Origin of the sequence: Kocuria sp. BT304, from assembly GCF_003290245.1 — a bacterium.
In the GTDB taxonomy this organism is placed as follows: domain Bacteria; phylum Actinomycetota; class Actinomycetes; order Actinomycetales; family Micrococcaceae; genus Kocuria; species Kocuria rhizophila_A.
Genome location: NZ_CP030039.1, coordinates 173,015 through 228,934, shown reverse-complemented (window position 1 = coordinate 228,934; position 55,920 = coordinate 173,015). Strand labels below are relative to the sequence as shown.

The 55,920-nt window shown below is 70.1% G+C and carries 52 protein-coding genes and 3 pseudogenes (2 of these 55 only partly in view); 24 read left to right on the top strand and 31 right to left on the bottom strand.

Annotated features, from left to right (window positions below; genetic code table 11):
• A protein-coding gene (locus tag DNL27_RS01025) for a hypothetical protein (protein ID WP_239494403.1) crosses the window boundary here: on the bottom strand, positions 1-726 show its 5' portion. 435 nt of this gene lie to the left of the window's left edge; 726 of the gene's 1,161 nt are visible here — the first part of the coding sequence; its start codon is at positions 724-726; the stop codon falls past the left edge of the window.
• Between the two features lie 310 nt (positions 727-1,036).
• Here DNL27_RS01025 and DNL27_RS01020 point away from each other — a divergent pair, with 310 nt between their 5' ends.
• The 3 genes from DNL27_RS01020 to DNL27_RS01010 all read left to right on the top strand — a co-directional run bounded on the left by DNL27_RS01020 (position 1,037) and on the right by DNL27_RS01010 (position 3,690).
• Positions 1,037-2,032, top strand: coding sequence for an NAD(P)-dependent oxidoreductase (locus tag DNL27_RS01020; protein WP_112234436.1), 996 nt, complete (start codon positions 1,037-1,039; stop codon positions 2,030-2,032).
• Positions 2,029-3,147: a pirin family protein gene (locus DNL27_RS01015; RefSeq protein WP_112234435.1), complete on the top strand. Its 1,119-nt coding sequence runs from the start codon at positions 2,029-2,031 to the stop codon at positions 3,145-3,147. The genes DNL27_RS01020 and DNL27_RS01015 overlap by 4 nt, the downstream gene beginning before the upstream one ends.
• Before the next feature lie 192 nt (positions 3,148-3,339).
• Positions 3,340-3,690 carry a DUF488 domain-containing protein gene (locus DNL27_RS01010; RefSeq protein WP_112234434.1) on the top strand — a complete coding sequence of 117 codons (351 nt, stop codon included), beginning with the start codon at positions 3,340-3,342 and terminating at the stop codon, positions 3,688-3,690.
• A 190-nt stretch (positions 3,691-3,880) separates the two neighbouring features.
• On the opposite strand, the gene DNL27_RS01005 is transcribed toward DNL27_RS01010, so the two are convergent.
• Entirely contained in the window at positions 3,881-4,867 is a 987-nt protein-coding gene (locus DNL27_RS01005) for a hypothetical protein (protein WP_162627079.1), read from the bottom strand.
• Between the two features lie 162 nt (positions 4,868-5,029).
• Here DNL27_RS01005 and DNL27_RS01000 point away from each other — a divergent pair, with 162 nt between their 5' ends.
• Both DNL27_RS01000 and DNL27_RS00995 read left to right on the top strand, forming a co-directional pair.
• Complete coding sequence (locus tag DNL27_RS01000; RefSeq protein ID WP_112234432.1) at positions 5,030-5,980, top strand: hypothetical protein; 951 nt, start codon at positions 5,030-5,032, stop codon at positions 5,978-5,980.
• 128 nt (positions 5,981-6,108) lie between these two features.
• Positions 6,109-6,300, top strand: a complete 192-nt coding sequence (locus tag DNL27_RS00995; RefSeq protein ID WP_012397150.1) for a CsbD family protein — start codon at positions 6,109-6,111, stop codon at positions 6,298-6,300.
• 73 nt (positions 6,301-6,373) lie between these two features.
• On the opposite strand, the gene DNL27_RS00990 is transcribed toward DNL27_RS00995, so the two are convergent.
• Positions 6,374-7,732: an MFS transporter gene (locus DNL27_RS00990; RefSeq protein ID WP_112234431.1), complete on the bottom strand. Its 1,359-nt coding sequence runs from the start codon at positions 7,730-7,732 to the stop codon at positions 6,374-6,376.
• Between the two features lie 121 nt (positions 7,733-7,853).
• On the opposite strand from DNL27_RS00990, the gene DNL27_RS00985 reads away from it, so the two are divergent.
• Entirely contained in the window at positions 7,854-8,177 is a 324-nt protein-coding gene (locus tag DNL27_RS00985; RefSeq protein ID WP_012397148.1) for a putative quinol monooxygenase, read from the top strand.
• A gap of 121 nt (positions 8,178-8,298) precedes the next feature.
• Positions 8,299-9,294 (top strand): N-acetylglucosamine kinase, encoded by a 996-nt coding sequence (locus DNL27_RS00980; protein ID WP_239494402.1) that lies wholly within the window; start codon positions 8,299-8,301, stop codon positions 9,292-9,294.
• 46 nt (positions 9,295-9,340) lie between these two features.
• Here the strand turns inward: DNL27_RS00980 and DNL27_RS00975 are convergent, their stop codons facing one another.
• From DNL27_RS00975 to thpR, 5 genes are all read right to left on the bottom strand, one after another.
• Positions 9,341-10,516 (bottom strand): acyl-CoA dehydrogenase family protein, encoded by a 1,176-nt coding sequence (locus tag DNL27_RS00975; RefSeq protein ID WP_197408483.1) that lies wholly within the window; start codon positions 10,514-10,516, stop codon positions 9,341-9,343.
• 57 nt (positions 10,517-10,573) lie between these two features.
• Positions 10,574-11,743, bottom strand: a complete 1,170-nt coding sequence (locus DNL27_RS00970; RefSeq protein ID WP_112234430.1) for a CaiB/BaiF CoA-transferase family protein — start codon at positions 11,741-11,743, stop codon at positions 10,574-10,576.
• Positions 11,744-11,874: 131 nt separating this feature from the next.
• Positions 11,875-13,107: a M20 family metallo-hydrolase gene (locus tag DNL27_RS00965; protein ID WP_112234429.1), complete on the bottom strand. Its 1,233-nt coding sequence runs from the start codon at positions 13,105-13,107 to the stop codon at positions 11,875-11,877.
• Between the two features lie 244 nt (positions 13,108-13,351).
• Positions 13,352-14,764, bottom strand: coding sequence for an MFS transporter (locus tag DNL27_RS00960; RefSeq protein ID WP_039101456.1), 1,413 nt, complete (start codon positions 14,762-14,764; stop codon positions 13,352-13,354).
• Between the two features lie 34 nt (positions 14,765-14,798).
• Positions 14,799-15,395 carry an RNA 2',3'-cyclic phosphodiesterase gene (gene thpR, locus DNL27_RS00955; RefSeq protein WP_039101455.1) on the bottom strand — a complete coding sequence of 199 codons (597 nt, stop codon included), beginning with the start codon at positions 15,393-15,395 and terminating at the stop codon, positions 14,799-14,801.
• A gap of 117 nt (positions 15,396-15,512) precedes the next feature.
• Here thpR and DNL27_RS00950 point away from each other — a divergent pair, with 117 nt between their 5' ends.
• Positions 15,513-15,734, top strand: coding sequence for a hypothetical protein (locus DNL27_RS00950; protein ID WP_039101454.1), 222 nt, complete (start codon positions 15,513-15,515; stop codon positions 15,732-15,734).
• Between the two features lie 19 nt (positions 15,735-15,753).
• Here DNL27_RS00950 and DNL27_RS00945 read toward each other — a convergent pair whose 3' ends face one another.
• The 5 genes from DNL27_RS00945 to nrdI form a co-directional block, all read right to left on the bottom strand.
• Positions 15,754-16,260 carry a metallophosphoesterase gene (locus DNL27_RS00945; protein WP_039101453.1) on the bottom strand — a complete coding sequence of 169 codons (507 nt, stop codon included), beginning with the start codon at positions 16,258-16,260 and terminating at the stop codon, positions 15,754-15,756.
• 244 nt (positions 16,261-16,504) lie between these two features.
• Positions 16,505-17,602: an ACR3 family arsenite efflux transporter gene (arsB, locus tag DNL27_RS00940; RefSeq protein ID WP_012397137.1), complete on the bottom strand. Its 1,098-nt coding sequence runs from the start codon at positions 17,600-17,602 to the stop codon at positions 16,505-16,507.
• A 38-nt stretch (positions 17,603-17,640) separates the two neighbouring features.
• Positions 17,641-19,017 (bottom strand): L-serine ammonia-lyase, encoded by a 1,377-nt coding sequence (locus DNL27_RS00935; protein ID WP_039101538.1) that lies wholly within the window; start codon positions 19,015-19,017, stop codon positions 17,641-17,643.
• A 191-nt stretch (positions 19,018-19,208) separates the two neighbouring features.
• Complete coding sequence (locus DNL27_RS00930) at positions 19,209-19,451, bottom strand: hypothetical protein (RefSeq protein WP_239494496.1); 243 nt, start codon at positions 19,449-19,451, stop codon at positions 19,209-19,211.
• Positions 19,452-19,562: 111 nt separating this feature from the next.
• Positions 19,563-20,030 (bottom strand): class Ib ribonucleoside-diphosphate reductase assembly flavoprotein NrdI, encoded by a 468-nt coding sequence (nrdI, locus tag DNL27_RS00925; RefSeq protein WP_112234427.1) that lies wholly within the window; start codon positions 20,028-20,030, stop codon positions 19,563-19,565.
• 480 nt (positions 20,031-20,510) lie between these two features.
• On the opposite strand from nrdI, the gene DNL27_RS00920 reads away from it, so the two are divergent.
• Positions 20,511-21,761: a S8 family peptidase gene (locus tag DNL27_RS00920; RefSeq protein ID WP_112234426.1), complete on the top strand. Its 1,251-nt coding sequence runs from the start codon at positions 20,511-20,513 to the stop codon at positions 21,759-21,761.
• A gap of 188 nt (positions 21,762-21,949) precedes the next feature.
• Here DNL27_RS00920 and DNL27_RS12305 read toward each other — a convergent pair.
• A pseudogene (locus DNL27_RS12305) lies at positions 21,950-22,138 on the bottom strand (glycoside hydrolase family 15 protein); the annotation flags it as partial.
• On the opposite strand from DNL27_RS12305, the gene DNL27_RS00910 reads away from it, so the two are divergent.
• The 3 genes from DNL27_RS00910 (at position 22,101) to DNL27_RS00900 (ending at position 24,181) form a co-directional block, all read left to right on the top strand.
• Positions 22,101-22,610, top strand: coding sequence for a DJ-1/PfpI family protein (locus DNL27_RS00910; RefSeq protein WP_239494401.1), 510 nt, complete (start codon positions 22,101-22,103; stop codon positions 22,608-22,610). The pseudogene DNL27_RS12305 and the gene DNL27_RS00910 overlap by 38 nt on opposite strands.
• Positions 22,607-22,909 carry a putative quinol monooxygenase gene (locus DNL27_RS00905; protein WP_012397129.1) on the top strand — a complete coding sequence of 101 codons (303 nt, stop codon included), beginning with the start codon at positions 22,607-22,609 and terminating at the stop codon, positions 22,907-22,909. The genes DNL27_RS00910 and DNL27_RS00905 overlap by 4 nt, the downstream gene beginning before the upstream one ends.
• Before the next feature lie 141 nt (positions 22,910-23,050).
• On the top strand, positions 23,051-24,181 hold the full coding sequence (locus DNL27_RS00900) for an FAD-binding oxidoreductase (RefSeq protein ID WP_204360310.1): 1,131 nt from the start codon (positions 23,051-23,053) through the stop codon (positions 24,179-24,181).
• Between the two features lie 67 nt (positions 24,182-24,248).
• On the opposite strand, the pseudogene DNL27_RS00895 reads toward DNL27_RS00900, so the two are convergent.
• Positions 24,249-25,432, bottom strand: a pseudogene (locus tag DNL27_RS00895) (transposase).
• A gap of 930 nt (positions 25,433-26,362) precedes the next feature.
• Positions 26,363-27,250, bottom strand: coding sequence for a hypothetical protein (locus DNL27_RS12100; RefSeq protein WP_162627078.1), 888 nt, complete (start codon positions 27,248-27,250; stop codon positions 26,363-26,365).
• A 542-nt stretch (positions 27,251-27,792) separates the two neighbouring features.
• Between DNL27_RS12100 and DNL27_RS00890 the strand changes: the two genes are divergently transcribed.
• Positions 27,793-29,211, top strand: a complete 1,419-nt coding sequence (locus DNL27_RS00890) for a glucose-6-phosphate dehydrogenase (RefSeq protein ID WP_112235711.1) — start codon at positions 27,793-27,795, stop codon at positions 29,209-29,211.
• Between the two features lie 146 nt (positions 29,212-29,357).
• Positions 29,358-32,240 carry a hypothetical protein gene (locus DNL27_RS00885; RefSeq protein WP_112234423.1) on the top strand — a complete coding sequence of 961 codons (2,883 nt, stop codon included), beginning with the start codon at positions 29,358-29,360 and terminating at the stop codon, positions 32,238-32,240.
• 198 nt (positions 32,241-32,438) lie between these two features.
• Here DNL27_RS00885 and DNL27_RS00880 read toward each other — a convergent pair whose 3' ends face one another.
• Positions 32,439-34,001, bottom strand: a complete 1,563-nt coding sequence (locus tag DNL27_RS00880) for an AbgT family transporter (RefSeq protein WP_112234422.1) — start codon at positions 33,999-34,001, stop codon at positions 32,439-32,441.
• 231 nt (positions 34,002-34,232) lie between these two features.
• Here DNL27_RS00880 and DNL27_RS00875 point away from each other — a divergent pair, with 231 nt between their 5' ends.
• Genes DNL27_RS00875 through nadC form a run of 4 tightly spaced genes read left to right on the top strand, consistent with a single transcriptional unit; the run spans position 34,233 to position 39,030 of the window.
• Entirely contained in the window at positions 34,233-35,021 is a 789-nt protein-coding gene (locus DNL27_RS00875; protein WP_112235710.1) for an NUDIX domain-containing protein, read from the top strand.
• On the top strand, positions 35,018-36,358 hold the full coding sequence (gene nadA, locus DNL27_RS00870) for a quinolinate synthase NadA (RefSeq protein WP_112234421.1): 1,341 nt from the start codon (positions 35,018-35,020) through the stop codon (positions 36,356-36,358). The genes DNL27_RS00875 and nadA overlap by 4 nt, the downstream gene beginning before the upstream one ends.
• Positions 36,351-38,153, top strand: coding sequence for an L-aspartate oxidase (gene nadB, locus DNL27_RS00865; protein ID WP_112234420.1), 1,803 nt, complete (start codon positions 36,351-36,353; stop codon positions 38,151-38,153). Before nadA ends, nadB begins: the two co-directional genes overlap by 8 nt.
• Entirely contained in the window at positions 38,131-39,030 is a 900-nt protein-coding gene (gene nadC, locus DNL27_RS00860; protein WP_112234419.1) for a carboxylating nicotinate-nucleotide diphosphorylase, read from the top strand. Before nadB ends, nadC begins: the two co-directional genes overlap by 23 nt.
• Here the strand turns inward: nadC and DNL27_RS00855 are convergent.
• Positions 39,027-39,359 (bottom strand): cupin domain-containing protein, encoded by a 333-nt coding sequence (locus tag DNL27_RS00855; protein WP_058955003.1) that lies wholly within the window; start codon positions 39,357-39,359, stop codon positions 39,027-39,029. The two genes, nadC and DNL27_RS00855, sit on opposite strands and share 4 nt — an antisense overlap.
• Positions 39,360-39,418: 59 nt before the next feature.
• On the opposite strand from DNL27_RS00855, the gene DNL27_RS00850 reads away from it, so the two are divergent.
• The gene (locus tag DNL27_RS00850) at positions 39,419-40,597 is read left to right on the top strand and encodes a cysteine desulfurase family protein (RefSeq protein ID WP_112234418.1); all 1,179 of its coding nucleotides are present in this window, start codon (positions 39,419-39,421) and stop codon (positions 40,595-40,597) included.
• Between the two features lie 154 nt (positions 40,598-40,751).
• Here DNL27_RS00850 and DNL27_RS00845 read toward each other — a convergent pair whose 3' ends face one another.
• Together DNL27_RS00845 and DNL27_RS00840 are read right to left on the bottom strand one after the other, a co-directional pair.
• Positions 40,752-41,729, bottom strand: coding sequence for a D-glycerate dehydrogenase (locus tag DNL27_RS00845; RefSeq protein ID WP_112234417.1), 978 nt, complete (start codon positions 41,727-41,729; stop codon positions 40,752-40,754).
• A gap of 109 nt (positions 41,730-41,838) precedes the next feature.
• Positions 41,839-42,459: a superoxide dismutase gene (locus tag DNL27_RS00840; protein ID WP_012397114.1), complete on the bottom strand. Its 621-nt coding sequence runs from the start codon at positions 42,457-42,459 to the stop codon at positions 41,839-41,841.
• Between the two features lie 159 nt (positions 42,460-42,618).
• On the opposite strand from DNL27_RS00840, the gene DNL27_RS00835 reads away from it, so the two are divergent.
• The gene (locus DNL27_RS00835) at positions 42,619-43,227 is read left to right on the top strand and encodes a GNAT family N-acetyltransferase (protein WP_112234416.1); all 609 of its coding nucleotides are present in this window, start codon (positions 42,619-42,621) and stop codon (positions 43,225-43,227) included.
• An 87-nt stretch (positions 43,228-43,314) separates the two neighbouring features.
• Here the strand turns inward: DNL27_RS00835 and DNL27_RS00830 are convergent, their stop codons facing one another.
• From DNL27_RS00830 to DNL27_RS00790, 10 genes and pseudogenes are all read right to left on the bottom strand, one after another.
• On the bottom strand, positions 43,315-43,920 hold the full coding sequence (locus DNL27_RS00830) for a hypothetical protein (protein ID WP_112234415.1): 606 nt from the start codon (positions 43,918-43,920) through the stop codon (positions 43,315-43,317).
• Between the two features lie 434 nt (positions 43,921-44,354).
• Positions 44,355-44,570, bottom strand: a complete 216-nt coding sequence (locus tag DNL27_RS12595; protein WP_370447117.1) for a hypothetical protein — start codon at positions 44,568-44,570, stop codon at positions 44,355-44,357.
• 144 nt (positions 44,571-44,714) lie between these two features.
• Positions 44,715-44,926, bottom strand: a pseudogene (locus DNL27_RS12590) (amylosucrase); the annotation flags it as partial.
• A 439-nt stretch (positions 44,927-45,365) separates the two neighbouring features.
• Positions 45,366-46,334, bottom strand: coding sequence for an ABC transporter substrate-binding protein (locus DNL27_RS00820; protein ID WP_112234414.1), 969 nt, complete (start codon positions 46,332-46,334; stop codon positions 45,366-45,368).
• Complete coding sequence (locus DNL27_RS00815) at positions 46,331-47,008, bottom strand: ABC transporter permease (RefSeq protein ID WP_112234413.1); 678 nt, start codon at positions 47,006-47,008, stop codon at positions 46,331-46,333. The genes DNL27_RS00820 and DNL27_RS00815 overlap by 4 nt, the downstream gene beginning before the upstream one ends.
• Complete coding sequence (locus DNL27_RS00810; RefSeq protein WP_012397108.1) at positions 47,005-47,757, bottom strand: ABC transporter permease; 753 nt, start codon at positions 47,755-47,757, stop codon at positions 47,005-47,007. The genes DNL27_RS00815 and DNL27_RS00810 overlap by 4 nt, the downstream gene beginning before the upstream one ends.
• On the bottom strand, positions 47,754-48,917 hold the full coding sequence (locus DNL27_RS00805) for an ABC transporter ATP-binding protein (RefSeq protein WP_012397107.1): 1,164 nt from the start codon (positions 48,915-48,917) through the stop codon (positions 47,754-47,756). Before DNL27_RS00805 ends, DNL27_RS00810 begins: the two co-directional genes overlap by 4 nt.
• A 52-nt stretch (positions 48,918-48,969) precedes the next feature.
• A complete protein-coding gene (locus DNL27_RS00800) occupies positions 48,970-49,557 on the bottom strand; it encodes a DUF421 domain-containing protein (protein WP_112234412.1) in 588 nt (195 codons plus the stop codon).
• Positions 49,558-49,601: 44 nt separating this feature from the next.
• Entirely contained in the window at positions 49,602-51,488 is a 1,887-nt protein-coding gene (locus DNL27_RS00795; protein WP_112234411.1) for an ABC transporter ATP-binding protein, read from the bottom strand.
• 69 nt (positions 51,489-51,557) lie between these two features.
• Positions 51,558-52,043: a MarR family winged helix-turn-helix transcriptional regulator gene (locus DNL27_RS00790; RefSeq protein ID WP_012397104.1), complete on the bottom strand. Its 486-nt coding sequence runs from the start codon at positions 52,041-52,043 to the stop codon at positions 51,558-51,560.
• A gap of 125 nt (positions 52,044-52,168) precedes the next feature.
• On the opposite strand from DNL27_RS00790, the gene DNL27_RS00785 reads away from it, so the two are divergent.
• Together DNL27_RS00785 and DNL27_RS00780 are read left to right on the top strand one after the other, a co-directional pair.
• A complete protein-coding gene (locus tag DNL27_RS00785; RefSeq protein ID WP_112234410.1) occupies positions 52,169-52,432 on the top strand; it encodes a hypothetical protein in 264 nt (87 codons plus the stop codon).
• Positions 52,433-52,511: 79 nt separating this feature from the next.
• A complete protein-coding gene (locus DNL27_RS00780) occupies positions 52,512-53,276 on the top strand; it encodes a hypothetical protein (protein WP_239494400.1) in 765 nt (254 codons plus the stop codon).
• 82 nt (positions 53,277-53,358) lie between these two features.
• Here DNL27_RS00780 and DNL27_RS00775 read toward each other — a convergent pair whose 3' ends face one another.
• On the bottom strand, positions 53,359-53,751 hold the full coding sequence (locus DNL27_RS00775; protein WP_112234408.1) for a hypothetical protein: 393 nt from the start codon (positions 53,749-53,751) through the stop codon (positions 53,359-53,361).
• 145 nt (positions 53,752-53,896) lie between these two features.
• Here DNL27_RS00775 and DNL27_RS00770 point away from each other — a divergent pair, with 145 nt between their 5' ends.
• Together DNL27_RS00770 and DNL27_RS00765 are read left to right on the top strand one after the other, a co-directional pair.
• The gene (locus DNL27_RS00770; protein ID WP_112235709.1) at positions 53,897-54,727 is read left to right on the top strand and encodes an aldo/keto reductase; all 831 of its coding nucleotides are present in this window, start codon (positions 53,897-53,899) and stop codon (positions 54,725-54,727) included.
• A gap of 127 nt (positions 54,728-54,854) precedes the next feature.
• Positions 54,855-55,920: the 5' portion of a peptide MFS transporter gene (locus DNL27_RS00765; protein ID WP_239494399.1), read on the top strand. The gene runs 446 nt beyond the window's last position; only the first 1,066 of its 1,512 coding nucleotides appear in the window; the start codon lies at positions 54,855-54,857; the stop codon falls past the right edge of the window.

The window sequence follows — 55,920 nt, the reverse complement described above, 5'->3', positions numbered from 1 at the left end:
CTTGTATTCGCCGAGCACGATCGGGGACGCCTCCGAGCCCGCCAGGTTCCCGGAGCGCGCGTAGGCGTCCTTCACGGGGACCTTGTGGAACGCCCCGTCCCGGTAGACCACGGGCCCGTTCTCACAGCCGACCATGACGGTGTCCGTGCTCGTGCCGGGCGCCGTCGCGGCCTCCCCGTGCACGCCGGGGCAGTCGATGGTCTCGGCTCTGACGGACCCGTCCGGGGCGAGCACCTGTACGGTGTGCCGCTCGGCCTCGGTGCCCTGGGTGGTCAACAGGGAGCCGTCGGCGAGCCTCAGCGCCACGCCGTGGTGCGGAGCCTGCGCCTTCCTCCGCTCCACCGCTCCGCCGTCCGCACCGCGCAGCGCGGGCCACTCGACGGTCTGGATGGACCCGTCCCCGTCGCCGAACAGCGTGGTCGCGCCGGCGTGGGCCACCACGTGCCCCGCGTGCGGAGCCTCGAAGGCGCGGTCCGTCAGCGCGGGTGCGGACTCGTGGTAGTGGAAGTGGTCACCGTGCGCCCGTGCCTCCAGCCCGGTGTCGAACAGCCGGAACCGGTCCCCGTCCGAGACCATCACGTGCCGCCCGTCCCCGCCGTTGTTGAGCCGCAGGAAGCCGTCCTCCTTCGTGTCCTCGACCACCTCCCCGGACTCGGTGTCCACGGTCAGCAGCCCGCCGTCGTAGGAGACCACCGCGCGCGGGTCCAGGTGCGAGACCTCCTTCACGGACGGCGTCGTCTCCTCGGCCGGGCTCCCCGAGGACGACGACGCCGTCCGCCACCCTGCGCGCACCCGCTCAGCAGCAGCGCGGTCGCCCCCAGTGCAGCCACGGTCAGCGGCACAGGTCGTCTGCGGACGGAGGGGGAGGGCACGGTGCCCGGACGGACGGATCCATGGTGGGGAGAGGTTCTCTGCATGGAAGCACCGTAGCATCAGATGAGAATCGTTTTTATCTAACCGTGGGGGCGTGTCCTCCCGGGAAACCGCCCGCGCGGGTCACAATGGACCTCCACCGGCCTCGACCGCAGGAGCAACCATGACCACCACCCCCCGCACCGTGGGCGTCATCGGCCTGGGCGCCATGGGCGCCCCCATGACCGCGCACCTGGTGGCCGCGGGCCACGACGTGGTGGTGCTGCACCACAGCCTCCACAAGACCGAGGGTGTGCGCCCCGTGGACGACCCCCGCCACATGGCAGGCCAGGCGGACCTCGTGCTCCTCATGGTCCCGGGCGCTCCCGAGATCGACACGCTGCTGCCGCACCTCGCGGACGGTGCGGCAGAGCGGGACGGCGAGCGCGGCGGCGTCGTCATCGCGGTCGGCTCCACCGTGTCCCCGGAGGACGTCGCCCGCTGGCACCGCGAGCACCCGGACCTCGCCCTCGTGGACGCCCCGGTGTCCGGGGGCGAGGCGGGCGCGGTGCGGGGTGAGCTGTCCATCATGGTGGGCGGCGAGGACCGCGCGGCGGCCCTGGCCCTTGAGGTGCTCGCGGCGTGCGGGCGGCCCGTCCACCTGGGGCCGCTGGGCGCGGGCCAGGTGGCCAAGGCGTGCAACCAGCTGGTGTGCGCGGCGGAGATCGTCGCGCTGTCCGAGGCGTCCGTGGTGGCCGAGCGCGCCGGGCTGGACCTCGCCGAGCTGCTGGAGCTGATGGGCGGCGGCTACGCCGGGTCCGTGATCCTGGAGGACAAGACTCCCAAGCTCGTGGCCCACGACTACGAGGTCTCCGCGCGGGCATCGTTCGTGCACAAGGACGTCTCCGCCTACCTCGACGCCGCCCGCGCCTCCGGCACGCGCTCCGTCCTGGGCGGGCCCCTGCTCGACGCCGCGCGCCAGCTCGTGGACGCCGGCCTGGGAGAGCAGGACTCGGCCGTGTTCCAGAAGTGGGTGGCCGGGCGCGACACCGGGGAGGACGCCGGCGCCTCGACCCCGGACCCGTCCGGGACTGCCCGGGCACTCCCGGGCGACCGCTCCGACCAGCCCACCCCCTGGACGTCGGGCGCCGGGCGGGACCGGACCGGAGGCGAACGGTGAGCAACCCCGAGAAGAACCCGCAGCCCACCGTGTGCCGCCCGGGAGCCGCACCCGTCCGCGGTGGGCTGCGCAGCGGCGTCGTCGTGGTGGACGGGCAGGACGGGCCCGTGGAGATCCTCGAACCCCGGGACGTGCCCCTGGGCGGGCCGCGCGGGATGACCGTGCGGCGCACCCTGCCGCAGAAGGGCCGCTCGCTGATCGGCGCGTGGTGCTTCCTGGACTCCTACGGCCCGGACGACGTCGCCGCGACCGGCGGGATGAAGGTCGCCCGCCACCCCCACACCGGGCTGGCCACCGTGTCCTGGCTGTTCGAGGGGCGCATCGACCACGTGGACTCCGCCGGGAACTGGGCCACCGTGCGCCCGGGCGAGGTGGACCTCATGAACGCCGGGCGCGGGATCACCCACTCCGAGTTCTCCACGGCCAACACCAGCGTGCTCCACGGCGTGCAGCTCTGGTACGCGTTCCCGGACGCGGACCGCTTCGGGGAGCCGAGCCTGGACACCCACCGCCCCGAGCCGGTGACCGGCGAGGGGTTCTCCGCGCGCGTGTTCATCGGCTCGCTGCTCGGGACCACCTCCCCCATCGCCACGCGGTTGCCGCTCACGGGCGCGGAGCTGCGGATCGAACCGCGCACCACCGTGGAGATCGACGTGCCGCCCGAGCACGAGCACGGCGCGCTGCGCGTGGACGGCCCGCTCTCCCTGGACGGCGTGCAGATCCCCCGGCACGGCATCGGGTTCACCGGCACGGGCCGTTCCCGCCTGCGCCTGACCACGGGGGAGGACGCCGCCACGGTCCTGCTCATCGGCGGGGCGCCCCTGCACGAGCAGATCGTGATGTGGTGGAACTTCGTGGGCCGCTCCCACGAGGAGATCGAGACCTGGCGGCGGGCCTACATGGAGGAGATGGGCTTCGTGGCGCCGGGTCCGGACTCGCCGCTGGCGCCGGACCGCGCCGGGCAGCCGGTGGGCGGGTCAGAGCTCGACGAGCTGCTCGGCACCGCCTACGACGACGGCCGCCCCTTCCCGCAGTTCGGCACCTTCCCGCCGGGGCAGGCTGACCCGCTGCCCGCACCGGAGCTGCCGAACGCCGTCCTGCGCCCGCGGGGCTGATCCGGCGACGACGCCGCTGCGGCCCCCCCGGCAGGCGCACCTCGGCGCGGGGCCGCGCGGGCGGCGTCGCCCCCTGACGGCCCGCAGATATTGTGCAGCTTTTGCCGTTCTCGGCGGCGAAAGTGGCAAAAGCTGCACTTTGCACGGGGGTGGAGGCGCGCCGGGCAACGTCATGGGGTGTATACCGGGGGCATGGACGTTGTCGTGAAACGGATCTATGACGAGCCCGCGCAGAACGACGGCACCCGCGTGCTGGTCGACCGCGTGTGGCCCCGGGGCATCCGCAAGGCGGACGCGCACCTGGACGACTGGAACAAGGAGGTGGCGCCCTCCACCGAACTGCGCAAGTGGTACGGCCACGACCCCGAGAAGTTCGAGGAGTTCTCCACCCGGTACCGCAAGGAGCTGGAGTCCGGGGAGGGCAAGGAGGGGCTGCAGAAGCTCCGGGACAGCGTGCAGGGCAAGCGGTTGACGCTGCTCACGGCGTCCAAGGCCGTGGACATCAGCCAGGCGACCGTCCTGCAGACGATCCTCTCGGACTGAACCCGCCCGGGCCCCTGCCCGCTGCTGCTCCCGGCGCCACCCACCGGGACCCACAGGCACTCGCCGGGGTCCAAAGGCACTCACCTGGGTCCACGGGCGTTCACCGGGGCTCGCAGGCGCGCACAGGGGCTCTCCGAAGATCATCGGGGCTCACCGGGCATCATCGGCACGCGCCGGGGATCACCGAGGACTACCGGGGCGAGAAGCTCCACTCCTGCCCGGACTCCACCACCACGACCTTCTCGCCGTCACCCACGGCTACCTCCAGGTCCGCGGGCGCCCGGCCATACCTGTGCTGCTCGCTCAGGGAGAGGTCCTGCGCGGCGAAGACCTTCACATCGGGGGTGTCGCTGTCCTCGGAACCGCTAACGCTGAGCCGGTAGTCGGCCGCCGCGCCCGCCGGTACGCGGAACACGCGGGGCCCCTTGCCCGTGACGGGCCTGCCCCGTTCCACCGTGGGAACGTCCGAGAGCGCATGGCCCCGCACCTCCCAGCTCACGCCCTCGCTGCCCTGGGCGTGGAGGACGCCCGTGGTCCGCTGGTAGCCCCCGGTGTTGATGAGTCCCGTTCCGGATGTTCCCGGACGCACGATCGGCAGGGACGCCGAGAGCTGGCCGCCCTTCTTCTCGTGGCCGTTCACGAACAGTGTTCCCCGACCGGAACCCGTGGAGCTCCAGACCACGAGGACGGGGCCGTCGTGCGCGGGGACGGGGATGGCGTTCTCGTCCTCGTCGTTGATCGAGGTCTTCGCGAACGTCCCGGTCCTGCGGAAGAGGGGTTTGCCGCTCGGCACGCCGAGCGCCCGGGCGCCCTCGACAGCCACCGGTGCGTGGGTCGACGCGCTCTCCGCCGGTTGCTTCGACGCCGCCGGGGTCTGTGCCTCCTGCGCCGACGACGCCGCCAGCGTGGACGTCTCTTCGGCCGTCCCGTCCTGCGTGACCACCGGAGCCGGGTCCTCCCCGCCTCCGACCTCCACGGTCCTGACGGCCAGGTAGGCGAGCAGGGCGATCACCGGCAGGATCACGAGGCCCCCGACCGCGGCGAGCGCCACCGCGACCCCCGCGGGGACACCCTCGCGCGCCGGGGCAGCGGTCTTCCAGGAGGGGGTGCTGGTCGGCGAGCCCTCCGGACGGCCCGAAGGCGGTTCGCTGGGAGTGGGGCCGGATGCAGTACTCATGAACACCTCGCACCGTGGTGATGTTTGGCTCATCCTTGCACAGGCGCCGCGATCCGCCCTTCCCATCCGCGAATTTCGCGGCTCGGGCGCGTACCGTGGTTTTCATCCGCGGCCCCTGCGCGGTACACCCCCTGTCCCCATCACGATCGAGGTGTTCCCCCGATGCGTTCCCGTTCCGTCCCTCTCGCGTCCGCGCTCTGTGCCCTCCTGCTGCTCTCGGGCTGCGGCGGAGGCCCCGCGGAAGACCACGACGACGCGGGCGGGGACGCGGCGTCGTCGTCCCAGGAGACGAGTGCCACCCCGACCCCTGAGGAGCCGGCCGAGCTGATCGGCGGGGGCACGCAGCTGTTCCCGGACCGCCGTTTCGTGGCGCTGTACGGGCACCCGGGCACCCCCGGGCTGGGGGCGCTGGGCGAGCAGGGGCCCGAGGCGTCCGTGACGCGGGTCAAGGAACTGGCCAAGAGCTACGAGCCGTACAGTGAGGAGAAGGTGGTCCCCGCGTTCGAGATCATCGCCACCACGGCGTCCTCGGAACCGGGCCCGGACGGCAACTACTCCACGGAATCCACCGTGGAGCAGCTCAAGCCCTACGTGGAGGCCGCGGAGAAGAACGACGTCTACGTGGTGCTGGACCTGCAGCCCGGGCAGGCGGACTTCCTCACGCAGGCCAAGCAGTACGAGGAGCTGCTCAAGCACCCGAACGTGGGCCTGGCCCTGGATCCCGAGTGGCGCCTGGCCCCGGGACAGCTGCCCCTGCAGCAGATCGGCTCCGTGGACGCCGCGGAGATCAACAGGACCTCGGACTGGCTGGTCGCGCTCACCCGGGACAACCGGCTGCCGCAGAAGACCCTGCTCCTGCACCAGTTCTCGATGTCCATGATCCAGAACCGCGAGGCGATCAACACGCAGCACCCCGAGCTGGCGTTCGTGCTGCACGCGGACGGCCACGGCACCCCCGACCTCAAGACGGGCACGTGGAACGCCCTGCAGGAGGGGCTGCCGAAGGGCATCCGCATGGCGTGGAAGAACTTCTACGACGAGGACACCCCCATGTACACCCCGCAGCAGACCTTCGGGATCACCCCCAAGCCCTGGTTCGTCTCCTACCAGTGACCGGGGGGCGGGGCCGTGGGGACCGCGCGCAGTTCGCCCCCGGAGGAAATCCCCCGTCCATGTCTTCCCATCGATTCCGCGCGGGACTACATTGTGAGCACCTGTTCGCTCCACGGAAGGAAGTGTCTATGGGACTCGGTGACAAGATCAGCAATGCTGCGGAGAAGGCAACCGGTGCCGCCAAGGAGAAGGTCGGCGACGCCACGGACAACCGCGACCTGCAGGCCGAAGGCGCTGCAGACAAGATGTCCGGTGGCGCCAAGCAGTCCGTGGAGAACGTCAAGGACGCCGGCAAGAACCTGAAGGACGGGCTGGGCTGAGCTCCGCACCCGCAACCTTTCAACCGGAAGGCCCTCGTCGTCACGACGGGGGCCTTTCGCATGCCCGGACCGCTCAGCGCACCCCGTAGCGGCGGCGGGCGATCAGCAGGCTCCCCAGGGACAGCGCCGCCACCGCGGCGTAGTAGATGCTCGGGGAGGTCAGGGAACCTGTCGCGGAAATCAGCCACGCGAGCACCAGCGGGGCGAAGCCGCCGAACACGGTGACCCCCACGTTGTACGCGATGGACATGCCCGTGGTGCGGATGGCGGTGGGGAACATCTCGCTCAGCAGCGCGGGCATGGGCCCGAAGTACAGCGCCATGATCAGCCCCAGCACCACCTGCACGGCGGTCAGGGTGGCCACCGTGGGGACGGCCACGAGCCACACGAACAGCGGGTAGACGGCCAGCACACCCACCACGGCGGCCACCAGCATGACCCTGCCGCAGCCCACCCGGTCCGCGAGGCGCCCCACAAACGGTGAGCCCACCAGGGTCACGAGGCCGGCCACGATCCCTCCCACGTACGCCGCCCACGAGGGCAGGTCCAGGTTCTGGATGGAGAACGTGGGCATGAACAGGATCGTGTAGACGGACATCGAGGCCAGCCCCACCACGCCGGACGCGGTGAGCCACCGGCCCGCGGAGTGCACGATGGTCTGGGCGAGGGGCCCGCGGCGCCCGCGCGGCGTCGTCGTACCCGCCTGCCCGGTCCGCGCGCCGGGGGACGACGCCGCCCGCGCGCGTTCGTCCTGCAGCTCGCGGAAGTCCGGGGTCTCGTCCATGTACAGCCGGATGAACAGGCCCACGGGCCCGATGAGCAGCCCGAACAGGTAGGGCATGCGCCAGCCCCACGAGTAGAGGGCCTCCTCGCTGATCAGGGTGTGCAGGCCGAAGCCGAACGCGGAGGCCAGGAACATGGACACGCCCTGGGTGGCCACCTGCCACGAGCCGTAGAAGGCGCGCTTGTCCGGGGCGTTCTCGATGAGGAACGCGGTGGCCGTGCCGAACTCGCCGCCCGCGGAGAAGCCCTGGATGAGCCGGGCCAGGAGGATCAGCAGCGCTGCGGCCGGGCCGATCACGGCGGCCGTGGGGGCCACGAGCATGATGAGCGTGCCCAGCATCATGAGCCCGATCGTGATGGTCAGGGCCGGGCGGCGCCCGTGACGGTCCGCGTAGGAGCCAAGCACGAGCGCACCGATCGGGCGGGTCAGGTAGGACACGGCGAACGTGCCCAGGGTCAGCAGGGTGCCCGTGACTCTGCCCACGGACTCGGACTCGAAGAACAGGTGGGAGATCACCACCGCGAGGGACGAGTAGACGATGATGTCGAACCACTCGAGGGCGTTGCCGATCGAGGAGGCCACCACCGCGCGGCGGGCCGTGGCCCGCTGGTCGCCGGTGACGGGGTGCTGAACGGGTGCGCTGCTCATGCCTGCACGCTAGTCCACCTCTGTGCGCCACCGCGGGGTCCGTGACGCCGCATGACCCTGGCGGACGTCCTATGCTGGGGCCGGACGAATCACCCCTGCAGGCATCCGAAGGAGCAACTCAATGATCTTCATCGTGGTCAAGTTCGAGGCCAAGGACGAGTACGTGGAGCGTTGGCCGGAGCTCGTGGCCGAGTTCACCGAGGCCACCCGCCAGGAGCCCGGCAACAAGTGGTTCGAGTGGTCCCGCAGCCTGGAGAACCCGAACGAGTACGTGCTGGTGGAGGCCTTCGAGGAGGACGCCGCCGAGGCGCACGTGAACTCGGAGCACTTCCGGAAGATGACCGAGCAGTTCCCGCAGTACCTGGTGAAGACCCCGCGCATCATCTCCCGCCAGGTCGAGGGGGACGGCTGGGAGGAGATGGGCGAGGTGCAGGTCTCGAACTGACCCGGCCGCCGCGGTGAGTGCAGAGCCCGCGGGACCGGGCCCTGGTGGGACCGGATTCACCGGTCCCGGCGGGGCCCGTCACCCGGGCCTCAATGACGCGGGCAGCACGGGTGAGTTCCTCGTGGGCCTGGACATCGGTGGCTCCCACACGCGCGGCGTCCTGTTCCGCGGGCGGACACCCGTGCGCGAGGCGCGCGCCGGGTCCGCGAACGTGCAGAACGTCCCTGCGGAGCAGGCACGCGCGTCCCTGGAGTCCGTCCTGACGGAGCTCGGGGCCTCCCCCGCCACACCTGTGGTCGCGGGCTCCGGAGGCGTGGACACCGCGCACGACGCCGCTCGGCTGGCCGGTCTCATCCGTACCGCCGGATCCCTGGACCCGTCCGCGAGCGTGACGGCCGTGCACGACACCCGCCTGATCCTCGCCGCCGGCGGTCACACGTCCGGGATCGCGCTCATCGCGGGAACCGGCTCGGTGGCCTGGGGTGTGGACGTCTCTGGCCGCGAGGTGCGCGCCGGCGGCTGGGGATACCTGCTCGGTGACGAGGGCAGCGGCTACTGGATCGGCCGGGAGGCCGTGCGCCGGGTGCTGCGGCGGGCCCAGCAATCCGCTGCCGGGGGCGAGGAGGACGCACTCACCCGGGTGGTGCTGGAGCACGCCGGAGTGGCCGAGCCCACCGACCTGATCGGCGCGTTCCACGACCATCCGGACCGGTCCCACTGGGCAGGGCTCGCGCGCCCCGTGTGCGAGCTGGCCACCTCCGGGGACGCCGTGGCGGCCGCGCTGACGGCGGCGGCCGCGGAGCACCTCGCGGACCTCGTGCTCACGGTGGCGCGCGCCATGGCCGAACCCCTGCCCGTGGTCGTGGGCGGAGGGCTCACCGGGTCCGCGGTGGGCCAGCGGGTGGCGGAACTGCTGCAGGGGCAGGGCCTGTCCGTGACCCTCCTGGACCGCGAACCGGTCCTGGGGGCGCCGCTGCTCGCCCGCTGCGCCCCGGGTTGGCCGCGCAGGCCGAGTTCCGTGGCCCCGCCCTTGCCCACCATGACCGCGACGCATAACGAGGCCCCGGGAACGGCCGACCCGGCGTCGTCGTTCCACGAAAAAGATGCGGATACATGAAAAACCGGGTACCCCGTGGGAGGCACCCGGTTCGTCACACGGGGACTCAGCGGAACGCGCCCACCCCCGTGAGCTGCTGGCCCAGGATCAGGGAGTGCACCTCGTCCGTGCCCTCGTAGGTGCGCACGGACTCCAGGTTGTTGGCGTGGCGCAGCGGCGAGTAGTCCAGGGTGACGCCGTTGCCGCCCAGGATGGTGCGGGCCTCGCGGGCGATCTTGATGGCCTCACGGCAGTTGTTGAGCTTGCCCACCGAGATCTGGTGGTTCTGCAGCTTTCCGGCGTCCTTGAGGCGCCCGAGCTGCAGGGCGAGCAGGAAGCCCTTGTCGATCTCCAGCGCCATGTTCACGAGCTTCTGCTGCGTCATCTGGTAGCCGGAGAGCGGACGGTCGAACTGCATGCGCTCCTGCGAGTACGCCAGCGCGGCCTCGAAGGAGTCGCGCGCGGCACCCATGGCACCCCAGATGATGCCGTAGCGGGCCTCGTTGAGGCACGAGAACGGACCGCGCAGACCCTTGGCCTCGGGCAGCATGGCGGAGGCGGGGAGGCGGACGTCCGTGAGCTCGATGTCGCACTGGATGGACGCGCGCATGGACAGCTTGGCCGTGATGGGCGTGGCCTTGAAGCCCGGGGTGTCGGTGGGGACCACGAAACCGCGGATCCCGTCGTCGGTCTGCGCCCAGATCACGGCCACCTTGGCCACGCTGGCCAGCCCGATCCAGCGCTTGGCGCCGTTGATGACCCAGTCCTCGCCGTCCTTGCGGGCGAAGGTCTTCATGGACGAGGGGTCGGAGCCCGCGGTGGGCTCGGTCAGCCCGAAGCAGCCGATGGCCTCACCGGCGGCCATCTGCGGCAGCCACTGCTGCTTCTGCTCCTCGGAGCCCCACTTGTAGATGGCGCTCATGGCCAGCGAGCCCTGCACGGACACGAACGTGCGCAGACCGGAGTCCCCGGCCTCCAGCTCCGCACCGGCCAGGCCGTACTCCACGGCGGAGCGGCCCGCGCAACCGTAGCCCTTGAGGTGCATGCCGAGCAGGCCCAGCTTGGCCATCTCCGGCACGATCTCGAGCGGGAAGACGGCGTTGTCGTACCACTCGGCGATGTTCGGCTTGATGGTGGCATCCACGAACTCGCGCACCTTCGCGCGCAGCGCGATCTCTTCTTCGGACAGCAGGGAGTCGAAGCTCACCAGGTCCATGACGTCCACGGGAATCAGTTCACTCATGGGTCCACTGTATGACTTCGGACACACCGCGCGTAGCCGGGTGCCGAGCCTGATTTCTCACATCTGCCGCTCCCGGGGCTGCCGCAGCCACTTGGTAACGGTCTCGGTGTCCTCCCCCAGCTGCGGCGGGGCCTGTGTGGGGGACGCCAGCGGCGGGGTCCACTGCGCCGGATGGCGGAACTGGCGGCCCACGGTCGTGCCCGTGCGGTCCTGGACGTCCACGGTCGGTTCCAGCCCGAGCTCCTCGGCCAGGGCCACGCCCTCGTCGATGCCGCCCACCTTGCCCGCGGGCACTCCCACCTCGGTCAGGGCCTCCTGCCACTCGGAGGCGGTCCGCGCGGCCAGGGCCTCCTCGAGCAGTGCGGTGAGCTCCTCCCGGTGGTCCACGCGGGCGCCGTTGCTCGCGTAGCGCTCGTCCTCGGCGGTCTCGGGGATGCCGAGCACCTCGGTGAATTTCCGGAACTGGCGGTCGTTGCCCACCGTCACGGCCAGGGGCGCGTCCGAGCACTGCAGCAGCTGGTACGGCACGATCGACGGGTGGTCGTTGCCCATCCGCTGCGGCACCTTTCCGGCCCCCAGGTACGCCTGGCCCTGGTTCACCAGCGCGCCCTGCAGGCTGGAGAGCAGACTGACGTCGATGTGCGCGCCGCGGCCCGTGCGGCGTCGTTGTTCGAGCGCGGCGAGCGTGCCGATCGTGGCGTCCTTGGCGGTGAGCACGTCCACGAGCGCGACGCCCGCCTTGGTGGGCTCGCCGTCCGCGCGGCCGGTGATGCTCATGAGCCCGCCCACGGCCTGCACCAGGAAGTCGTAGCCGGCCAGGTGCGCGCCGCCCGCGGTGCCGAAGCCGGAGACGGACACGAAGACCACGCCGGGGTTCTCCGCGGAGATCTCGTCGTAGCCGAGTCCCAGCTTGGCCATCCCGCCGGGCTTGAAGTTCTCCACGACCACGTCCGCGCGCAGGGCCAGCTCACGCGCGAGCTCCCGGCCCTCGTCCTCCCGCAGGTCCAGGCACACGGACTCCTTGTTGCGGTTCACGGACTCGTAGTATGTGGGCCCGGTCTCGGAGAACGGCGGGCCCCAGTGCCGGGTGTCGTCCCCGGTGCCGGGGCGCTCCACCTTGATCACGCGCGCACCCAGGTCCGCGAGCGTCATGGTGCACAGCGGCCCGGCGAGCACGCGCGAGAAGTCGGCGACGAGCACGCCGTCCAGGGGCAGGGGATCGGTCACGGGGTCCTCCTAGGGTCGGGGTTCCTCCCCACTCTATGACCGGGACCACACCCATCGGGCACCCGCCCGGAATGGCAAGGACGACGACGCCGCTCGCGCCCGCTCCGCCTCACCCCGCCCTGCGCGTCGGCTCAGCCCAGCTCACCCTGCGCCACCCTGCGCAGCGTGGCCGTGAGCATCTCCAGCCCGGCGAGCATGTCCTCGTCCGACGTGAACTCGTACTCGTTGTGCGTGATGCCCTTGTGGGAGGGCACGAACAGCATCACCGTGGGCAGCACGTCCTTCACGTTCGTGGAGTCGTGGCCGGCCAGTGTCATGATCCGGGTGTGCGGCAGGTCCAGCTCTGTCACGACCTCCTGCGCGAGCGCCAGACCCTCCGGGGCGTACTCCAGCACGTCCCACGCGTGGCGGTTCACGGTCTGAATTTCCACGTTCGCGGCCCGGGCGGCCTCCTCCACCTCCCGGGCAAAGTGCTCGTCCGCGGCGGTCAGGCGCTCGGCGTCCGGGCTGCGGAGGTCGATCACCAGGCGGGCCTCGCGGGCCACGGCCACCGGGGAGTTGGGCTCGATCAGCAGCTCCCCGCAGGACGTGATGACGTCGTGCTCCAGCGCCACCTTCCGCGCCGAGGCGATCAGCAGCGACGCCCCGAGCAGCGCGTCCTTGCGGTCCTCGATGAGCGTGGACCCGGTGTGCGCCTGCTCCCCGAGCACCAGGAACTCGTACTTGCGCACGCCCCACGTGGCCTCCACCAGACCAATGGTGAAGCCGTCCTCCTCCATGGACTTGCCCTGCTGGATGTGCAGCTCCACGTACGCGGTGGCCTCCGGAATGCTGTCCTCGCCGCGCTGGCCGAGGGCATCCAGGGCCTCTCGCACGCTGACGCCGGCGGTGTCCCGGACCTCGAGCGTCTCCTCCAGGTCCCGCTTGCCCGTGTAGACCGAGCTGCCCATCATGGACGGCTTGAACCGGCAGCCCTCCTCGTTGAACCAGTTCACGACGCACAGGTTCCGGCTCAGCTCCACCTCCCCCGACGACGCTGCACGGAACAGTTCCGCGCACGCGTGCGCCCCCGCGAGCACGCCGTACGCGCCGTCGAACCGCCCGGCCCGCGGCTGCGAGTCCAGGTGCGATCCCACCAGCACGTAGGGAGCGCCGGGCGTGCGCTCGAACAGGCCGAACTGGTTGCCGACGGCGTCGTAGTGCACCGTGGCGCCGCGCGCCGTGAGCCAGCCCGCGAACCACTGCCGGTTCAGCCCGTCCGCCTCGGTGGCCGCCTGCCGCTCGACCCCGCCGGACTCGAGCCCGCCGTTGCGGGACATCTGCGCGAACGCGTCCAGGAAGTCGGAGCCGTGCTGCTGGGTCATGAGGGAGCCTCCCGAGGCGCGTCGGAGCGGGGCGGAACCCCGCCGGTGATCGTGAGGCCATGCTACGTGCCGGGTGTGACGCGCATCTCGTGCGGAGCGCATCTCCGGCCAGCCGACGCGGCGGGGACGGGCAGCGGGGCGACCCTTCCTGGGATCGGCCGACGGCTCGGACACGCCGGCCTGCGCGCCGCTACGGCCCTCTCGTCTCCCCCGTCCGGCAGAGCGTTGGGACGACGACGCCGCTCTACCCCTCCCGCGGTCGTCGCACCGCTTTCTCCACACCGCTGGCGACGAGCAGCGCGCACGTGAGCCAGATGGCACCACCCGGACCGAACGGGGCGGCCACCGCGCCGGCGGCCACGGGGAGGATCACCTGCCCCAGCCGGTTCCCCATGAGCCGCACCGCGAGCGCCGAGCCGCGCCATGTGCCCGGGACTGCGGTGGAGATCAGGGTCATGGTCAGGGGCTGGCCCAGGCCCAGGAAGAACCCGCCCACGGCCAGGAAAAGGGCGGCCCACCAGAAGCTGTCCAGGAACAGCGGGGGAACGATCAGCGCCAGCCCGGAGGCCAGCAGGCTCGCGATCAGCAGCGCGCGGCGCGAGAACCTCCCGGACAGCAGCGGCAGCAGCAGGCGGGACGCGATCGATGCCAGTCCGCGGGCCCCCAGGAGCACACCCACCACGGAGGGGGCCACTCCCGCCTCCTCGCCCACGAGCGGCAGGAACGCGGTGAGGATGTCGATCATGGCCAGCAGGGACAGGGACGCCACCATGTTGGACATGACCCCCGGGGCCCGGAGGATGCGCAGCACGTCGGGCCGCTCGTCGGCGCGTGGTGCGCGCTTGGCGGCGCTCGGGGCGTCGTCCCCGCCGGACGGTGCGGCGGGTGACCCCCCGGTCGCTCCCTCCGGGGTCGAACCCCCGGCCCCGGACGCCACACCGGTCCCGGGGGTGCCGGACGCCGACGCGGAGGTGTCCGGAACCGAGGTGCCGTGGGGTGTGGGGTCCGCTGCGGCGTCGTCGTCGGGGGGCGCCCCTGCACCGGGGCGGCGCGAGGCGGGGCCCAGGCGGAAGGCCAGCAGCGGTGCGGCGGCAACCGTGACGAGCACGCCGATCCACAGGCTCTCGTTCACCGCGGCGAGGCGTTCGGGGGAGGCGACGTCCGAGCCGTGGCCCACGATCCACCCGCCGAGCGCCGGGCCGATCATCTGGCCCGCGGAGAACGCGGCGGTGAACCACCCGAAACCCTTGTCAAGGTCCTTGTCCTGGGCGTAGCGGGCGATCGCGGTCTGCCCGCCGATCGTGAAGCACAGGTGGCCCATGCCCAGGACCGCGCTGGCGGTGAAGATCAGCCACACGGAGTCCGCGAGCGCCAGGCCCACGCCGGCGACACCCAGCAGGCCCACGCCGGCGAGGATCAGCAGCCGCAGCTGGGGGATCCGGTCCGACATGCGCCCCAGCCACACCGCGCTGACCAGGGGCAGGAGGGCGTAGGCCGCGGTGGTGAGGCCGATGACCACCGGGTCCGCACCGAGGCCCAGCAGCTTGTACGAGGTGATCGGGCGGAACAGGTTCAGCCCGGACTGCGTGAGCACCGCACACCCCACCAGGATCCACAGCCACGTGCTGGAACGGGGTGCGCGGGTGCTCTGGGCCATGCGTTCCAGCGTAGGTGCCCCGGGCCCGGCAGGATCAGACGCCGGACAGTGGATGACGTTCCACGGTGGTGTGCAGCGCCCCTCCCGACCGCCCCTCCCCCAGTTCCGAGGACACCAGGCGGATCTCCCCCACGGTCCACTCCGGGCCCTCGTACACGGACAGCGCGTGCACCACGTGCGCGAGCTCGGGGCCGGTGTGCGCGCGGACGCGTGAGCCGCGGCGTCGTTCCTTGGCCTGGCGCGCACGCTCGGTGCGCGAGGTGCGGGCCACGGTGAGGTGCGCGCGCTGACGGGCACGTTCATCAGGGTCCAGGGAGCACGCGTGCATCAGCTCGGTCAGCTCGGCGGTCTGACCGGCCACCCCCACCCAGAGCGTGGTGCCGGAGAAGGAGCCCGCCCCGTGCAGGCTCACCCGCAGCGGCGGGAACGAGCGGGCGACCTCCCGCAGGTGCTCCGAGAGATCGGGCACGGCCCCCTCCGGCTGGTCCCCGTAGAACGCGAGGGTCAGGTGCCACTGCTCGGGATCACCCCAGCGCAGGGCGGTGCCGGTCAGGGCGCGGACCTCGGTCATCGCGCGGACCAGGTGCTCGCGGGCGGCCCGCGGCGGGTGGGCGGCGGCGAAGAGCCTCATGGCACCACTGTAGGCGGCGATCCGGCAGCCCCAACGGCGCTCACGCGATCGGCACACGGTGCCGGCGGGGCACCGGACTGGCTAGGGTGGTCCCACCGCACATGAGAGGACGCCACCATGACATCGGAGATGAAGTTCTCGATCATCCTCACCGGCGTGGGCCTGCTGGGCTTCCTGGCCAGCTACGGCTGGCTGCTGTGGGATGCGCGCAACCCGGTGGGCGGGGCGAACATCGGCGCGGGCATGATGTGCATGCTCACGGCGGGGCTCGCCGTGGCCGGACTGCTGTGCATGCTGGCCGTGTACTTGTCCCGGTTCATCGTGGGCAGGGACGACTGAGATTCGGACGCTCCGGCCCTCACCGCCGCGGCAGCTCCACCAGTTCCACGCTCGTGAGCGCACCCGCATCCGCCGCGACCCGCATGTAGCTGCAGTGCGGTTGCCGCCTGCGATCCGTGGGGGACCCGGGGTTCAGCAGCCGCATGCCGGAGGGTGCCACGGTGTCCCACGGGATGTGGCTGTGGCCGAACACCAGCACGTCCGTGTCCGGGAACGCGGCGTCCATGCGCTTCTCCCGGCCCTGCTTCTCCCCGGTCTCGTGGGTCATGGCCCAGCGCAGGCCCTCGAGCTCCCAGCGGGCGGTCTCCGGCATCTCGGCGCGCAGTTCCAGCCCGTCGTTGTTGCCCCACACGCAGACCAGCCGGCGGGAGCGCTCGCGCAGCGCCTCGAACGTGGCCAGGTCCACCCAGTCACCGGCGTGCACGACGACGTCCGCGGCCTCGACCTCGCGCCACACCTGAGCGGGCAGGTCCTTGGCGCGCTTGGGCAGGTGGGTGTCCGCGAGCAGCAGCAGAGAAGTGGCCATGGCCCCATTCTCGCGCGCGAGTGGACGGACCGAGGAACACCGAGCGCCGTTGCGCACGGGCTCCCCATTCTCGCGCGCGTGAACGGTCCGCACCCGGCGGCGCAGAGCCACGCGACTCAGGGGGACGCGCCGGAGGCGGTGGCCGGGCCCGGCGCCCCGGGGACGGTGCGCGGCGTCGTCGTCGTGCGCAGCAGCAGCCGGGCGGCCTGAGAACGTGGCGGCCGAGGGTTCAGCGGGAGGGGGCTCAGCGGGAGGGGACGGTGGGGTCGCCCGGGAAGAGGCGCGGGCCCAGCCAGACCGAGACGTAGACCAGCGCCACGAGCACCGGAACCTCGATCAGCGGACCCACCACGCCCGCGAGCGCCTGGCCCGAGGTGGCCCCGAACGTGCCGATGGCCACCGCGATGGCCAGCTCGAAGTTGTTGCCCGCCGCAGTGAACGCCACGGTGGTGGACCGGGCGTAGCCCAGCCCCGCGGCCCGGGAGCCGAGCATCCCCAGGGCGAACATGACGGCGAAGTAGCACAGCAGGGGCAGCGCGATCCGGACCACGTCCCACGGCTGGGAGGTGATGGCGTCCCCCTGCAGGGCGAAGAGCACCACGATGGTGAACAGCAGCCCGTACAGCGCCCACGGTCCGATCCTGGGCAGGAAGCGCTCCTCATACCACTGCCGCCCCTTGGCCCGTTCCCCCAGAACGCGGGTGAGGAACCCCGCGAGCAACGGGATGCCCAGGAACACGAGCACCGAGACCACGATGGCCCCCACGGAGAACTCGGCGGACGTGGTGGGCAGGCCCAGCCACGCGGGCAGCACCTGCAGGTAGAACCAGCCCAGCAGGCCGAACGCAAGCACCTGGAACACGGAGTTGACGGCCACGAGCACGGCGGCGGCCTCCCGGTCACCGCACGCGAGGTCGTTCCAGATCAGCACCATGGCGATGCAGCGGGCCAGGCCCACGATGATCAGCCCCGTGCGGTACTCGGGCAGGTCCGGCAGCAGCAGCCACCCCAGGGTGAACATCACCGCGGGGCCCACCACCCAGTTCAGCAGCAGGGAGAGGGCCATCAGCCGCCGGTCCCCGGTCACACGGGCCGTCTCGTCGTAGCGGACCTTCGCGAGCACCGGGTACATCATCACCAGCAGGCCCACCGCGATGGGCAGGGACACCTGGCCGATCGTCACGGACTCCAGTGCCGCACCCAGGGCGGGGACGAAGCGCCCGAGCAGCAGCCCGGCGGCCATCGCCACCAGGATCCACACGGGCAGCCAGCGGTCGAGGAAGGACATCTCCCGCAGCACCGGTCTCGTCTCGGCAGGTCGGGTGGAGGGGGCTGCGGTCATGGCTGAGGGGTCCTTCTGGTGATGGGGTGTGCGGGGGCTCAGCACTCGATGACGTTCACGGCCAGGCCGCCGCGAGAGGTCTCCTTGTACTTGATCTTCATGTCCGCGCCGGTCTCGCGCATGGTCTTGACCACCTGGTCCAGGGAGACCTTGTGGATACCGTCCCCCTGCATGGACAGCCGCGCGGAGTTGATGGCCTTGACGCTGGCGATCGCGTTGCGCTCGATGCACGGGATCTGCACGAGCCCGCCCACGGGGTCGCACGTGAGCCCCAGGTTGTGCTCGATGCCCATCTCCGCGGCGCACTCCACCTGGCGGGCGCTGCCGCCCAGCACGGCGCACAGCCCGGCCGCGGCCATGGAGCACGCGGAGCCCACCTCACCCTGGCAGCCCACCTCCGCACCGGAGATCGAGGCGTTCTCCTTGATCACGATCCCGATCGCGGCGGCGGTGAGCAGGAAGTCCACGATCTTGTCGTCACAGGCGTCCTTCATGAAGCGCGTGTAGAAGTGCAGCACCGCGGGGATGATCCCGGCCGCACCGTTGGTGGGGGCGGTGACGATCCGACCGCCGGACGCGTTCTCCTCGTTCACGGCGAGCGCGTAGAGGTTCACCCAGTCCATGCCGTACAGGGGGTCGTTGCCGGGCTCCTTGGCCAGCAGCCGCTTGCGCATCTCGGGCGCACGACGCCGCACCTTCAATCCCCCGGGCAGGGTCTTCTCCTCGCGGGTGCAGCCGTTCTCCACGCACTCCTGCATCACGGACCAGATGTGCAGCAGCTGGTCCCGGGTCTCCTGCGCGGGGCGCCACGAGAGCTCGTTGGCGGCCATCACCTGCGCGATGGTCAGGTTCGCGGACTCGCAGATGGCCAGCAGCTCGTCGCCCGTGCTGAACGGGTACTTGACGGGGGTGGTGTCCTCCACGATCTTGTCCGCGCTGCTCTTGGAGTCGTCCACCACGAACCCGCCGCCCACGGAGTAGTAGATGCTGTCGCGGATCACGTCACCGGCGGCGTCGTACGCGGTGAAGCTCATGCCGTTGGGGTGGGTGGGCAGGGACTTGCGGCGGTGCATCACCACGTCCTGCGCGCGGTCGAACGCGATGGGGTGTTCACCGCCCAGCAGCAGCTCGCCCTTCTCGCTCGCGAGCGCGACCTTCTCGTCCGCGTGGTCGGTGTCCACGGTCTCGGGGTCCTCGCCCATGAGGCCCAGCACCACGGCCTTGTCCGAGCCGTGGCCCCACCCGGTGGCGCCGAGGGAGCCGAAGAGCTGGGAGTGCACGCGGGTCACGGAGCCCAGCAGGGCGTCGTCGGCGAGGCCCGCCACGAACAGCCGGGCGGCCCGCATGGGACCCACGGTGTGGGAGGACGACGGTCCGATTCCCACCGAGAACAAATCCAGAGCACTGAGCGCCACGGCCACATCTCCCCACTGTCGAACACCGCCGGCGGCACGGATGAGCGGCCGGGAGTCGTACGATCGCGCGAGGCGTGTGGGCCCGCACGAAACGACCCCACGGTACGTGGGCGCCCGGGGGCGGGCAACCTTCTGAAAGGAGGGCTGCGTGGAGCGCCGCCATCGCCGCGAGCGTCGAAGCTCCTCAGGGCTCAGGACGTGTAGAACGTGAACGCCCCCGGGAACGTGTGAAACCGGTGCCCGGCCCGGCTCACGCGCTCGTGCAGCTGCACCATGAAGTCCGGCTCGTAGGACCGCAGGAAGGCCACCTCGTAGTACCCGTGGCGGATCAGCCACTCGAGCCGGTGCCGCACGGAGTTGAAGTGCCGCCTGCAGGGTGCCACGCGCTGGGACAGGTAGGCCGCCACCGCCTCGCGGTCCCTGTCGAACTGGATGGAGCCGTCCGGGGCGAAGAGGTTCAGCTGTGCGTTCAGCGCGTGGGGGTCCTGGCGTTCGCCGATCCCCCGGGGGTGCGGGCTGTGCTGACAAGGGTGGTGCGGTGATGCTCACGCGGTGTCCTTCCGGTGGGTGGGCGGGGGTGGCTGCGCGGACCAGAACTCGCGCAGCCCCTCGGTGACACGGGTGACGTCCCGGTCCGTGCCGAGCAGCTCGAAGCGGTACAGCTCCGGCACGCGGCACTTCGCGGAGACGATGGGCCCGGCAATGCAGTAGTGCTCCCCGAAGTTGGTGCTGCCCGAGGTGATGACCCCTCGGAGCAGGGAGCGGTTGACGGGGTCGTTGAGGAACTGGACCACCTGCTTGGAGACGGCTCCGGAACGCTCCCCGCCGCCGTACGTGGGCAGCACCAGGACGTACGGGCGGGAGACCCGGATCATCCCCTCAGCCCGTGGCCGCAGGGGGATGCGCACGGCCTCCCGCTCCAGCCGTTCCACGCGTCGACGGGTGTTCTCGGAAACGCTGGAGGAATAGACCAGGTCGGGCGAGTCGTGCGGATCGAGGTCCTGGAATTGCAGGGCGGCCCTGCGAGGCTCGCGCTCATCTCACCATCACGTCTTCTCTTTCGGTCGGCGCTGCACCACTACACGTGGGCTGCTCTTGCCCTCTGACCACTACATCTGGTTGCGCCACGCCAGGGCCGCGCAAGCTGCGCTGCGCCGTACGACGTACTAGGTGATAACGAATGCTGTGGGCGGCGGGAAATACCCCCCTACATATGAGCATTGGCAAATACGTCACACCACGGCTGCCCAGAAAAAGAATGGCCGACCGGCCAGCAAGAGTGGCCAGATGGCCATTGTTTTGCAGATAACGGTCAGATTACGGTGAAGAAGCACTCAGCGACCCGCCTCTGATCTGCGGTGACCGGCGAACACGTCGAGAGGGTGCGCATGTGATACTCCGCCGGCTCCGTGCTGCCACACACTCACCGGCCTGTCCTTGTTATTCCTGAGACCCCCCTGGCTCTCGCCCGACCCACGATCGAAGGTTCCCCCATGAGCAAAAAGAACACGATCCTCGCCACGGCGGCTGCAGCGGCAGTCGTCCTCGGCACCGTCTCCCCCGGCGTGGCCGCTCCCCCCGCAGCCCCCGCCTCGGGTGGGAACAGCATCAACCAGCAGGCCAAGGTCCTGGACGGCACGGGCGGCGAGTACGTGGTCATGCTCGAGATGCCGGCCTCGGCGTCCGGCGCCACCACCAGCGCGGCTGCCAAGAGCGCGGTGGCCAGCACCACGCAGAAGCAGGCGGACAAGTGGCAGTCCAAGGGCGTGAAGGTCAAGCAGAAGTTCAAGAACCTGGGTGGCTTCACCGCTGACCTGACCCCGGCCCAGGTCAAGGCCCTGGACGCGGACCCCGGCGTGGCCGTGGTGGAGAAGAACAAGACCGTGCGGGCCAGTGCCACGCAGAACGGCGCCACATGGGGCCTGGACCGCGCGGACCAGAAGGACCTGCCGCTCAACGGCACCTACTCCTACAACGCCACCGGCCAGGGCGTCACCGCGTTCATCATCGACACCGGCGTCCGCGCCTCCCACTCCGAGTTCCGGGGCCGCGTGGCCTCCGGTGTGACCTCCATCGAGGACGGCCGGGGCAGCAACGACTGCAACGGTCACGGCACGCACGTGGCCGGCACCACCGCGGGCTCCAGTTACGGCGTGGCCAAGGGCGCGAACGTGGTTCCCGTGCGCGTGCTCGGCTGTGACGGCACCGGTTCCACCGCGGGTATCGTGGCCGGCATGGACTGGGTGTCCTCCAACGTGAACGGCCCGTCCGTGGCGAACATGAGCCTGGGTGGCGGCGCCTCCGCCGCCCTGGACAACGCGATCGGACGGATGTCCCGCGCCGGCGTGGTGCCCCTGGTGGCCGCGGGCAACGACTACGAGAACGCGTGCAACTTCTCCCCGGCCCGTGCGAGCGCGGGCATCACCGTGGGCTCCACGGACCGCCGCGACCAGCTTTCCGAGTTCTCCAACTGGGGCTCGTGCGTGGACATCCTGGCCCCTGGCACGGACATCACCTCCGCGTGGCCGTCCAGCGACTCCGGGACCAACACGATCTCCGGCACCTCCATGGCCACACCCCACGTGGCCGGCGCCGCTGCCCTGTACCTGCAGCAGCACCCCACCGCGAGCGTCGCCGAGGTGGAGCGCGCGCTCAAGAGCGCCGCGACCCCCAGCACCATCGACCACGTCAACGGATCACCCAACCTGATGCTCAACACCACCACCCTCACCGGGGGTCGCTGAGCAGTGCGTGCCGCACCCGCCGCCTAGTCCCGCGGTCGGGTGCGGCACGCACCGTCACCGCAGAGCAGGCCCATCCCGCACCGGGGTGGGCCTGCTCCGTTCCGCGGGACGACGCCGCCTGGCTACGCGAGCGCGACGGGCCGACAATGCCTGGTCACGCGCGCGGCGGGCCGACGCCGCCGGCCCGGTTACGTGAGCGCGGCGGTCAGGGCGTCCGCGGCGCGGATCATCCCCAGGTGACTGAACGCCTGGGGGAAGTTGCCCGCCAGACGCCCCCGTGCGGCGTCGTACTCCTCGGAGAGCAGACCGAGGTCCGAGGCGAAGCCCACCGTGGTGCGCATGAGCCGCGCGGCGTCCTGGACCCGGCCGGAGCGGGCCGGCGCACAGACCGAGGTGCTGTCGATCCATGACGGTGAGATTCAGACGCGTGAGAACGATCTGGATACAGCAGGCACGTTCACCGTTGACGGGTTGGTCGCGGACGCCTCTGTCACCCACTATGACGCCCCGCTTCTCCCGGGCGGCACGGTGAACCCCGACCACCCCCGGGTTGACCCCGACGCGGTCTCCTTCGTCCGCGAGGTCGTCGAAAGCGGCAAGCCCGTTGCGGCGATCTGTCACGGGCCGTGGACGCTGATCGAGGCCGGTGTGGTCGAAGGCCGCACCTTGACGTCCTTCCCGAGCATCCGCACGGACCTGCGCAACGCCGGTGCTGACGTCGGCGACCAGGACGTCGTGGTGGACGGGAACCTGATCACCAGCCGCTCGCCCGATCACCTGCCTGTGTTCTGCGATACAATCGTGGCGCAATTTGCGAGCAATTCGACCCAGGAAGAGGTGATGTCATGAGCGTGACTAAGGGACTGCTTGTCAGGCTGGAGGCCCTGCCCGGCAAGGAAGACGAGGTCCAGGAATTCCTCGGCATCGGGCGAGGGCTCGTTGAGGAGGAACCGGCCACCGTCGCGTGGTTCGCTATCCGTCTCGGCCCGTCCTCCTTCGGGATCTTCGACGTGTTCCCCGACGACGCCGGCCGCGACGCGCACCTGTCCGGCGCAGTTGCGACCGCTCTCGGCGAGCAGACCGGCAAGCTGTTCAGCGAGCCCACGATCGAGAAGCTCGACGTCCTGGGCTCCAAACTCCCCGCCTGACACCACAGACCGGGAGTACCGGCCCAGAGAGGAAGGGTCGCTGCGCGCGGTGACTTCGGGCTTACGCAGCCCGCTGACGTCGTGGCAGCGGCCCCTTCTCTTGCGGCCTATCGCTACTCACCAACAGATCGAGGAACCGCGATGACAGGAACTGACGACGGCATTGCCACGACGCGTTCACCCGAGGTAGCAGTGATCGGGGGCGGGATCGTCGGTCTGTCGACGGCGTACGCGCTGCAGGAGCAGGGCGTGCCGGTGCGCTTGTACGAGGCTGGTATGCCCGGGACGGGTCAGTCCGCAGGCGAGTCGCGGATCTTCCGGCATGCCCACGACGACCCGCGACTCGTCGCTTTTGCGCGCGAAAGTCGCGGCATATGGGATGAGTGGGCCGAACACTTCGACGTCGAGCTGGTCTCATCAGACGGTGTCCTGGCGATCGGAGACAGCGCCCTGGCGCGGCTGCGGGTGCTCGACCAGGTCGGCGGCGTGGAAGCGCACGAGATCGACGCGGCCGAGGTCGCCCAGCGGATGCCGCTGCTCGCTGGGTACTCGGGGCCAGCGGTGCTCGATGAGTCAGGCGGCGCGATCCGCACCCGCGCCGCAATCACGGCACTCACGGGTGCCCTAGCTGATGTGGTCACCACCAGTGAGGTCATCTCCATCGATCCCCGCGCCGACGGGACGGTCGAGGTGCGCAGCGTCACCGACCGGGCTGTCTACTCCAAGGTGGTCGTGTGCGCCGGCCGCGAAACCGCCCGCCTGGCACGCAGCGTCGGCCTGTCGCTGCCGGTTCGCCTCGCCGCACACGTGCGGTTGACCTTCGACGTGAAAGCCGCCGCCCCGGCACGAGTCGCCTGCCTGCAGGACAGCAGCGGCGTCTTCGGGGAAGTCGGCGTCTACGCGACACCGCTACCGGGCAACAGCAGCTATTCGGTCGGACTCAGCGACACCGTCGGCGTCCGCGACGACGGAACTTTCATCGACCCGGCGGCGATTCGATCACTGGACGAACGCGCACGCGAATACGTGACACGGGCGCTGCCCGGTCTCCACCCAGAGCCGCGCGACTTCCTCCACTGCTGGGTGACCGACCTCCCGTGGAGTGAGGACGGCGTGGCCGTGTGGGAGGCAGGCTCTGTCTTCTTCGTGGCCGGTCACAATTTGTTCAAGCAGGCACCTGCGCTGGGTCGCGCTCTTGCACGGGCTGCGACCGGCGGCGGTCTCCGCGCCGAGCTCACGCCCGAAGCGCGCCTCGGCGAGGCCCAGGGCTAGCCCCGGTCTTTCATGACGGCGGTCGGGACCGTGTCGGAGCCGTGTGATCGAGGGCGGACGGGCCAGCTCAGGCCGGCTGCGGGATGGCGGCGATGTTCGCGAAGACCGCGACGATCGCGCCTGCCCAGGGCCACGACTCCGGGGTCTTGGGGCGACGTCGGTGTGCGCTGTGAGCGAGTCGGGCGGGCACGTGGAGGAATCGGTAGCGCAGCGCCTTCGGCTCGCAGGTCGCCAACGTGGCGACGTCGCCGATGCAGCCGAGCAGGCGGGTCCACGCGGTCAGGTTGGCCCGGGGTTGGGGCGTTCGCGGCGCACGATCACCCGCATCCCGGCTGGCCACTTGGCGAGAACCTTCGGGTCGATGAGGCCGGTCAGCTCGGCGACGTCGCCGCCCTCACGAACGCCGCCGTCGGCATCGAGTGCTGGGGTTCAGACCTTCTTCGGGACCAGATCGATGGCATCGCGGAGCTTCCCGGTGATCGCGAATCCCACGCTGTACTCGACGCTGCGGCCGCGGCCCGTGCCCTGTTCGGTGAGCCAGTCCAGTAGCCCGTGGGACGAACCGGCGCCGTCGGAGCGGATGAGCAGCTTCTTGTGGTGAGTGCCGGGGACCTGGGCGATCGCCTCGGTCAGCACTTCGATGTGGGCGACAGTGGTGTTCGAGCCGGCGTTGCCTGCCCGCAGCTTGGCGGCGAGGAACTCACTGGTGTTGTCGCACCCAACCCCGATCGGGTGGTAGCCGAAGGACCGCTTGAACGTGGCGGCCGCGTTCTCCTTCTCGCTGTGCGCGATCACGATCGTGGCGTCGATGTCTAGCACGATGACGTCGGCGAGGTCGGCCCCGGCGACCTTGGACGCCGGGATGTCGCCGGGCAGTTGGGCCCACACGTGGCGCCGGGCCCGAGCACGGGCGGCCGCGATCTGATTCCGTCGACCGGCCGTCATCGACTTCAGCGTGCGCCACACCGTCGGGGCCGATGCGACCGGGCCCAGGACACCGGCCTGGTGCCGCAGCACGTCGATGGCGGCGATCGCCTCGCCACCGTCGGTGAGCATCACCGCCACGTCAGCAAGGACACGACCCCGGTCGTGACCAGGGACAAAGTTGCGGCGGGTCATCGCCTTGGACAGCTCGTCGGTCAGGCCGGTCCGGTCGGCCAGGAGCCTGGTCATGATGCTGCCCGTGTGAGCCACCACGCCGACACCGTCGGCCGTCACGGACAGACCCGTCGACCACGAAGTACGCTTCACCTACGGAGGGCCTTCCAACTTGGAGAACTTGGGACATCGCAGTCACAAGTTTCCCCTGCTGTGCAGGCGCTTCCGTGCTTCTACGCGCCGATCACTCCGCGGCGTCGTGAACGATCCGGGTTAAAAGCGGAAGGCCCCGCGCCAACGGCTTCAAGTGGAGCCACCAGCGATGGAAGACCTGGTGTCGGTCTGAGATGCGACCGTAGATCAACATCACCAGCCGCCTGAGAAGCGGTGCTACCCGGGTCAGAGCCGGTTCTTTTTGCCGAGCGCACAGACGGGGGCCGTCACCCGGGATCGCAAGACCTGGGCAGCGAAGGAGTGCCAAGCCCTACAGTGCCGCTCGTGGACAGCAGCCCTGCCACGAGGTGAGCACCGGAGCTGTGCGCACATGCCGCCACTGCCCACGAGTAATGCCGTGGGCCTTCTTCAACCACCCGCAACGGGTGGTTAACCGGTGCGACCGATCGACCGACCGGGCTGATCCGCACGTGTTCAAGATGCCTTAGACGTTCCCCACCCTCCTCCACCGGAGGTGTACCCCGGAGCGTCCAAGGCATCACCCTGCCCTTCAGCTCCCTCACTCCCTTCCAGACTGAACGGTAGGTCCCGTCAAGAACAAGACCACACGAGGAACTGAGGAAGAGCTGAAGGGCAGAAATACTGAGTGTGAGCAAAGCGAGCTCCTTTGCCCTTGAGTTCTATAGGTGGCGGCCCCTCCCCTCGGAATTCCGAGGGGAGGGGTCGCCACCTATAATTACCCTCTACTGCTCTTCTTAGCTGTGGGGATTAGAAGAACAAGGACTATCAAGAAACCTACAGCGCCAGCTCCAAGGATGAAATCATTATGGATTAGGGAGTACGGCCCTATAGAAATAATCCCAACGAAAAGTAGGGCTATTGCCACTCTTGCTAGTGAGCTTGTCCGCATTACCCACACGCCTTTGCGATTGCTCCAATCCCAGTGAGATCAGCGCCAAGCCCAAAGGCAAGCGAACGCAATGCCTTCAGCTTATCATTGTAGCTTTTCGCTTTGAGAGTCCTCACAAGAATTTCTGCAGCTTTTCGAATAGACTTCGTCTTCGTCAGGAGCTTTCCCACAATTCCACCAGGGACGATGTACAGGGCCGCGTTTCCTGCGATGGTCCCCGCGCACATCCCAATTTTTCCCCAATCGGGGTCAGAAACAATTGGGTAGGCGGTCTCGGAAGTTGGTTCGACAACTTGCGTCAGCTTATTACCGCTCACCTCGAAGTGCGTGGGCACACTGTTGCCGTTGGCGTCGTAGGCCCACGGAGCATCGAACGAACTATGCATGCTTCCATCTGAGTTCTTCACAAAAACTTCCCCGCTGTCAGCTCCGAGGGCTTCAGATGAAACGAGCTCTTTGTCACCTGAGATTGTGAAAGTTTTTTCATGAGATGACTTAGGGGAATCGATCTTGAAAAGAACTTGTGCCCCGTCTTCAGTTTCTCTGAACATGTAGTCTGTGGAATCTCCCGACACCACCAGGGAATCATCTGACAAGGTGCCGTGCTTTGAATTGCTGTCGAGGGGGATTGACAGAGATGCGCCGTCAAGGTTGATCTGGTTGGGTGAATCTTTCGAAACAGCCCCTGAAGAGAGGCCAGAGTTTTCCGCAAGCTTGCCCGTGGGCAAGGATTGGGTGATTGCATGCTCCATGGCCTTGACTTCTGATTCATTGAGATTGCTCTGCCCAGGCCCCGCAAGGGCGGCCGAACCAGTCCCTGCGACTAGTGCGCAGGATAGTGCTCCTGCAGTCAAAATTTTTACTTTGCCGATGTTCTTCAGAAGCATTATGACCCCTCAAGCTAGGTATGTGACGGAAACTATACACACCCAGGAATTCGTGTCAATTGGCCATGTGGCCAGTTTTCACGGCGCTTCATCAGATATGATGACTTGTAGCAGCAAGCTTCACCCTGCGGTGGTTCTTGCGCGTTGGCTGTGGGCGGACCCGACCCTTTGGTGGAGTTCTGAAGGGATGGGTTGTGCGTCGTCGCGGGATGCCCCCAAAGTCGGTGCCGGAGTGTTGGGCCCCACCCTGTCTCGTAGCGCTGTCTCTCCGCCGGTCGCCCCGGTCGGGGTACTGATGGTCGGTTGCAGGATAGGCAGAAGGTGGTTTCGGAGTACGGGGAAGCTGATTGAGTACGCCCGGGTGTACACCAAGAGCCAAGAGCGCGGACTGATGGGGGCAGATCTCCTGGGCGCAGGGATCGTGATGACCTCTACCTAGATGCAGGAGGGCATGGCGCTGCTGACTCGAGTCGGGCTGCGCAAGGCCGGCGACCTGAAGAGTGGGCGAGCCCGCATTCCACCTCACCACCTACCCTGATCCCATGGACAACATCAGGACCCTTGTGATTCTCGGCGCCTCCGGTGACCTCACCGCGCGCCTCCTGCTCCCGGGGTTGGGCTCGCTGCTGGCCATGCAGCCCGAGCGGGAGATCACGGTCATCGGCTCCGCCCGGGACGACTTCCCGGGTCCGCTCGGCCCGGACGACGACGTGCGCGCGGAGACCTGGGAGGAGACCGTCGCCAAGGCGTTCTCGTCCGTGGACGCCACCGGCCCCGCCGTGGACCACGCGCGGGAGAACACGCGCTGGGTCTCGTGCGACGTCACCGAGGCAGCGGACCTCGAGAAGCTGCTCGGCGACGTCGAGGGCCCCGTGTGCCTGTACTTCGCGCTGGCGCCCGCGATCACCAAGAAGGCGTGCGCGGCCCTGGCCGAGCTGGACGCGCTGCCCGAGGACCTGTACCTCGCCCTGGAGAAGCCCGTGGGCACGGACCTGGACTCCGCGCGGGCGCTCAACGCCCAGGTGGCGCAGCTGGTGGACGAGGAGCACACGTTCCGCGTGGACCACTTCCTGGGCATGCCCGGCGTGCTGGACATCGTGGGGCTGCGCTTCGCCAACCGGATGTTCGAGCCCATCTGGGACCGGCGGCACATCGCGTCCATCGAGATCGTCTTCGATGAGACCCTCGCGCTGGAGGGCCGCGGCGAGTTCTACGACTCCACGGGTGCCGCCCGGGACATGCTGCAGTCCCACCTGCTGCAGGTCATGGCGCTGACCATGATGGACCCGCCCTCCCGCTTCGACCCCGTGGAGGTCCCCGCGAACACCGCCCACATCCTTCGTGCCACCCGGCTGTGGGACGAGGATTCCACCATGCACGCCGCCGAGCACCCCGGGATCACCCCCGTGGTCCGCGGCCGCTACACCGCGGGCACCACCGGCGGGCACGACGTCCCGGACTACGCGCAGGAGAAGGACGTGGACCCGGAGCGGGAGACCGAGACCTTCGTGCAGGTGACCCTGGAGGTGGACACCTGGCGCTGGAACGGGGTGCCCGTGACGCTGCGCTCCGGCAAGGCGATCGGCAACCCCTCCCAGCACATCCGCGTGACCTTCCGCCGCCCGCCGCACGAGTACCGGGGCTGGCCGCACCCCACCGCACCCAACGCGCTGAGCGTGGGCTTCGAGGAGGAGCACGTGCAGCTGGAGGCGAACGTGGGCAGCCCCTTCGACTCCCGCGGGATGAACCGGCTGACCCTCTCCAGCGGCGTGCCGGAGCCCGGGCTCACCGCGTACGGCTCCGTGATGCGCTGGATCCTGGACGGGGACCCCACCTTCACCGTGCGCGCGGACGCCACCGAGGAAGGCTGGCGGATCATCGACCTCATCCAGCACGCCTACGACACGTGCGCGCCGCTGCAGGAGTACCCCGCAGGTTCGCAGGGGCCGTACCCCGCGTGAACCGTGGGCCCGCCATGTAGTGACTTATTCATAAACATGTCCCCCTGCCGGTAGGTCCTCCCCGGCCTGGCACTCCTCTTCTGATATTCAGGAATTGCCCAGGTTTCATTTTGGGCATCGGCTGCACATCCAGGGGAGAGAACATCATGCCTTCTTCGGCACACGATCCGGCGGGCGCGTCCCGGGAACCGGAGCACCACCGCAGCGGAGGTGGGCCCGCCGGCGACGGCGCGGAGCACCCCGTCGACCCGGCCACTACCACGGGGCCCTCCACCACGGGACCCACAGCCCAGGAGCCCACCGCGGCCCCCGAGGCAGCACCGGGTGGCACACCCGGTGCTGCAGCGCCCAACGCTGCAGCCCCCGGCACGGCGGCACCCAGCGCCGAGACCGCGGCCGCCCCGGCGTACACCCCGCCCGCCGCCCTCGCGAGCATGACCCCCCGGCACTGGTGGGTCCCCGCCGTGGCCGGTGTGGCCGGCTACGCGGGCATGGTGCTCGGCACCGTGCTGGCCCTGGTGCTCACCGTGCTGGGCGCCGCGCTCTCGGGTGACTCCAGCGGGAGCCTCACGGAGCAGGTGGACGAGCAGATCAACGACTTCACGGGCACCGCCCCGGACCTCTCCGGCATGGCGTGGTTCCTCTCCATCCCGTTCCAGCTCGCGGCCATGGCGGCGCTGGTGCCCCTGCGCGTCATCGCGAGCTTCGGCGGCGAGGGCGGCACCGCGGGCGTTACCGTGCCGCAGTACTTCGCCCTGGCCTGCGGGATCGCGGCGGCGTGGTTCGTCACGCGCGCCCTCACGTCCCGCACGCGCGTGGAGACCCGCGCCGTGCAGTGGGTCATGGCCGCCGTGGCCGGCGTGGTTTGGGGTGCCCTGGCACTGATCGTCACCGCCATCACCGTGCTGCGCCTGGACATCCCCGTGTTCTACTCGAGCGTCCAGGTGCGGATCTCCGCGGTGGGCCCGGGGCTGTTCCTGGTGCTGTTCATGGTGGGGCTGCTGACCACCGCCTCCGTACTCGCCTCCCGTTCCACGCAGACCGCCCCCGGCCGCGTGGTGATCGGCGCCGAACGCACCGCTCCGGGCGTGCTGCAGGTGCTTCGCCCCGTGGTGGTGCAGTTCTGCGTGTTCGGTGCCGTGGCCGGGCTGGGCCTGCTGATCTGGGCGTTCGTCAAGGGCGGCGCCATGGCCGGGTTCTCCGCCCTGTTCTGGCTGCCGATCGCGGTGGGCTGGCTGTTCGTGCTCTCGCTGCTCTCCGCGCTGACCGCGGGCGGTGCGGCCGTCTCCTTCACGGAGCTGACCGGCGGCTCCCACGCGTTCTACCTGTGGACCGAGGGCACCGTGCCCGCGTGGGCCGTGGTGCTGTGCATCCTGCTGGCGCTCGTGTCCGTGGTCTGCGCGGCCATTGCGTGGGCGCACGTGCGCCCCGTGGACCAGCGGGTGGCACGCAACCCGTTCGCGTGGGCCGTGCTGCCCGTCGCATACTTCCTGCTGGGGCTGCTGCTCATGTGGCTGCTCACCGTCAGCGGCTACGCCGCGCAGGGCTCCAGTCGCTCCCAGGGTGCGGGCTTCAGCATGCGCCCGGCCGGGTGGACCTGCCTGGTGTTCCTGCTGTGGGGCGCGGCCATCGAGCTGCTCGCGCGCTTCGTGGCACCCGCCTTCATGCACTCCCTGCCCGCTCCCCTGACCCGCGTGCTGCGCGGTTCGGACCGGGCCCGCGGCCGCGCCGCCGTGGTGGCCTCCGCCGCCGGGATGGGTGCTGCGGCCGCCGCCCGCACCGCTCCCGCCCAGGGCAACGTCCGGGAGGGCGACGCCGCGGCGCCCGGTGCCGCGGGCCCGGCAGGTGACGCAGCGGCGTCGTCCGCGCAGCACCCTGCCCAGGAGGCCGTGAGCGCCCAGCGGGACGCCACCGCGCCCGGCGAGCAGACGCGCGTGCTGCCCACGTACGACGACGCCGAGCACACCGCGAGCCTGCCCCCGCAGCGCACGCCCATGGACCCCGCGAAGAAGAAGCGGATCCGGTGGATCGCGGTCGTCGTGGGCGCCCTGATCCTGCTGGGCGTGGTGGCCGCGGTGGTGTTCTCCATCCTGAGCCGCACCGTGTTCGGCCCGGACAACCAGGCCGAGGACCTGCTGCAGTCCGCCAGGGACGGCAAGGCCTCCGCGGTCGCGGACGTGGCGGACCCGAACGTGAGCACCGCCCAGCGCGCCCTGCTCACGGACGAGGTGTACGGCGCCGCGCAGCACCGGATCGCCTCCTACGAGATCAAGGACACGCGCATCGACGGCGACCACGCCACCGTGAGCGCCACCGTGACCCAGGACGGCGTGACCACCCCCGTGGACGTGCCCATGGTCAGCGACTCCCGCAACGGACTGTTCAAATCCTGGCGCGTGGACGGCTCCGCGGGAATCCCGCTGTACCAGACGTTCAGCGTGGAGGTCCCGGCGGGCGTCAGCGAGCTCACCGTCAACGACAAGAAGGTGCCGGTGGACGCCCAGGACCAGTCCCACAGCACCCAGTTCACGGTGCTGCCCGGTGACTACGCCGTGGGCATCGACTCCGCGAGCAAGTACGTGAGCTACGGCGGTCAGCAGGTGGCCGAGATCCGGGCCGGGTCCGAGCCCATGAGCTCCGCCATGAGCTTCGACCAGTCCTACACCCCGGCGCTCGAGCAGGACCTCACCAAGCAGCTCAACGCCTCGCTGGACACGTGCGCCAAGAAGTCCGAGTTCGAGCCGCAGGGCTGCGCGTTCGGATATCCGATCTTCGGGGACGAGGAGGACTACCGCAACCCCTCCTGGACCATCGAGCGCTACCCCACCTACTCGGTGTCCTCCCTGGGAGGCGAGACCACCTTCACCACCAGGAAGTCCGGTGAGGCACGGCTCGACTCCCAGTACAACGACCAGTGGGACGAGGACAAGCCCGCCAAGTGGAAGGACCGGGACACCACCACGAGCATCTCCACCTCCGGCACGGTGACCGTGTCCGGGGACAAGATCACCGTGAAGACGAATGACTGATCCCCACCCGCCACCGCCCACCGCGGTGACACCGAACGCCCCTCCCCTCGCCCGGGGAGGGGCGTTCGTGCGTGGTGGACGCGGTGGCCCCGCCATGCCAGGGGCGTCGAGGGTGCCGCGGAGGCGCTCCGGCAGGGAAGGCGAGGGCCGCGGAGGGGGCGGCGCAGCGTCGTCGTCCTGCCGCCGCGCCGCCCGGGTTCAGAGGTCCTGCGGCCCCAGCGGCAGGCCCAGCAGGTACCAGACCACGAACAGCAGGAACCAGCCGATGAGCATGGCGATCGACACCGGCAGCACCAGGGAGATCAGCGTGCCCACACCGGCCTCCTTCTGGTAGCGGCGCAAGTAGCCGAGCACCAGGGCGAAGTACGGACTCACGGGGCTGATCACGTTGGTGGGGGAGTCGCCGATGCGGAACAGCGCCTGGGTCATCTCCGGGGAGACGTTGAGCAGCATGAGCATGGGCACCATCACCGGGGCCAGCAGGGTCCACTGGGCGGAGCCGGAGGTGATGAGCAGATTCATCACGGCCACGATCACCACGATGCCCGCGAATGTGAGCACGGGGCTAAGGCCCAGGGAGCCGATGAAGTCCGCGCCGTACACGGCCAGCACGGGCCCGATCCCGGACCACTGGAAGTAGGCGGTGAACTGGGCGGCGGCGAAGAACAGCACGAGCACGGGGGTCACACCGGCCAGCCCCTTTGCCATGGCCTCGGGAACCTCGCGAGCCTGCGTCATGGTCCCGGCGGCCCGGCCGTAGACCCAGCCGACCACCGCGAAGATGATGGCGATGACGATCCCCACGTTGAGCAGCAACGGGGACATCAGGATGGAGCCGTCCTCCGCGCGCAGCGGGGAACCGGGGATCAGCAGCAGCGCCAGGTAGATGGCCAGCATCACCACGAACGAGATCCCGGAGTTGCGCAGTCCGCGCTTCTCGCGGGGCTTCAGGCGCATGTCGTTGAAGTCGCCCATGTCCTGCTGCTTGGTGTCCGTGTCCTCGGCGAGCGCCTCACCGCGCTTGGAGAGCACTGTCTCGGTGACCACGGTGATGATGGCCGCGAGCACCAGGGAGGAGACGAACGTGAAGAAGTAGTTGGACACCGGGGTGACCAGCACGCTCTTGTCGATCAGCCCGGCGGCCGCGGTGGTGATCCCGCCCAGCAGCGCGTCGGACGCCGTGGGCAGCAGGGACGCGTTGAAGCCGGCCGCCACCGAGCAGAACGCCACGATCAGCCCCACCACGGGCGAGCGCCCGGCGGCCTTGAACGCGAGCGCGCCCAGCGGGATGAGCACCACGTACATGGCGTCAGAGGCGATCGAGCCGGTGATGCCGGTCAGCGCCAGCACGAACGTCAGCCACTTGGGGCCCACGCGCGCCACGGATCCGCGCAGCGCGGCGGAGAGCATGCCGGACTGCTCGGCCACGGCCACACCCAGCAGCACCACGATCACCAGGCCCAGCGGTGGGAACTCCACGAAGTTGGTGACGGACTCGGACACCATCTTCCGCAGCCCGTCCGGGGCCAGCAGGTTGGTCACCGCCACGGTCTCGCCGGTGGCGGGGTTGAGCGCGCTGAGGCCCATCGCGGAGAGGATCCAGCTGAGCAGCAGCACGATGCCCGCGAGCAGCAGGAACAGCCAGAAGGGGTCGGGGAGCTTGTTGCCCACCCACTCGATCCAGTTCAGGACCCGGAGCAGGACCCCGGTCCCCCGGTTGCCCGATCCTTTCGGACGGGCGCTGGGCGCGGTTGACGACATGGCGGGTTCCGTTCTGACGGCCGACGTGTGATCTGCCTAACGTACGCAACCGTCGGCCCGGCTCGGGGCAGGACACGGGCGCGCGGACAATGTGGCACCGCGGCCCGGCCCCGCTGTTCGCCGTGGCCGCGTCACACGACCGCCCTTAGTGTCACAGTGACTTTTAGCGGTTAGAGTCTCCTCGACACCATCCGGGCACCGGCCCGGCCCAACGGGCGGAGGGCGGTGGCCATGGGCACCCCGTGCACGAGCATTGCCGTGTCCACCGTGATCTTCACGGTGCGCGCCACCGGACCGGACGGGCGACACGAGCTGTGGCTGCCCCTGGTGCGCCGGATCCGGGATCCCCACCGCCACAGGTGGGCACTGCCGGGCGGCCCGCTGGGTGAGGACGAGGGCCTGGAGGACTCCGCCGCCGCGTACCTGCGCCTCACCACGGGCCTCGATGCCGCCCACCTGGAGCAGCTCGCCACGTTCGGCGGTCTCACCCGCTCCCAGGGCGCCGACGAGCGCGTGGTCACCGTGGTCTACTGGGCCGCCCTGTCCCCCCGGGAGGCCGCCGGGGGCGAGGACGACCTCAACGTCACGTGGCTGCGGGCCACCGACCTGCCGCCCCTGGCCTTCGACCACTCGCTCGTGGTGGCCCACGCCCTGGACCGGTTGCGGGACCGGATCGCGGACCCCACCGTGGCCCGCTCCTTCCTGCCCGACTCCTTCACCATCGCCCAGCTGCGCGAGGTGCACGAGGCCATCCTGGGCCGCGCCGTGGACGCCCCCAACTTCCGCCGCCACGCGCTGCGCTCCGGCCGGCTGCAGGACACCGGCGAGCGTGTGGCCGGGACCCCGCACCGGCCCCCCGCGCTGTACCGCTTCACCGAGGACACCGCCCCGGACTTCACCCGCTCCGGCCCGCACGCCGCGGAGCGTCCCGGCCACGCGAGCAGTCCCGGCCCGCCGGGACCTTCGAGCCTGCCGAGTCCGCCATCACCCGAGAGTCCTACGAGCCAGGAGACACCATGACCTCCGTCGCCACCCGCCTCACCCTGCTGTCCTCCCGCCCCGGGGACCGCGCAGCCGCGCAGCCCGGCACGTCCGGCGGCTCGTGCAGCGCCGCCCTCGCGGAGCAGCCGTGGGACTTCCCGGCCCCGCTCACCAAGGGCTACGGCCCCGGGGCGTCCCAGCACGACGTCGTTCCCCCGGGCTCCCCCGCGCAGCCCGCCATCCCGCAGCGCTACCGGGACGCGAGCCCCGGGGAGCTGGATGCCATGATCAGCACGGCCAAGCAGACTCTGGGGAACCGCGTGGTGGTGATGGGCCACTTCTACCAGCGGGACGAGATCGTGGCGCACGCGGACTTCATCGGGGACTCGTTCCAGCTCGCGCAGCAGGCGAAGGCGCACCCGGAGGCCGAGGCCATCGTGTTCTGCGGCGTGCACTTCATGGCCGAGACGGCGGACATCCTCTCCACGGAGCAGCAGGCCGTGATCCTGCCCAACCCGGCCGCGGGCTGCTCCATGGCGGACATGGCGGACGAGGACTCCGTGGAGGAGTGCTGGGCGGAGCTCGTGGACGTCCTGGGCCCCCATGCCACGGACGAGCACGGCACCGTGCTCACGGATGAGCGCGGCGAACCGCTGGCCTCGGTGGTCCCCGTGACCTACATGAACTCCTCCGCGGCGCTCAAGGCGTTCTGCGGGCGCCACGGGGGCATCGTGTGCACGTCCTCCAACGCCGCCACCGTGCTGGAGTGGGCCTTCGCCCGCGGGCAGCGGGTGCTGTTCTTCCCGGACCAGCACCTGGGCCGCAACACCGCCAAGGCCATGGGCGTGCCGCTGGAGCAGATGCCGCTGTGGAACCCGAACAGGCCGCTGGGCGGCAACTCTCCCGCGGCACTGGATGATGCGCGGGTGATCCTGTGGCACGGCTTCTGCTCCGTGCACCGCCGCTTCACCGTCGCCCAGATCGAGCAGGCCCGCGCCGAGCACCCCGGGTGCACCGTGGTGGTCCACCCCGAGTGCCCCATGGAGGTGGTGGACGCCGCGGACTCCGCCGGCTCCACGGACCACATCCGCAAGGCTGTGGCCGCGGCGGAACCGGGACAGACCTTCGCCATCGGCACCGAGATCAACATGGTCAACCGCCTGGCCGCGGAGCACCCGGAGCACACCATCTTCTGCCTGGACCCCGTGATCTGCCCGTGCTCCACGATGTACCGCATCCACCCCGGCTACCTCGCGTGGGTCCTGGAGGAGCTCGTGGCCGGGCGCGTGGTCAACCGGGTGAGCGTGGCCCCGGAAGTCGCCGCCGAGGCGTCGGTGGCGTTGGAGCGCATGCTCGCCGCGGTGCCGCGTGCGTGAGGCACGGGATCGCCCGGAGGACGACGCCGCTCCGCGCGTTCTCGTCGTGGGCTCCGGTGCCGCCGGACTCACCGCCGCGCTGGGTGCCGCCGCCCGCGGCGCCCGGGTCACCGTGCTGAGCAAGTCCACCCTCGGGAACACCGCCACGGACCGCGCGCAGGGCGGAATCGCCGCCATGACCCGCGGCCTCCCCGGGGGGCAGCCCCTGGACACCCCGCAGCTGCATGCCCGGGACACCCAGGCCGCGGGGGTCGGGCTGTGCGACTCGGAGGTGGTGCGCGGCGTCGTCGCCGACTCCCCGGACGCGATCACGCTCCTTACCCGGCACGGCGTGTCTTTCGACCGCGTGGCCGGGGCGGACTCCCCGTGGGTCCAGGGGCTCGAGGGTGCGCACAGCGTGCCGCGGATCCTGCACGCCGGGGGTGATGCCACCGGACGGATGATCCAGGAGGCCCTCGCGGCACGGGTGCGGGAGACCTGCGATTCGGCAGATATGAGTGTCCAGGAATACACACTGGTCACCGGCATCCTGCAACGGGGCGGAACCGTGTCCGGCGTGACCGCGCGCTCCGTGGATCCGGCGGGTTGCCTGGGCCCCGAGCACGTCCTGGCCGCCGACCACGTGGTGCTCGCCACCGGCGGCGCCGGACACCTGTACCCGTTCACCACCAACCCCGAGGTGGCCACGGGGGACGGCATCGCCCTGGCCCTTCGTGCGGGGGCCGCGGTGCGCGACCTGGAGTTCCTGCAGTTCCACCCCACCGCGCTGGCAGCCCCGGGCTCGTTCCTGATCTCAGAGGCCCTGCGCGGTGAGGGGGCCGTGCTGCGCAACCACCGCGGAGAACGATTCATGCAGGCGGTGGATCCCCGCGCGGAACTCGCGCCGCGGGACGTCGTGGCCCGGGCCATTGCCGCCGAACGGGTCTCCGCCCCCGGAGCGCACGTGGTGCTGGACTGCGCTACGGTGCCCGTGCCGGACGGCTTGACCCGGGCCGAGCACCTGGCCCGTCGCTTCCCCACGATCGACCGAGCACTGCGGGACCGCGGGATCGACTGGTCCCGCGAACCGGTTCCGGTGAGCCCCGCCGCGCACTACCTCATGGGTGGGATCACCACCGACGACGCCGGACGCACCACCGTCCCCGGGCTGTGGGCCGCGGGCGAGTGCGCCGCCACGGGACTGCACGGCGCCAACCGGCTCGCGTCCAACTCGCTGCTGGAGGCCGTGGTCTTCGGCAATCGCATCGGGCGGCTCGTGACCGACGCACCGGCCGATCCCACGTCCTGGCCGGCGTCCGATCGACATGACGCGCCTCCCACCTCACCGGACCGGCACACCACCCCTGGCAGCACGGCACCGTTCACCCGTGCGGCCCTGCAGGCCGTGATGTGGGGGGGTGCCGGAGTGATCCGCACCGAGGAAGGCCTCGCGGAGACGCAACGGGCGCTGGACGGGTGGCTCGCGGCGTCGTCGTCGGGGGGGCCCCGAACGGACGTGGACACCCTCGCGGAGCACGAGGACCGGAACCTGCTGACCGTGGCGAGCGAACTCGTGCGAGCGGCGCGGCGGCGGACCGAGTCCCGCGGGGCCCACCACCGCGCCGACGATCCGGCATCCACCGGTTCCCAGCACCCAACCCCGTCAACCGCACGTCATGCCGCCCGGGGCATTGACGGGGCCGGACACCCCGGCATCCCCAGCAGCGCGAACACGGCCCTCCCCGGAGGACACCACGACGTCAGCGCACCCACCAGCACCGAAAGGACAGCACATGCTGCACCGCTCAGCCGTTGAGACCGTGATCCGGGCAGGACTCGCGGAGGACGCCCCGTGGGGTGACCTCACCTCCGAGCTCGCGCTCCCCGAGGACGCACACGCCACCGCCGCGGTGGTGTCCCGGGAGAACGGAGTGTTCGCGGGCGCGGAGGTGATCCGGGTGGGCTTCACCGTGCTGGACTCGGCCGCGGAGGTGGAACTGCACGTCGCGGACGGGGATCAGCTCGACCCCGGCACCGCCGTGGCCACGGTGCGCGGGCCGGCGCGGGCCATCCTCACTGCCGAGCGCACGGTGCTGAACCTCGTGCAGCGGATGTCCGGGATCGCCACGACCACCGCGCGCTACGTCTCCGCCGTGGAGGAGACCGTGGCGGAGGTGGAGCGCTCGAACAAGCTTCCCGCCGGAACCATCACCCGCACCCGCGTGTGCGACACCCGCAAGACCACTCCGGGGCTGAGAGCGCTGGAGAAGCACGCCGTGACGTGCGGCGGCGGTCACAACCACCGCTTCGGGCTCTCGGACGCCGTGATGCTCAAGGACAACCACCTGGCCGTGCTCACCGCCGGGGGCGCACCCCTGTCCCGTGCCCTGCGCGACCTTCGCCGGAAGATGCCTCACACGACATGCATGGTGGTAGAGGTGGACCGGCTGGACCAGATCGAGGACGTCCTGGCCGGTGGCGCGGACGTGGTGCTGCTGGACAACTTCGCGCCCGCGGACCTGGTCAGCGGGGTGGCCATGATCGACGGTCGCGCCGCCGTGGAGGCCTCCGGCGGGATCACCCTGGAGACCATCGGCCGGGTGGCCGCCACGGGCGTGGACGTGATCTCGGTGGGTGCCCTGACCCATTCCGCGCAGGCACTCGACCTGGGCCTGGACATCGTCGTGGGCTAGTGGTTGTTCACCAGGCTCAGTAGGACCACGGAGTCCTCCTGGGCATGGAGGGAGTGCCGCTGCTGCGGGATCACGGCGTGCTCCCCCGCGGACAGCGTCACGGGGTCCTCGCCCGCGGCGAGCTCCACGCGTCCCTCGATCACCTGCAGGGTGGCCTCACCGGGGTTCTCGTGCTCCTTGAGCTTCTCGCCCCGTACGAGCGCTATCACCGTCTGCTGCAGGCGGCGGCCACGGCCCCCGTGGAGGTTGTGCGCGGCGCGTCCGCTGGAGACCTCGTGGGCCTGCTCCAGCAGTGTGCGGGCCAGTGTGGTGAGTGAGTTCGCATCCATGTTCCCTGTCTACCGCAGCTTCCGCCGCCCGTCATCCTTCCGCTCGTGAGAGGACACCCATGATCTACCTGGACCACGCCGCGACCGCCGCTCCCCGCAGGGACGTGCTCGAGGCCATGTGGCCGTGGCTCACGAGCGAGTACGGCAACGCGTCCAGCCACCACGAGCGCGGGCGTCGTGCGGCCCACGCCCTGGAGGACGCCCGCGAGCGCGTGGCCGCTGTGCTCAATGCCCGTCCGGGTGAGGTCGTATTCACCTCCGGTGGCACGGAGGCGGACAACCTCGCGGTCAAGGGCATTGCGCTGGCCCGCCGCGAACGCGGGCCCGGCCGCACCCGCGTCGTCACGAGCGCGATCGAGCACCACGCCGTCCTGGACTCGGCGGCGGACCTCGCCCGGTACGACGACTTCGAGGCGCGGACCGCACCCGTGGACACGAGCGGTGTCGCGCTTCCGAACGCCTTCCGCGCGCTGCTCCGGGGCGACGACGACAGGGCCGAGGTCGCTGTGGCCTCTGTGATGCTTGCGAACAACGAGGTGGGCACGGTGCAGGACATCGCCGCGCTGGCGGAGATCGCCACCGAGCATGGCGTGCCCCTGCACACGGACGCCGTGCAGGCCGCGGGCGTGCTCCCCTTGGACGTGAGGACCCTCGGGGTGAGCGCGCTGAGCCTTGCGGGTCACAAGATCGGCACGCCCCCGGGCATCGGGCTGCTCTGGATCAAGCGGGGCACGCCCTTGCGGCCGCTGCTCAGCGGCGGTGGTCACGAGCGGGGACGCAGGTCCGGGACCTCCACCGTGGCGGGGGCGGTGGGGCTCGCCGTCGCCCTGGAACGCGCCGAGGCGGAGCGCGAGGAGCATGTTCGGCGCACGGTGGCGCTGCGGGGCCGGCTCATCGAGGGCATCCTCGGCCGCGTGCCCGGTGCCCTGCTCACGGGCCCGGACTCGAGCGCCGGTGGGAACAGGTTGGCCACGAACGCAAGCTTCTGCTTCCCGGGCGTCAACGGGGAAACTGTGCTGGTGGACCTGGAGAACCGAGGGGTGTTGGTGTCCTCGGGGTCGGCGTGCTCGGCGGGTTCCACGGAACCGTCCCACGTGCTCACCGCACTGGGCCTCTCACCGGAGGTGGCGAGCACCGCGGTGCGCTTCAGCCTGGCCAGGGACACCACCGCGCAGGACGTCGACACCGCGATTGCCGCCACGGCGGACGTGGTCGCGGCACTGCAGGGCCGCGGCTGATCCCGCCGTCGCCGCTTCGACGTCCGACGCCGCACACCGGGCCCGGTGAGCCCGGCATCCCGGTCCCTGCCCCGGGCGCCGGGCTCCCGGGAGTTCCCGGCGCCCAGGCCCCGACCCGGAGCGAGGAGTCGGCGCCGCGATCCACCTGCGCGGGCTACACCTCCACCGGGTACGGCGGCTTCTCCCCGCGGGCCATGGCCACGGCGTTCTCTGCGGCCATCCGCGCCATGCCGGCCCGGGTACCCGCCTCCGCAGAGCCGATGTGCGGGAGCAGGAACGCGTTGGGCAGCTCCAGCAGGCCGGGCTCCACGGCGGGTTCGTTCTCGAACACGTCCAGCCCGGCGGCGAAGATCTGACCCTCGCGCAGGGCGTGCACCAGGGCCTTCTCGTCCACCACCGGCCCGCGCGCCGTGTTGACCAGCACCGCCGTGGACTTCATGCGGCGCAGCACGTCCGCGTCCACCAGGTGCGTGGTCTGCTCCGTGAGCGGGACGTGCAGCGAGAGGTAGTCGCTCGTGGCCACGAGCTCGTCCCACGGCACCTGGGTGACGTGCCCCGCCAGCTCGCCCAGTTCCTCGTCGGACACCACGCGGTCGTGCGGCGGGCGCTGCGTGAACTGGACGGTCATGCCAAACCCGAGCGCGCGCCGGGCCACGGCCTTGCCGATCCGGCCCATGCCCGCGATCCCCAGGGTGGCGCCGGTGACGTCCTGGCCCACCAGCAGACCGGGGCGCAGTCCCTCGAACCTGCCCGCGCGCAGGAACTCGGAGGCCTCGTGCGCGCGGCGGGCGGCACCCAGCAGGAGCAGCACGGCCAGGTTCGCGGTGGCGTCGTCGAGCACGTCCGGGGTGTTGCCCACCGCGATCCCGTGCTGCGCGGCCGCCGCCACGTCGATGTTGTTGTACCCCACGCCGTAGTTCGCGATGCCCCTGATCCTCGCCTCACCCAGAAGCTCGGCGGAGAAGGCGTCCGAGGTCTGGGACAGCACCACGTCGTACTCGCCACCCGTCACCGCCTCCCGCAGCTCCTCGGCGCTCATACCGCTTCGGATCTCCACGTCTCCCGCGTCGCGCAGGATGCTCGGGCCGGGCTCGGGAATCTGCTGGGTCACCAGGAAACGGGGCGTGCTCATGGGCGGGACTCCTCGGGAGGGGTGGCTGGCAGCGCGAAACCCCGCACGGCGAGCGCCGCGCGGGGTTTCGTGAGGTCATGGCATCGCGGGGCGACGCACCACGACGGGATCAGATGAGGGACTTGGCCCCGGCGCGCGCCTTCTCAAAGCGCTCGGAGACATCCGCCCAGTTCACGATGTTCCAGAAAGCCTTGACGTAGTCCGCCTTGACGTTCTGGTAGTCGAGGTAGAAGGCGTGCTCCCACATATCCAGCTGCAGCAGCGGGATGGTGGCCACGGGGACACCGTTCTGCTGGTCGTACATCTGCTCGATCACCAGGTTCCCGGCAACGGGCTCGTACGCGAGAATGGCCCAGCCGGAGCCCTGGATGCTCGTGGCGGCAGCGGTGAAGTGGTCCCGGAAGCCGTCGAAGGAGCCGAAGAAGTTGTCGATCGCCGCGGCGAGCTCGCCGGTGGGCTTGTCGCCACCCTCGGGGGACAGGTTCTTCCAGAAAATGGAGTGGTTGATGTGACCACCCAGGTTGAACTGCAGGTCCTTGGAGAGCTTGGCGGCGCCGGCGGCGTCACCGTTGGCACGAGCCTCCTCCATCTTCTCCAGCGCGGTGTTAGCACCGGTCACGTACGTGTTGTGGTGCTTGTCGTGGTGCAGCTGCATGATCTGGGCCGAGATGTGCGGCTCCAGCGCGGCGTAGTCGTACGGGAGGTCGGGGAGAGTGAACTTTTCAGCCATGGTGAAACATCCTTTCGTTTGCGGGCGTGATGGTTCAACTGTCCATCGCCGCCGTTCCGCAGGTCAAGGATGTTCAGCCACTGGCGTACGACTCCCGGGCCCCGGTCACGTTGCGTCACACCACGTTCCCCGCGCCCACTCCTGCCCTACCCTCGGGGCATGCCAGTCGCCGACGCCGCCCGCACCAGTTCCCGTCCCGCCCCGAGCACGGCGGGTCTCGACGTCCTGGATGTGACGCCTGCCCAGCACCGTCATGCCGCAGGCATCGTCGAGCTCCGGGACACATTGGCCCGCTGGATGCAGGCGCGCGGCATCGACCAGTGGCGCGAGGGCGAGTTCACCGCCGCCCAGGTGGAGCAGGAGATCGAACGCGGTGAGTGGTGGGTCATGGATTCCCCGGGCCACCCCGAGCGGGTTCTCGCGAGCGTCCGGGTGATCTGGGAGGACCCCATGATCTGGGGGCAGCAGTCCGAACCCGCCGGATACATCCACGGGGTGGCCGTGGACCGCCGCCTGCGCGGCACGAAAACGGGCCCGCGGCTCGTCCGCGCGGCCGAAGATGTCATCGCCGCGTCCGGTCGGTCGGTGTCCCGCCTGGACTGCGACAAGTCCAGCCCCGTTCTGGAACCGTTCTACGCAGGGCTGGGCTACACGCCCCGCGGCGAGGTGGATTTCGACGTGCCCGGCATGGACTACCGGGTGAGGTTGATCCGCATGGAGCGCACCCTGCCCCCGCGGGACGACACCGGGAGCACGGCAAACGGCTGAGGCCGCACACCGCCACCTCTGCCACCCGCGCAGAACAGGCCCCGCAACGCCGGCCAGGTGGCGGTCGGCGCACAGGTCCGCCGCGCTCTACGCCTGGTGCGCGCAGCGCCGCCTCAAAGCCTTGCGGTGCGCCGCCGACCGCGAACGCGCGGCCACGGCGGGTTCAGGCGCACGCGTCCCCTTCGGATACCGGGCCGGTGAAACGGCGACTCCGCTCGACGCCCGGGCCGTGACATCCTGCCGCATCCGCTCCAGTCCGCGGACGATCTTGTGACGGGAAACCTTACGGGTCCAGGGGATCTTCCACCACAGCGCACCGCGCACGCGGAAGTCCGCACACATGTGCACATCGACCCCGGTGTCCGTGGGCGCCCACGTGTATTCGAGGGTCATGTCCACGGCCCCCCGCGTGGTGCGCAGGAGAAGTGACTTACCGGGCACCCGATCCGCGACGATCAGGATGAAATCCACGCTGAACGGGCCCAGCGGGACTTCGAACTCCAGTGCCGACCCCACATCCAGCTGTTGTTCCGGGGACGTGGGCCAGGTGAACTCCACCCCGAACCACTCCCCCATCTCCTTGGGCCGGCCGATCAGGCGGTCGAACTCCTCGACGGACACGGGTACCTCCTGCTCGGCGAGCAGGGTGAAACTGCGGTCGGCGTTCTCGACCTGGGTGATGCGAACGGACATGATTCCCCCTTGAGCGTGCCTCCCCGTGCCGCCCGTCCCACCGGGTAGCAACTGCACGCAAATAGTCGGTCGAATCAGTGTGATGCAGAAATGATGACGCGTCATCTCAGTTGAGGGGGATGGACCGTGCACAGGCGGTGGAAAAGGGTTACCCACAGGGGTGGAGAAGCCAGTGAACAACCTGAACGCATGCTCGAGCCACATTCTCGGATGGCGGCACGAGCTGCCAGTGACATGCTTTTGACCTGGGGAAACGATCCGCGATCGGCTCGGGTCGCAACCGGGGCACCCGTAGTATCAGTTATCCACCCCTGTGGAGAAGACGTGTGGATAACACGTTTTGTCCACACTTTTGGATGGACCTGTCCACTTATAAGGGGACACTTGTGTGACAGTGTTATGTCAGGGGCGTCAGGGACGGCGCTCACGGGCAGTCAGCGGAATCGGTGGGCCTCCATGAGGATGCCCCCGAGAAGGTCCACCGACGCGTTCGCGTGGAGGGGCGCGGCTGCGGGGAGGAACTTACTGAGGGTCTCTCCCGTGACGAACTGGGACCAGTCGCTGAAGTTGGCCAGGCACAGCACCACGCTGCGCCTGGCGGGCCGCTGATATCCGAGGACGTGGGGATTGTGGGTGCTGACCGGGATCAAGGTGGCGCCCTCGAACTCCGCTGCCCCACCCCGTTCCCCAGGTAGCTCAGGGGACGCCCCCGGTGCCCATGGCCAGCAAGTACGCCAGCAGGATGCGGTCGACGGCCGGGCCGGGCTCGGTCTCGAGCCCGGGGAGGGGAGCCAGAACGCACCCAGCAGGTCGTGGACCCGGGGCTGGGACCCGCACGTGCTCCCCGGCTGCTTCCAGATGAGCGCCACCGCATCCAGGCGCAGAACCTGTGCGCCCTGGTTGGCCAGGAACAGCGGTTCCACGGCCATGGCGTCGAGACCTGCGGACTGGAGTAGTGGAGGTCCCACTGGAAGCCGTGGAACGTGGACCAGACCCAGCGCGGATCGGGATCACAGGGGCTCGCACGGGTGTCCCGGCGCATGTGTTCCTGCGGCACCTCCAGCAGCTGGCCCTGGCCGGTGACGTCCGCGCTGATGCGGCCCCGTCCAGCACAGGCACGCATCACATCGCGGCTCGAAGGTGGCGGGCGCATGACCACCTGCTCATCCTCCGTTCACTGCACAGCTTGTGCACAGCGTTGTCCACAGGTGTGGAAACCTCGGGACCACGCCTCGGTCCCACGTGGGAGAATACTGGCATCGCCGCAGGTCAGCGTGGGCTGTGCACATCCCTGCCGTGTGTGGACAACCCTGTGTGGAAGAGTGCGCCCCCGTCACGACGATCTGACGACCACGCACCTGAATGGGGCATGACGAACGCCCGGGGTCCCGTCCGATAAACGGGACGCCCGGGCGCTGCGCGCTGCCCCCGGAGGACGACGGGTGTCAGGAGGCCTTGTCGTACCCGTGATCGGCCAACCACTGCTTGGCGGCATCCCCAGGGTTCTGCTGCTCGCCCCCACTGACCTCGCGGTTCAGGTCGATCAGGTCCTGGGTGGTGAGCTTGGTGGAGAACTGGTTGAGCGCGTCCACCGCCTTCTGGGGCAGCCGGTCCGGTGCGGTGAGCGGGATCACCTGCTGCGCGATGAAGTTGTTCTTCGGGTCGTCCAGCACCACCAGGTTCTCGTCCTGAATGGCAGGGGTGGTGGTGAAGATGTCCGCCACCTGCGCGTCCCCCTTGGTGAGGGCCTGCACGGTGAGGGGCCCGCCGCCGTCGTTGATGGGCTGGAAGGACTTGAAGGAGCAGTCGTACTTCTCCTTCAGTCCCTTGGTGCCGTAGGCGCGCTCCTGGAACTCGGGGGGACCGGCCATCACCAGGTCCTTGCACACGGAGGAGAGGTCCGTGGCGGACTTGAGCCCGTACTTCTCCGCGGTGGCCTGCGTGACCACCAGTGCGTCCTTGTCCTCCGCCTTGGAGGCGTCCAGCACCGAGAGGTCCTGGCTCTTGAGGCTGTCCGGCAGCGCCTTCACGATGTCCTCGGCGGAGGCCGCCGTGGCGTTCTTGTCCGCGAACAGCAGCAGGTTGCCGGAGTAGTCCGGGACCACGTCCACGGAGCCGTCCTTGACCGCCCCCACGTATGCCTCGCGGGCGCCGATCCCTGGTTTCGTCTCCACCTTCACCCCGGCGTCACGCAGCACGCCGGCGTAGAGCTCCGCCACGATCTGCGACTCCGGGAAGTCCGCCGAGCCCACGGTGACGGAGTCCGAGGAGCCGCCCGAGGCGTCGTCGTCCTTGTCCGCGAGGGGGTCCGAACCGCCACTGCACGCGGTGAGCGCGAGCACGGCGGAGGCGGCCACCCCGGCGAATGCCGCGGGGCGCCACCGGGCGCGGGAGGACGGGTGCTGCGAGGTCATGGGCGATCTCCTGTCAGTCTGAGACCCGGTGACGTCACCAGGCGTTGGGTGAGAGCAAGAACTGCGTCGGCGGCCAGCGCGAGCACCGCCACGAGCACCACGGACGCGAGCATGCGGGAGTAGTCACGCACCGCGAGCCCGTCGATCAGGTAGCGGCCCAGCCCGCCCAGGTTGATGTAGGCCACGATGGTCACGGTGGCGAGCACCTGCAGGGCCGCGTTGCGGATCCCGCCGAGGATCACGGGCAGCGCCACCGGGATCTCCACCCTGAACAGGGTCTGCGACTCGGTCATGCCCATGGCCCGCGCGGCGTCCACGAGCGAGGGGGACACCGCGGCGATCCCTGAGTAGGTGCCGGAGAGGATGGGCGGCACGGCCAGCAGCACGAGTGCGAGGATGGGCGGCATCAGCCCCAGGCCCATGAGCAGGGTGAACAGCGTGAGCAGACCCAGGGTGGGCAGCGAGCGCAGCGCCCCCGCCAGGCCCACGACCGCTCCCCCGCCGCGGCCGGTGTGACCGACCCACAGGCCCAGGGGAACCGCGATCACCAGCGCGATGGCCATGGTCAGGGCGCTGTAGCCCGCGTGCTCGAGCAGGCGCTGGGGGATGCCCGTGGCGCCGGTCCAGTTGGCGGGGTTGGTGAGGAACTGCGCGGCTTCGGTGAACAGGCTCATGCGGGGGCACCTCCGGACTCCACAGCGGCCAGGGAGCCCGCAGCGTCCCGGGAGCCTCCGGCGGCCTCGGAGCGCACCGCACCACGACGCCGCCCGCCCGGCTTCCCGGGGCCCGTGCCCGTGCGCTGCCAGCGGGTCAGCACGTGACCCAGCAGCCGCAGCAGCTGGTCCAGGACCACGGCGATCACCACGGTGGCCACGATGCCCACCACGATCTCGGCGATGATCGAGCGGCGCAGCCCGTCCGTGAACAGGGTGCCCAGCGACTGGATGCCGATCACGGCACCCACCGAGACCATGGAGATGTTCGAGACGGTGGCCACGCGCAGCCCCGCGATCATCACGGGAACGGCCAGCGGCAGCTCCACCCCGAAGAACCGGCGGGCGGGCTTGTACCCCATGGCCGTGGCCGCCTGCAGGACGTCCCGGTCCAGGGACTCGAACGCGTCCACGCACGAGCGCACCAGGATGGCGATCACGTACAGGGTCAGCGCCACGACCACGTTGACCACGGACGTGATGCGCGTGCCGAGCACCAGGGGCAGCACCACGAACAGGGTGAGGGAGGGGATGGTGTAGAGCAACGAGGACCCGGTGACGAACACGGGACGCAGCCAGCGGTTGCCGGCTGCCAGCCGCGCGAGGGGGACGCTCATGAGCAGGCCCACCACCACGGGGATCACGGACTGCACCAGGTGCGCACCCGCGAGCTCCAGCACCGCGGGCCAGTTGTTGGTCAGCCAGTTCATGGGCGCCGCACCCGCTCGGTGCGGGTGGCTCGCTGGGCCTCAATGGCCCGCATCACCACATCGCCCGGGACCACGCCTGCCACCGAACCGTCGTCGTGGACCGCCACGGCCTGCCCGGACGGCGAGGACAGGGCGGCGTCGAGCGCGGTGCGCAGGGAGCCGCCGTCGTGCCACAGGGTCCCGCCCACGCGCAGCTCCTCGCGCCCGGCGGCCCGGCCGCCATCGTGCACGGGGAGCCAGCCCAGGGGGTGGCGACGCTCGTCCACCACGAGCACCCAGTCCGACGACGCCGCGCCGCCGCCCTGCCACGGCGCCGGGTTCTCGACTCCCGGGCCCAGCACGGTGCGCTCACCCGTGGTGGAGCTGAGCACCGTGACGGGCTGCAGCTCCACGGTGGCGTTGTCGAAGCTCAGGGAGCGGAAGCCGCGGTCCCGGCCGATGAAGTCCGCCACGAAGTCGTCCGCGGGTGCGCGCAGCAGCTCCTCGGGGCTGGCGTACTGGGCCAGGCGGCCGCCGCGGGCGAAGACCGCCACACGGTTGCCCAGCAGGATGGCCTCGTCGATGTCGTGGGTCACGAACACGATGGTGCGGTGCAGCCGTTTCTGCAGGTCCAGCAGCTCGTGCTGCAGGTCCTGGCGCACCACCGGGTCCACCGCGGAGAACGGCTCGTCCATGAGCAGGATGGGAGGATCTGCCGCGAGCGCCCGGGCCACCCCCACGCGCTGCTGCTGCCCGCCGGAGAGCTGGGCGGGGTAGCGCCCGGCCAGGGACTCGTCCAGGCCCACCGAGCTCAGCAGCTCGCGGGCACCTGCGCGGGCCTCACGCTTGGAGACCCCGTTGAGGCGGGGGACCGTGGCGATGTTGTCCTCCACGGTCCGGTGCGGAAGCAGCCCGGACTGCTGCATCACGTACCCCATGGAGCGGCGCAGCTGCGCGGCGGGAATGCTGGAGACGTCCTGCCCGTCCACCTCCACCACGCCCTCGGTGGGATCGACCATGCGGTTGAGCATGCGCAGCGAGGTGGTCTTGCCGCAGCCGGACGGGCCCACGAACACGGTGAGGGATCCCGCCGGGACGTCCAGGTTGAGATTGTCGACCGCTGTGGTCCCATCCGGATAGACCTTGCTCACACCGCGATAGCGGATGGCCATGTCGGTCATGGGGTCCGTGTCCCTTCGTAGGCGTGGCCCTCATCATAGTCACCTGCAACAATCAGCGGACGAACTCATCGCTGTTTTCCGGGGCCAGGAACTCCTCCGGGATCCGCTCCGCGCCCGCGACGTCCGAAACCAGGTGACGGTCGATGGGCACCCCCCGGCGCAGCACGCTGATGCCACCCCCGGGCTCGTGCAGCACGCACGCGATCTCCGTGTAGGAGCGCACCCCGGACCTGCGCAGCGCGCCGTGGAGCTCGGAGCGCGTGATGTGGGCCCGTCGCAGGGCCGCCTCGTCCACCGCGTCGCCGACCATCAGCAGCCGGGCGGGGGCGTTGAACAGCCGCTGCCACCGCGGCCGGGCCCCGAGCTGGCCGAACACGACCTCCAGCAGGAACAGGGTGGCCAGGCCCAGCACGCCGCTCGTGAGCGTGGGCGGGTGCCCCAGGATCACGCGCCCCGCGACCGCTCCGAGCATCACGGTGACCACCACGTCGAATGTGGACATCCCCGAGAGCACCCGCTGGCCCAGGACCCGCACGAACACCAGGAACACCACGTAGATCCCCGCGGCGGAGAGCACCACACCCACCGCGTGCGGCGCGGTGATGCCCAGCTCCGCCCACAGTGCGTCCCACCCGGTCACGCGCGCCTCCTGAGCTCGTGGGGAACCTCCGTCCGCCGGGAACGCTACCCGGCGGCGTCGTGGTCCGTGTGTGCGGCGGCGAACTGCGTGTCGTGCAGCTCCGCGTAGCGACCGCCGTGCGCCAGCAGCTCCTCGTGGGAGCCCCGCTCGACGATCCGGCCGGCCTCGACCACCAGGATCTGGTCCGCCCGGCGGATGGTGGAGAGCCGGTGGGCGATCACCACGGCGGTGCGCCCGGACATGGCCTCGTCCAGGGCGGCCTGCACGTGGGCCTCGTTGGTGGAGTCCAGCGCGGAGGTGGCCTCGTCCAGGATCACCACGCGCGGGCGCGCCAGCAGCAGCCGGGCAATGGTCAGCCGCTGGCGCTCACCGCCCGAGAGGCGGTAGCCGCGCTCGCCCACCACGGTGTCCAGCCCGTCCGGCAGGGACTCGATCACGTGGCGCAGCCGGGAGCGTTCCAGCGCGTCCCAGAGCTCAGCGTCCGTGACGCCCTCGCGGGCCACGGAGAGGTTCGCGCGGATGGTGTCGTGGAACAGGTGGCCGTCCTGCATGACCATGCCCACCGCGTGGCGCAGGGACTCGAAGGTGGTCTCCCGCACGTCCTGGCCGCCGATGCTCACCTCGCCCGAGTCCACGTCGTACAGCCGCGCGACCAGCTGCGCAATGGTGGACTTGCCCGCTCCCGAGGAGCCCACGAGCGCCACGGTGTGCCCGGGGGCGGCGCGGAAGCTGACGTCGTGCAGCACCTCCTCCCCGCCGCGGGAGTCCAGCACCGCGACGTCCTCGAGGGACGCCAGCGAGACCTTGTCCGCGGAGGGGTAGGAGAAGTTCACGTGGTCGAACTCCACGGCCACGGGGCCCTCGGGCAGCGCACGGGCCGTGGGGCTCTCCACGATCAGGGGCTTGATGTCCAGCACCTCGAACACGCGCTCGAAGCTCACCACGGCGCTCATGATGTCCATGTGGGCGTTCGCGAGCATGGTCAGGGGCGTGTACAGCCTGGTCAGGAGCATGCCGAGGGCCACCACGGACCCGGCGTCCAGGTGGCCCATGAGCGCCTGGGTGCCGCCCACGCCGTACACCAGGGCCAGGGCGAGCGCGGAGACCAGGGTCAGCGCGGTCACGAAGGTGGTCTGCAGCATGGTGGAGCGGATGCCGATGCCGCGCACGTCCGCCGCGCGGGCCGCGAACTCGCGGGACTCCTGGGCGGGATCGCTGTAGAGCTTGACCAGGGTGGCGCCGCCCGCGGAGAACCGCTCGGTCATGCGGGTGGACATCTGCGCGTTGTACTGCGCGGACTGGCGCTGCAGCGCGGCGAGCTTGCCGCCCATGGCGCGGGCCGGGACCAGGAAGATGGGCAGCAGCAGCAGGGACAGCAGCGTCACCTGCCACGAGATGGTGACCATGACCCCCACGGTGAGCAGCAGGGACACCACGTTGGACACCACGCCGGACAGTGTGCCGGCGAAGGCGCGCTGCGCGCCGATCACGTCCGTGTTCAGCCGGGACACCAGCGCACCGGTGCGGGTGCGGGTGAAGAACGCCAGGGGCATGGTCTGCACGTGGTCGTAGACGGCGGTGCGCAGGTCGTAGATGAGCCCCTCGCCGATCCGCGCGGACTGCAGCCGGCTCAGCAGGGAGAGCCCGGCGTCCGCCACGGCCACCACGGCGATCCCGATGGCCAGCCACATGACCGCGGAGACGTCGTGGCCGCCGGTGATGGCGTTGACCACGTCCCCGGCGAGCACGGGGGTCACGACCCCCAGCACGGCCAGCACCACGGACACCAGCACGAACGCCAGGATGGCCCCGCGGTGGGGGCGGGCGAAGGTGGCGATCCGCCTGATCGTGTCCCAGCTGATCCGGCGACCCTTGTTGTCCTGCCCGCTCATGGTCCGCCACAAGGCCGTGTGGGCGCTCTGCATACTCACGCGGCCACTGTAGACCCGCGCTCAGACGCGTCGAACGGCTCCCGCGCGGCCCACTGAGGGGCCACGGACTCAGGCGGGGCAGTCCAGCCCGAGCACGCTGCGGGCGTTGGCCCCGGAGTTGAGGGCGCGGCCGATCTCGCGCAGCTGCACCACCTGCTCGGGACTGAGCCGGTCGAAGACGATCTCCCGCACGTGGCGCACGTGCGCCGGCGCGGCCTCCTTGACCCGCTCCAGGCCGGCGGAGGTGATCTCAGCGATCACCACGCGGCGGTCGTCCTGGCGGCCCTCCCGGGTGACCAGACCGTCCCGCTCCATGCGGGCGACGATGCGGGACAGCCGCGACTGGGACGTGTTCGTGGCGGTGGCCAGCGCCGACATCTTGTGCCGGTGGTTCGGAGCCTCGGACAGCATGGCCAGCACCAGGTACTCGGCCAGGGACATGTCCTCCTCGCTGCGCAGCTGACCCTCCACGGATCCCGGCAGACGGAACATGATCGACACGAGCGCGAGCCACGCCTCCCGCTCGTCCTCGGACAGCCACTTCGTCTCAGTCATGCGCCCAATTGTAGTGTGCATATATTGCCGCTGCAAATGTTTCTCCCCCGTTCGTCCCCGCTCCGACGAATCCCACCGGGCCACCGCGAACAGGCAGGGTCAGCGAAACCTATCCGGATGGGTCGGTGGTCAAGTCTTTCGACATCAACCTGACCTGGTCAGCGGCCCGGGCCTCGGTGACGGTGTACACCACCGATGCCACCGGTGGCCAGATGTTCAACAGCGGGTCGTCATCACGCTTTCCCGTCTACTACACGGGTGTGGTTGCAGTGACGGATTCCGACGTGGCCAGAGGCAGCAAGAGAATTCGCACATTCGCCGACATCGCGGTCACCCTCAGCAAGGGCCAGACATTGAACAAGACCCATCCAGTCGATTACTTCGGGTAGCGCACCACCTCGCCCACGCGATTCTGGCCGAACCCGGATGACCAGTCCGACGTCGAGCGGTGCCCTCATAATGGACCCCATGGATTCCCTCGCCACCTGGCCCACTCCCCGCACCGTCAACGACCGCGGCTTCGACGCCGCAGCCATGCGCCAGCTGGGGCGGGCGCCGTCGGGGGCGGGGACAGCGGCGTCGTCAGCGGGGGCCGCTGAACCGGGGCCCGCGGACGGGGCGGGCGACACCGCGGAGGGCATCAGCCCGCAGGGCGACGCCCCTCAGGAGCGTGGGGCGCAGGGCGCTCCCGGAGCCGGGGCGGCCCGGAAACCCTCGGTCGGCGAGCGCCTCGTGGCCTCCCTGCTGCTCGTGATCCCGCTGGTGTGCGCCGCGGTGGTGGTGCTCGCCGCGCTGCGCTTCGCGGACACCCGCAACGGGCTGTGGCTCGGACTCGTCGCCGTGGTGCTGGTGGTCTCCGCGCTGGGGTGGGTCGCGGTGCTGCGGAGGTCCTTCGCCAGGGCGCAGGGACACCTGGCCTCGCGGCTGCCCGGCGTGATCGGCCACGGCGTGGGGATCATCCGCGAGCTGGACGTGGAGTCCCCGTTCGACGAGAACGGCGTCTCGGACACCGTGACCGCCCACCTGACCGTGCGCGTGAACCCCACGCAGGGCCCGGCGTTCACGGGGACCGTCGACGCCGTCTACGCGGTCGCGGACGCCGAGAAGCTCGAGGTGGGCGCCCACGGCCCGGTGCGCTACCTGCGCTCGGACCCCGAGGGCACGGTGGGCATTGAGACCCGCCTGGACGAGGAGAAGGTGCAGCAGATCTACCGCGCAGCCGCCATGAACTGACGCCCAGGAACCCGGGACGTCCGCACGCGGACGCGCGCTGCCGTGGCCCGCACGCCGGAGAGCGCACGGGGCACACGGTGGATCAGGACGCGGAGCGCTCCGGGGACACGGGCGCCGTCGCACGGACCGCCGAGGAGCCGGACGCGGCAGATCCACCGCGAGCGGCATCGTGCTCGGGTCGGGCGGCGCCGGACCGTCCGGAGACCTCACGCTGGGCACGCGAGGGAGCCACGACGTCGTGCTGCTCGGTGTCCGCCTCGGGCTCCTCGACCACGCGGGTGCCCGTGCGGCGGGCGCGCCCGGGGCCGTCGAGCGAGGTGATGCTCACGGCCACGACGTTGAGGGCCAGGCCCAGGAGCGTGAGGATCCAGCTGAGCACCGCCACCGAACCCGAGGCGCACAGCAACCCGATCACCACCAGGGCCAGGGAGGTGATGTAGGCGGGGGTCTTCGCGCGCTGGAAATCGAACGTCATGTTCCCATTTCATCATGCTTCCCTGGCAGCCCCTTGCGTGCCGGGGCAGTGCGGGGAGGACTTCACCCTCGACTTAACCGCTTGTCAGACCCACCCCCGCGGCAGTTCACTGAGAGGTAGTTGTCAACGAAAGGACTTGAACGACATGCCCAGGAACCAGACCCTCCAGCTCAACGACGGGAACACTATCCCCCAGCTCGGCTTCGGCGTGTGGCAGGTGGACGCGGACGTGGCCGAGGACGTGGTGAGCCAGGCCCTGGAGATCGGCTACCGCCACATCGACACCGCCAAGATCTACGGCAACGAGGAGGGCGTGGGCCGCGCGATCGCCGCCAGCGGCATCCCGCGCGAGGAGCTGTTCGTCACCACCAAGCTGTGGAACGACGACCAGGGCTACGAGTCCACCCTCGAGGCCTTCGACGCATCCCTCAAGCGCCTCGGCCTGGACTACGTGGACCTCTACCTCATCCACTGGTCCCAGCCGGAGAAGGGCATGTACCTGGAGACCTGGAAGGCCTTCCAGGAGATCAAGGCGTCCGGCAGGGCCCGCTCCATCGGCGTCTCCAACTTCACGCCCCAGGCCCTGCAGGACGTGGTGGACACCGGCGTGGTCCCGGCGGCCCACCAGATCGAGCTGCACCCGTACTTCAACCAGCAGGCCATGCGGGACATGGACGCCCAGCACGGCATCGTGACCGAGGCGTGGTCCCCGCTGGGCCAGGGCAAGGAGGACCTGCAGGACGAGACCGTCAAGAGCATCGCGCAGGCCCACGGCGCCACCCCTGCGCAGGTGGTCATTGCGTGGCACCTGGCCATCGGCAACGTGGTGTTCCCCAAGTCCGTGACCCCCGAGCGCATCCAGGAGAACTGGGACGCCCAGGACGTCACCCTCTCCCAGGACGAGGTGGACCAGATCAGCACCCTGACCAGGGACGACGGCCGCATCGGCTCGGACCCCGCGGACTTCAACGACTGATCCCTCGCGGGGCCGTTCCACGGCCCCGCGGCGCAACCCCCGGCCCCCTGCTCCCAGGGAGCCGGGGGAATTCGCGAGGTGCGTCGAAGAACCGTTCACCGCCCCACCGGGTGCATCATGGTGAGTTATGAGTCAGCACACACCGGGTGGCGGCCACACCAGCGGCGCCCCCGTCAGCCCCGAAACGACAGTGGATCCGCACAACCCCGCGGGTCGGAAAACCTTCTTCGGCCAGCCAGGGATGCTGGCCAACCTCTTCTCCGTGGAGATGTGGGAGCGCTTCTCCTTCTACGGCATGCAGGCGCTCGTCCTGTACTACATGTACTACGCCGTGTCGGACGGCGGTCTGGGCCTCGACGAGGGCGTCGCCGCGGGCATTGTGGGCGCCTACGGCGGCACCGTGTACCTGTGCTCCATCCTGGGCGGCTGGGTGGCCGACCGCCTGCTCGGCTCCGAGCGCACCATGCTCACCTCCGCGGTGCTCATCATGTTCGGCCACATCGCGCTGGCCCTGATCCCGGGTGTGGCCGGTCTGACCGTGGGTCTTCTGTGCATCGCCGTGGGCTCCGGTGGCCTGAAGACCACGTGCGTGAACCTCGTGGGCACCCTCTACGAGCGGGAGGACCCCCGCCGTGACGCCGGGTTCTCCATCTACTACATGGGTGTGAACATCGGCGCACTGTTCGGCCCCCTGCTCACGAGCTTCGCATGGGGCACGTGGGGCTTCCACGCCGGCTTCGGCATCGCCGCCATCTTCATGGCCCTTGGCCTGGTCCAGTACCTGCTGACCCGCAAGGGCCTGCCCGACACCGTGCACACGGTGGCCAACCCCCTTCCCCGCTCGCAGTACGGCAAGTGGATCGGGATCGCACTGGCATTCATCGCCGTGGTAGTGGTCTTGCTGCTCACCGGGATCCTCAATCCCGGAAACCTCTCGGACGCCGTGATCCTGGTGGTCGTGGTGGCAGCCGTGGTGCTGTTCGCCACCATGCTGCGGGACAAGGGCCTCTCGGCGGATGAGCACTCCCGCGTGGTGGCTTTCATCCCGCTGTTCATCGCCACCGCGGCATTCTTTGCCCTCTTCCAGCAACAGTTCACGGTGCTGGCCATCTACGCGGACACGCGCCTGCAGCTGTCGATCTTCGGCATCGACTTCAAGCCGTCCGCCACGCAGTCCATCAACCCCGTGTTCA

Coding starts and splice junctions, on each gene's coding strand:
- DNL27_RS01020 (WP_112234436.1), top strand. CDS start 1,037: ATGACCACCACCCCCCGCACCGTGGGCGTCATCGGCCTGGGCGCCATG.
- DNL27_RS01010 (WP_112234434.1), top strand. CDS start 3,340: ATGGACGTTGTCGTGAAACGGATCTATGACGAGCCCGCGCAGAACGAC.
- DNL27_RS01005 (WP_162627079.1), bottom strand. CDS start 4,867: ATGAGTACTGCATCCGGCCCCACTCCCAGCGAACCGCCTTCGGGCCGT.
- DNL27_RS01000 (WP_112234432.1), top strand. CDS start 5,030: ATGCGTTCCCGTTCCGTCCCTCTCGCGTCCGCGCTCTGTGCCCTCCTG.
- DNL27_RS00995 (WP_012397150.1), top strand. CDS start 6,109: ATGGGACTCGGTGACAAGATCAGCAATGCTGCGGAGAAGGCAACCGGT.
- DNL27_RS00990 (WP_112234431.1), bottom strand. CDS start 7,732: ATGAGCAGCGCACCCGTTCAGCACCCCGTCACCGGCGACCAGCGGGCC.
- DNL27_RS00985 (WP_012397148.1), top strand. CDS start 7,854: ATGATCTTCATCGTGGTCAAGTTCGAGGCCAAGGACGAGTACGTGGAG.
- DNL27_RS00975 (WP_197408483.1), bottom strand. CDS start 10,516: ATGAGTGAACTGATTCCCGTGGACGTCATGGACCTGGTGAGCTTCGAC.
- DNL27_RS00965 (WP_112234429.1), bottom strand. CDS start 13,107: ATGACCCAGCAGCACGGCTCCGACTTCCTGGACGCGTTCGCGCAGATG.
- DNL27_RS00960 (WP_039101456.1), bottom strand. CDS start 14,764: ATGGCCCAGAGCACCCGCGCACCCCGTTCCAGCACGTGGCTGTGGATC.
- thpR (WP_039101455.1), bottom strand. CDS start 15,395: ATGAGGCTCTTCGCCGCCGCCCACCCGCCGCGGGCCGCCCGCGAGCAC.
- DNL27_RS00950 (WP_039101454.1), top strand. CDS start 15,513: ATGACATCGGAGATGAAGTTCTCGATCATCCTCACCGGCGTGGGCCTG.
- DNL27_RS00945 (WP_039101453.1), bottom strand. CDS start 16,260: ATGGCCACTTCTCTGCTGCTGCTCGCGGACACCCACCTGCCCAAGCGC.
- arsB (WP_012397137.1), bottom strand. CDS start 17,602: ATGACCGCAGCCCCCTCCACCCGACCTGCCGAGACGAGACCGGTGCTG.
- DNL27_RS00920 (WP_112234426.1), top strand. CDS start 20,511: ATGAGCAAAAAGAACACGATCCTCGCCACGGCGGCTGCAGCGGCAGTC.
- DNL27_RS00910 (WP_239494401.1), top strand. CDS start 22,101: ATGAGCCGCGCGGCGTCCTGGACCCGGCCGGAGCGGGCCGGCGCACAG.
- DNL27_RS00905 (WP_012397129.1), top strand. CDS start 22,607: ATGAGCGTGACTAAGGGACTGCTTGTCAGGCTGGAGGCCCTGCCCGGC.
- DNL27_RS00900 (WP_204360310.1), top strand. CDS start 23,051: ATGACAGGAACTGACGACGGCATTGCCACGACGCGTTCACCCGAGGTA.
- DNL27_RS12100 (WP_162627078.1), bottom strand. CDS start 27,250: ATGCTTCTGAAGAACATCGGCAAAGTAAAAATTTTGACTGCAGGAGCA.
- DNL27_RS00890 (WP_112235711.1), top strand. CDS start 27,793: ATGGACAACATCAGGACCCTTGTGATTCTCGGCGCCTCCGGTGACCTC.
- DNL27_RS00885 (WP_112234423.1), top strand. CDS start 29,358: ATGCCTTCTTCGGCACACGATCCGGCGGGCGCGTCCCGGGAACCGGAG.
- DNL27_RS00880 (WP_112234422.1), bottom strand. CDS start 34,001: ATGTCGTCAACCGCGCCCAGCGCCCGTCCGAAAGGATCGGGCAACCGG.
- DNL27_RS00875 (WP_112235710.1), top strand. CDS start 34,233: ATGGGCACCCCGTGCACGAGCATTGCCGTGTCCACCGTGATCTTCACG.
- nadA (WP_112234421.1), top strand. CDS start 35,018: ATGACCTCCGTCGCCACCCGCCTCACCCTGCTGTCCTCCCGCCCCGGG.
- nadC (WP_112234419.1), top strand. CDS start 38,131: ATGCTGCACCGCTCAGCCGTTGAGACCGTGATCCGGGCAGGACTCGCG.
- DNL27_RS00855 (WP_058955003.1), bottom strand. CDS start 39,359: ATGGATGCGAACTCACTCACCACACTGGCCCGCACACTGCTGGAGCAG.
- DNL27_RS00850 (WP_112234418.1), top strand. CDS start 39,419: ATGATCTACCTGGACCACGCCGCGACCGCCGCTCCCCGCAGGGACGTG.
- DNL27_RS00845 (WP_112234417.1), bottom strand. CDS start 41,729: ATGAGCACGCCCCGTTTCCTGGTGACCCAGCAGATTCCCGAGCCCGGC.
- DNL27_RS00840 (WP_012397114.1), bottom strand. CDS start 42,459: ATGGCTGAAAAGTTCACTCTCCCCGACCTCCCGTACGACTACGCCGCG.
- DNL27_RS00835 (WP_112234416.1), top strand. CDS start 42,619: ATGCCAGTCGCCGACGCCGCCCGCACCAGTTCCCGTCCCGCCCCGAGC.
- DNL27_RS00830 (WP_112234415.1), bottom strand. CDS start 43,920: ATGTCCGTTCGCATCACCCAGGTCGAGAACGCCGACCGCAGTTTCACC.
- DNL27_RS00820 (WP_112234414.1), bottom strand. CDS start 46,334: ATGACCTCGCAGCACCCGTCCTCCCGCGCCCGGTGGCGCCCCGCGGCA.
- DNL27_RS00815 (WP_112234413.1), bottom strand. CDS start 47,008: ATGAGCCTGTTCACCGAAGCCGCGCAGTTCCTCACCAACCCCGCCAAC.
- DNL27_RS00810 (WP_012397108.1), bottom strand. CDS start 47,757: ATGAACTGGCTGACCAACAACTGGCCCGCGGTGCTGGAGCTCGCGGGT.
- DNL27_RS00805 (WP_012397107.1), bottom strand. CDS start 48,917: ATGACCGACATGGCCATCCGCTATCGCGGTGTGAGCAAGGTCTATCCG.
- DNL27_RS00790 (WP_012397104.1), bottom strand. CDS start 52,043: ATGACTGAGACGAAGTGGCTGTCCGAGGACGAGCGGGAGGCGTGGCTC.
- DNL27_RS00780 (WP_239494400.1), top strand. CDS start 52,512: ATGGATTCCCTCGCCACCTGGCCCACTCCCCGCACCGTCAACGACCGC.
- DNL27_RS00775 (WP_112234408.1), bottom strand. CDS start 53,751: ATGACGTTCGATTTCCAGCGCGCGAAGACCCCCGCCTACATCACCTCC.
- DNL27_RS00770 (WP_112235709.1), top strand. CDS start 53,897: ATGCCCAGGAACCAGACCCTCCAGCTCAACGACGGGAACACTATCCCC.